Below are 56,925 nucleotides of genomic sequence, written 5' to 3'. Positions count from 1 at the left end.
GTGTACGCAGTCACAGACCCACACGTCCGCCGCCTCGTGCTCGAAGCCCTGCGGACGGCCGAACACCGGGTCACCGACCGCCCCGCCCACCACGCTCCCGCCCCGCGTCCCGCGCCCGCCCCGTCTCCCGGACCCCCCTCTACCCCCGCTCCCGCCCCCACTCCCACTTCCAACCGCACGCCCACCTAGACGTCCGCTCCGCCCCGCCGTCGCTCCTTCCCCCTCCCGCGCGCCCGCCCCATTCCCGCGTCTGCGCGAGCCCCCCAACCCCACACCGCACCGCACCGCACCGCACCGCACCGCACCGCACCGCACCGCACCGAGACTGGTCGCCGCCGCTTCGACTTGCATCCGGTACCCAGGTACGGGTTTACCGTCGGACCATGACCGCAGAACAGCAGGTGTGGGTGCCCGAGGCGTGCACCCTGCCCACCGTCGACCAGCCGCTGCGGCTGGCCGAGTTCGACGAGCTCTTCGCCACCGCGCTGCGTGATCAGCGGCGGCTGTCGCCCACCGTGCTGCGGTGGCGGCTCGACCCGGCCGCCGAGCCGGTTGCCCGCGACCTCACCGCCCGGGAGAGCTCGTGCTGCGCGTTCTTCACGTTCACCTTCACCACATCAGGTGAAGGTGAGCAGGAAGCCGTGAACCTCGACATCCAGGTGCCGCCCGCTCAGGTCGCCGTACTGGATGCGCTGGCCGGCCGGGCAGTCGCCGGGATGGCAACGTGAGCGCCCTGCGCAGCAGCGAGGTCGCCGCTGCGGCTGGGGTGAACCTGCAGACGCTGCGCTACTACGAACGCCGAGGTCTGCTCGCCGAGCCGGACCGTAGCCTCGGCGGGCACCGGATGTACCCGCCCGAGGCCGTCACCGTGCTGCGGGTGATCAAGGCGGCGCAACGACTCGGCTTCACCCTCGAGGAGATCACCGACCTGCTGGAGAGCGGCCGGCACCGGCACGGACGGGCCGCTGACGCCGGGTTGCAGGCCCGGGCGCAGGCCAAGCTCGCCGAGGTGGAGGCGAAGATCAGCGACCTGCGGATCATCGCCGACACCCTGCGCGCCGCGGTCGACGCCGGCTGCGACGACCTGGTGACCTGCGCGGCCCAGCCCTGCTGCCCGATCCCGTTCGCCACCATCGCGACCGCAGGCCCTGACGCCGACCCACGCTGAACGGTGCCGACCCGCCACCACCGATCCGGGCAGTGGCCTCAATCCCGATCCGCGCCGTTGGTGCCCGCCGGCTTCCTCCCCCACCGCGACAGGAACCCCGAATGCCGATCCACGCTGACCGCACCCACCGGCTTCCCCCACCACCGCGACAGGAGCCTCCAATGCCGATCATCAACGCCGGCGCCCGCCAATATTCGCCACCATCGCGACAGAACCGCCGGATGCCGACCCTTGTCAACCGCGCCCGCCGGCTGCTGCCCTCCGGCCTGACCAGCCTCGCCGGCCTTGCGTGCGCGGCCTGCTGCGCCATCCCGCTCCTGCTGACCGCCGGGCTGATCTCCGGCGCGACCTGGGCCGTAGCCGCGGCCTGGATGCCGGGCATCGCCGTCACCCTCGCGGCCCTCGCGGGCGCCGCCTGGTGGTGGACCGCCCGCGGGCGCCACCGCGCCGGTTGTACCGGCGACAGCTGCTCCTGCGCGACCACGTGACGGCCACCCCGGGGTACGGATAACGTGCCGAAGGTGATCATTATCCGCTCGTTGCTGCTCTTCGTCCTGGCGGCGCTCGCCGAGATCGGCGGTGCCTGGCTCATCTGGCAGGGCTGGCGCGAGCACCGCGGCCTGTGGTGGATAGCGGCCGGCGTCATCGCTCTCGGGGCGTACGGTTTCGTCGCCTGCCTCCAGCCGGACGCCAACTTCGGGCGGATCCTGGCCGCCTACGGCGGCGTCTTCGTCGCCGGCTCGCTCGCCTGGGGCATGGTGGTGGACGGCTTCCGCCCGGACCGCTGGGACCTCATCGGCGCCGGCATCTGCCTGCTCGGCGTCGCCGTGATCATGTACGCCCCGCGCAGCGCCGCCGGCTGAGCGCCCGCCCGGCCCCTCAGAAAGCAGATCCGGCCGCTAAATGGGTCCACGGCCGCGGGACAACCCTCCTATAGTTGCCCGATGTCATCGAAAAGACCGACTTTGGCCGATGTCGCCGCCGAGGCCGGCGTGTCCAAAGCAGCGGTCTCCCGGGTCATCAACGACGCCCCCGGTGTGTCGCCGCAGACCCGTGAGCACGTCCGGCAGGTGATCGCCCGGCTCGGCTACCGGCCCGATCCGGTGGCCCGGGCGCTGGCCTCCGGCCACGGTGACGTGGTCGAGCTGATCGTCGTCGACGACGCCGCGGTCTTCGGCAACAGCCCGTACTACGGCCGGGTGACCGCCGGGATCCTGCAGGAGCTGGCCGGCACCAACGCCCAGCTGCGCGTCCACGTGGTCGAGAAGCCCGACACAGCCGCGCTGCTGGACCGGATCGCCGCCACGGTGAGCCTGGGGGTCATCCTCATCAACGTGACGCCGGCGCTCGCCGCGGAGTTCTATGCGCGCTGCGACCGGGTGGTGTCGATGGGCCCGTCCGCCCCGGGCATCCCGTTCGTCGATGTGGAGAACGCCGACGGGGCGTACGCGGCGATCCGGCATCTGCACGAGAGCGGCCGCCGGCGGATCGCCGCCCTGCACGGGCAGGCGGGTAATCCCTGCGCCGACGGCCGGCGTGAGGGGCACCGGCGGGCCGTCCGCGATCTCGGGCTGCCCGACATCTCGGTGATCGGCAAGTTCCGCCGCGAGGCCGGCTACGACATGACCCGGCGCCTGCTGGGCGAGGAACCGGAGCTGGATGCGATCTTCGCCGGTTGCGACCTGATGGCCACCGGCGCGATGCAGGCATTGGCCGATGCCGGCCGGCGGGTGCCGCAGGACGTCGCCGTGGTGGGCTTCGACGACAGCGTCATCGCCGCGTGCAGCACGCCGCCGATGTCGTCGGTCCAGCAGCCGGTCGAGCTGATGGCGGCCGCGGCCACCCGCGCGCTGGTGGAACGCCGGCCCGATCCGTACTGGCGCTGTGTCTTCCCCGCGGCCCTGCAGGTGCGCGGGAGTTCCGCGCCGGTGGTCAGTCTCCGTTGAGGTCGCGGCGGATCGCGAAGGCGGCACCGATGATCGTCGCCAGCGTCCAGCCCAGCAGGATCAGCAGCTTCTGCCGGTCGCCGGACGCCGCGTCCAGATAGGCGGAGAACGGCAGCGGCTCCTGCAGTTTGCCGTACATGGCCTCGACGAAGACGATCCACGCCACGAAGCCGATGAACAGCATGGTGGCGCTGCGCGCGATGGCCGCCGCGGCGGCGCCCAGCACCGCCATGATCGGCGCGACCAGCAGGGTGATCAGGTAGCGCTCGCGGTTGCCCTGGATGAGCACGATGAGGCCGCTGACGGCGGTGAAGCCGGAACCGACGATCACGGTGGTGACCAGCTGCGCGAGCAGGACCCGGACCCGTCGGGGCCGGGCCAGATAGAGGAGTACGGCGGTACGGTGCTGAAAGTGCTGGGAGACGCCGATGACCCCGAAGCCGAACGCGCCCACGCCCGCGAGCAGCGCCCAGAAGTCGCTGCCGATCATGCCGAGCACCGTGCCCAGGCAGGTGAAGATCGCCAGCGACAGCGCGCTGGACCGGATCGTCGCCAGGCGGTACAGCTCGCTGCGCACCACCGCGGTCATCGGACGGGCTCCTCGGTGACGGCGGGTGCCGGGGCGCTGACCAGGCCGAGGAAGATCTGTTCGAGGTTGGGGGCGTCGGTGGCCAGCTCGTAGATCGGTACCTGGGCGTCGAAGGCGATGTCCCCCGCGTCCTCCGCCGTCAGCCCGGTCACCTCGAGGGCGTGCCCGTCGGTGTCGACCTGCGCCCCGGCCTCCTCGAACACGCGCCACAGCAGTTGCGGGTCGCGGCCGCGGATCCGGAGCCGCGACGACGCCGAGCCGTACAGCTCCTCCAGCGGCGCCGCGTAGCGCACGGTGCCGTCCGCGATGATGACGACGTCGTCGATGAGCTGGGCCAGCTCGGCCAGCAGGTGGCTGGAGATCAGCACCGTGCCGCCGTTGCGGGCGTGCTCGCGCAGCAGCTCACGCAGCCAGGCGATGCCCTCGGGGTCGAGCCCGTTGGCCGGCTCGTCCAGGATCAGCACCGACGGGTCCCCGAGCAGGGCGGTCGCCACCGCGAGCCGCTGGCGCATGCCGAGCGAGTAGTCCCCGCAGCGCTGTTCGGCGGCGTCGTCGAGGCCCACCTGCGCCAGCAGCGGGTCGATCCGGGCCCGGTCGGCTCCGGTGAGCAACGCCTGCGTCGTCAGGTGGGTCCGGCCGCTCTGCCCGGGATGGCTGATGCCCTGCTCCAGCACGGCACCGACCTGCCGGGCCGGGTGGCGCAGCTCCCGGTACGGCGCCTTGTTGATCAGCGCGACGCCGGACGTCGGCCGGGTCAGGCCCAGCAGCATCCGCAGCGTCGTGGTCTTGCCGGAGCCGTTGAGCCCGAGGAAGCCGGTCACCCGCCCGGGCACGGCGGAGAACGTCACGTCGTCGACGGCACGGACCCGCCCGTAGGACTTGGTCAACCCGATCACTTCGATCATCGCGCGCCATCATGGCAGGCGCTGTCATCGACAGGTAGAGATCGGCCACCGGACACGCGGACCCCAGCTGGGCCGGGCGGCAACGTCCGGCGGGCCCGCCGGAGGGGATCTACGCTGGTGCGCATGGGTGAGCCGGAACAACTGCGGTGGTTCACGGCGCTGCGGACGATTCTGGACCGTTCGCATCTGTGGACACCCGAGGACGTACCCCTGTCGCTCAATGCCGCGGTCGCTCCGCTCGGCCTGCGGGTCCGGGTCTGGCTGGTCGACTACGAGCAGGTCGCGCTGCGGGCCCTGGTCGAGCCCGGCGGGGAGAGCCCGGATCCGGTGCCGGTCGACGGCTCGCTGCCGGGCCGCGCCTTCGCCCGGATCGAGTCGATGGCGGGCCTCGGCCGCGACGGCGTACGCCGGTGGTGGGTGCCGATGCTGGACGGCACCGACCGGCTCGGCATGATCGAGTTCCTGGTGTCCGGGAAGACGGACGCCGATCAGCAGGAGTTCGTCCGGCACTGCGAAATGCTCGCCGGCCTCGTCGGGCATCTCGTCGCCACCATCTCCCGGCGCGGCGACCACATCGACCGCACCCGGCGGACGCAGCCCATGTCGACGGCGTCGGAGCTGCTGGGGCGCATCCTTCCGCCGCTGACCTCCAGCACCGACCGCGTGGCCCTGAGCGCCATCCTGCAGCCGTGCTACGAGGTCGGTGGCGACGGTTTCGACTATGCCCTCGACGACACCACGGCGAAGCTGGTGATCCTGGACGCGGTCGGCCGTGGCCTGCGGGCCGGTCTGGCCTGCGCGGTCGCCCTCGCCGCGATCCGGACCACCCGCAACGCCGGCGGTGACCTGGCCGAGCAGGCGAGTGCAGCGGACGCCGCCCTGACCGGGCAGTTCCCGGACACCCGCTTCGCCACCGCGGTCCTCGCCGAGCTGGACCTGGACTCCGGGCGGCTGCGCTTCGTCAATGCCGGGCATCCCCCGCCCCTGTTGTTGCGCGGCGGCAAGCTCGTGCGGGAGCTCAAAGCGACGGGTCGCATGCCGCTGGGCATCACGGACCCCTCCGGTGAGGTGGCCGAGCACATCCTCGAGCCGGAGGACCGGCTGCTGCTCTACACCGACGGTGTCACCGAGGCCCGGACCGCGGACGGCGACCGGTTCGGGCTCGGCCGCCTCGTCGACCTGGCCGAGCAGCACGAACGCGCCGGCCTGCCGGCCCCGGAGACCCTGCGCCGGCTCGCGCACGCCGTCGTCGACCACCAGTCCGGCCCGCCCGCCGACGACGCCACCCTGATGCTGGTGCAATGGTCCACGCCGGCGGCCCTGAACACGGTGGCGCGAGCCGGACAGGCGACGCGAGAGGACGATACCCGGTCATGACGGAGCAGATTCTGACGGTCAGCGCGACCACCGAGGGCCCGGTCACGGTGTTGTCCGCCGCCGGGGAGATCGACCATGACAGCCGGCAGTCCCTCGAGGACGCCGCCGAAGCGGCCCTCCAGGACGGGTCCCGGTCGCTCGTGCTCGACCTGGGCGCGGTGGCCTTCTGCGACTCCGGTGGCCTGAGCCTCTTCGTCGACCTGCACAAGAGGACGACCACGCGCGGCGGGCGGCTGCATCTGGCGAGCGTGCAGCCCGCGGTGACCGCGGTGCTGCTGGCCACCAACCTGGACCGTCTCCTGCCGGTGCACGCCACGGTCGGCGAAGCGGTGGCGGCTGCCCGGCCCACCGGCTGACCGCCGGCTCTCAGCCGGACAGCTGGGCGGCGGCGGCGTGGGCCTGCGCGAGGTGGCGGGTCACCTCGCGCAGCGCTTCGTGGGCGGACCCTAGATGCCCCGCTGCCCGGCGGGCCTCCTCGCTGTCGTGCCCGGTGGCGGCGATGCGGTCACCGGTCTGCTCCAGCGTCAGGTGCAGGTGGTGGGTGATCTCGTGCAGGGCGCCGATCAGGCGGGCAGTGTCGGCGGTCGCGGGCAGCGCGGCCGGGGCCGACCACGGCTGCGTCGCGTGGTTGAGATAGCGGATCAGCGCGCTCACCCCGTCGGCGACGGTCCGGAGGGCCTCCGCGCTGATCTCCTGACCGCGCAGAGCGGCGACAGCGGCGGACACCGGGCTATCGATAGTCATCGGCGCTCCTCGACATCGCGGATCCCGGCTGCCGCGCCCGCTGCCGCTCGGGATCGGGGCCTGCGCATACCCCGGTCCCGGACCTTCAAACGGCGCCTGCACATCACCGGGCGCCCGGCGTTCGAGCTGACCGTGCGGCGCTGGACCAGTGCGGACCTGGCCGCGGCGAGGCACCCGTACGAGCTGCGGCCGTCCAGCCTGGTCCACATCAACGTGGACCTGGGGCAGAACGGGCCCGGCTCCGCGTCCTGCGGTCCGGGCGTGCTCCCGCAGTACCGTCTGGCCGCCGACCGGGGATACACCTTCGGGATGGAGTTCCGCAGCCTCGGCGCGGCCCGTCCGGTCACCCGGTGATCCGGCGCCGGCCGCCTTACTTCGGCTCGTCGGCACCGCCACCCGATCCGTCAGGTACGCGACGTTGCCGTGGGAAGCCTGCCCTTTCCCGGCCGCCGCCGTGATCAGCGCCAGTGCACGTGCCTGGAACTCGGGGTCGTCGTCGGAGTGCTGGGCGGGTTCATCATCCGGCGTCGCTGCGCGGGAGTCGACCCGCTCGGGCCGAGCTCCATTCGGGCCATACCGCTGCCAAGGTGCACCAGTCGCCACCAACCGGCATCATGGATGGGAGCGCTCCCACATTGATTTCAGATACCGGAAGTTATTGGCGGATATTTCGGCCTTGTTACGGAACTTGCCTTGCGGGCTGGTCGGCCGCGCTTTACATTGATGACGGTCAATGTCCAATTTGGGAGGCTTGATGTTCACAACCCGTTCACGGCGTTCGTGGGTGCTCCGCGCTCTGGCTGTCGGCGCGACTGCCGCCGCGCTGGTGTCCACGGCGCTCGCCGCTCCGGCTTCGGCGCACGGTTCCGTGGTCGACCCGCCGTCGCGCAACTACGGGTGTCTCGAGCGCTGGGGCAGCAAGCACCTGGCGCCGGAGATGGAGACGCAGGATCCGATGTGTTACCAGGCGTGGCGGGCCGACCCCAACGCCATGTGGAACTGGAACGGTCTGTACCGGGAGAACGTCGGCGGCAACCACCAGGCCGTGGTCCCGGACGGTCAGCTCTGCAGCGGCGGGCGTACCCAGAGCGGGCGCTACGCGGCGATGGACGCGGTCGGCAACTGGACCGCGGCCGAGAAGAGCAACCAGTTCACGCTGAATCTGAAGGACGAGGCCCGGCACGGCGCCGACTACCTGCGGATCTACATCACCCGGCAGGGCTTCAACCCGCTCACGCAGCCGCTGACCTGGAGCAGCCTGGAACTGGTGACGCAGACCGGCCGGATCGCCCCGGCCGGTAACTACACGGCACAGGTCAACGCCGGCTCCCGCACCGGGCGCCACGTGGTCTACACCATCTGGCAGGCCAGCCACCTCGACCAGCCGTACTACATCTGCAGCGACGTGAACTTCAGCGGTCGCTGACAATCCGGCCGGGCCGGCCCCGCGGTGCGGTGGGGCCGGCCCGGTGCGGTTCGTTCCGCGTACCGCTCAGAGTCCGGCGTCTCCCGCGGCTACCGCCTCCTGGACCGCCGACGACCTGCGCACCTCGGCGCGTTGTTCGCCCTTCGCCTCGCGCTCCTGGACGCTGCGCTTGGCCGAGACCCGCGCCGTCGCCGCTGCCTGGTCCCCCGCGACGCCGCCGCGGATCCGGTTGTTCGCCGCCACCTTGGCCGCCGGCGTGTTGGACGTGGTGGTCAGCTGCCCGTCAATGATGTTGTCGTCGACGTTCACTCCGCCCGTGGTGTTGGTGACGCTGACGTCGCGGCCGAAGTAGCCGCCCGAGGCACACCCGTCGAGCGTGCCGTTCGGGCCCAGCTGCACCCCACCGAGGTTGCCCGCGAACGTGGTCCGGCCCCGGACCGCGCTGCCGCACACCACACTTCCGGTCGCGCTGTTCAGCACCGACAGCGTGCCGTCGACGAAGGTGTCGTGCACGTCGGTGTAGTAGCTGCCGGTCGTGCTGACGTTGCCGGTCACGTCCGTGTTCCGGTCGAGCCGGATCTCGCCCGCGCTCGCGGTCACCGTGCCGTCGATGGCCGCGTTCTCCGCGAACAGGAAGCTGTCGTTGGTCGCGGATCCCTTGGGCCGTACCGTGACCGAGCCGGTTCCGGTGTCCTTGAGGAACACGCCGTAACCGCCGGAGGCCAGGTCGATCCCGCCGCCGACGGTGGTGGTGCCGGCATCCAGGTAACCGTCCGCGGCGATGAGGATCTCGCCGCTGATCCGGCCGCCGGTCACGACGAGGTTCGCGCCCGCGGCCACGCTGACGTTGCCGGTGATGGTCGTGCCGGTCAACGCGCACGACTGACCGGCCGGCACCAGCAGGTCGTTCGGCACGGTGACCGCGCCGCCGGTGCCGACGCAGTGGGTGACCAGATCGGCGCTGGCGCTGGTGGGGGCGATCGTCAGCGCCGCGGCGGTGACGACGGCAGTGACGGTGGCCAGCTTCGCGGCGGTACGTCTCATCGCTGTACTCCCTTGACGACGTCGGAGCGGGCCGCGGCCCGCACGATGGTTCCCTGCTGGCGGGCGGTGAGCTTGCCCGCGGCGACCAGCGGCGCCGTGACCGTCTCGACGTGCCGGACGAACGCGGCGTGGGTCGGATAGCTCGCGTGCTCGGCGATCAGGTCGTTGATCGTGCAGCCGTTGCCGGTGTCGGCGTTGGCGATCCCGGTGTCCTGGTCGCCGATGATCACCGTGGCGCGGGTGTCCGGGACCGGGCAGTCGCCGGTGGTGGGCGGCACGACCGTGAAGGTCACTGACTTCTCCGCCGCGGCGTTCCCGGCCACGTCGGTGGCGCGGTAGCGCAGGGTGTGCGCGCCCGGTGCCCGGACGGCGACCGCTGACGTGTACGCCGTCCAGGCGCCCGAGTCGAGTGCGTACTCGATCGAGGCGACCCCCGATCCGGCATCCGTGGCCGTGACCGTCACGACCGCGCTGCCGTCCGCCTCGGTACGCACCGCGGCCGAGGTGACCGGCGGCGTGGTGTCCGGAACCGGCGCCGCGACCACGGTGAAGCTCACCATCTGCTCGGCCGAGGTGTTGCCGGCGACGTCGGTGGCCCGGAAGTGCACCATGTGCGACCCGGCCGTGCCGACCACAACCGGCGCCGTGTACGCCGCGAAGGCACCACCGTCCACGTTGTACTCGATGGTCTTCACCCCCGACTCCGCGTCGGTCGCGGTGAGGGTGACCGTGGCCTTGCCGACGTACTGGCCGGCGGTGTTCCGGTCACCGGTGACCTGGGACGTGACCACCGGTGGGGTCGTGTCCTCCCCCGGCCCCGGCTCGACCACGGTGAAGGCGACCGAGCCGACCGCCGAGACGTTGCCCGCCTTGTCGGTGGCCCGGAACTGCACCGAGTGGTCACCGATCGCGGTCACCCGCACCGGAGCCGTGTACGGCGTCCAGCTCGTGTCGTCGACCTGGTACTCGACCGTGTCCACACCCGACCCCGCATCGGAGGCGGAGACCGTCACCGTCGCGCTGCCCAGGTAGTCACCGGCGGCGTCCCGCTCCCCCGAGACCTGCGCCGAGACCGTGGGGGCGGTGGTGTCCCCGCCTCCGCCGCCGTCGGTGACGACGAGTTCGCCGGCCATCGCGGTGTGCCCGGGGATCGAGCAGAAGTAGCGGTACTTGCCCGGGGTCAGGGTGACGGTCGCCTGGTGCCGGCCGTTGTTCGTGTCGAAGGGGCTGGCCAGGATGTTCAGGTTCACATCATGGTTGTAACCCTCGGTGGTGGTGTCGAAGGTGAGCGTGTGCGGCATGCCGGTGGTGTTGCCGGTGGCCGCGCTGTTCTCGAAGACGATCGTCGTCGGCCCGGGCGTCGCCGAGGCGGGCGCCGACTTGTAGCGGGTGATGTCGTCGTCGGCCGTCCAGGTCAGCGTCCCCGCGGCGGCGGCCGGAGAGACCGCCACCGGGGACACCACGAGCAGGAGGCCGAGCAGCGCCACCTTGAAGAAGCGGATCATAGGGGCCTCACCCGGATGTTCTGGAAGTCCATCAGGTCGGTGTCGCTGTGGTTCTGCAGCCCGATGAAGCCGCTGGTGAACTGCCGCAGATCGGTCGGCGGGTCACCGGCGCGGGAGGACTGCTTGCCGGGCGTGTTGTCGAACTCGTTGATGACCACGCCGTTGCGCAGGATCGTGTAGTGCTGGCCCACGACGCGGACCTCGTAGGTGTTCCAGACGTTCTTCGCGGTGACCCGGGCGTCGGCGAGCGTCACCGGGTCGAAGTTGTAGATCGAGCCGGTCTTCTGCGGTTCGCCGGTGTCGCCGTCGTAGAGCTGGATCTCGTGCCCGCAGTAGATGGCCACCCAGGCCTGCGAGGTCCGGGCCGAGCCCGTGGTGCCGCAACTGCCCGGCGGGCGCTCGTCGAGCGGGATGCGCGGATCCGGGAACCGGGTGAAGACGCCGCTGTTGGCGCGGGCCGTACCCGGTGCCACGTCACGGAACTGCAGCTTCAGGGAGAAGTCGCCGAACGGTTTGGTGTACCAGAGCATGCCCAGCCCGCCGCTGGCCCGCAGGGACCCGTCCGGCTGGATGGTGAACTGACCGCTGGGCGCCTGCTCCCAGCCGAGCAGCGACTGGGCGGTGCCGTCGTACAGCGGCTCGTAGCCCTTGTGCCCGGGCCGGCCGACGGCCGATCCGGCCGCCGCGCGGGTCAGGGCGCCCGCTTCGCGGCCGGTGAGCCCGAGCGTACGGGTGACCGCGGTGACGTGCCGCACGAAGCTGTCGTGGTCCGCCCAGCTGCTCTCGTCGTCGATCAGGTCGTTGATGGTGCAGCCCTCACCGACCGTCCGGTTCGGGACCCCGGTGTCGGTCTGATCCACCCACACCGTGGTGCGGGTGTCCGGCGTCGCGCAGCCGACCGTCACAGCGGTCTGCGTCGTCACGGTCTCACCGCCGGCGTACGTGACCGTGAGCTTGGCGGTGTACTTGCCGACCTTGGCGTAGGTGTGGCGCGGGTCGGCCTCGGTCGAGGTGCCGCCGTCACCGAACTCCCAGCGGTACGACAGTCCGCCGGACCGGGAGCCGGTGAACGCGATGGTCAGCGGCTTGTTCTGCACGGCGACCGAGGAAGCGGTGGGTGCCGGGGTCGGCGCGCCGCCCTGGTAGGTGATCCTGATCAGCTTCTGGTTGGCATGCAGGCTGAAGAAGCCGCCGCCGTAGTCCAGCAGGTACAGCGCACCGTCCGGGCCGAACTTGGCGTCCATCCAGCTCTGCAGCCGGGTGTCGCCGTTGCCGCCCGGGATGATGGACCGCAGCGACTCACCGAAGACCGGCGGCGCCTGCCGCGGGACCCCGGCCGGGTCCACGGTGACCGCGACGCGGTTCGCCGCGTTGGACTGGTCCCCGATGAACCACTTGTCGTCCCAGTACTGCGGCCAGGCCACGCCGCTGGCGGTGTCCACCAGGTCGCGGTGGTACGTCGGACCGGACATGATCGCCTGCCCGCCGCCGCGCAGGTACGGCTGGGTGTAGGTGGCGTCGGCCTTGACGTAGGTGGGGATGCCGCTGCCGTCGGCGCGGGCCGGGAAGACCGGTCCGCCGCCGTCGGGCGCGTACCAGATCATGTTGTCGCGGGCCGGCGGGATGTCGGTCAGCCCGGTGTTGCGCGGCGACTCGTTCTTGAGGTTGTCGCAGTCGTACCAGCCGGTCAGGACGGTGGCGTCGGTGCTGCTGCGGTCCCGGTACGGCTGCTTGTCGCCCATGCAGTACGGCCAGCCCTGGTTGCCCGCCGAGGTGATGATCGTGGCGGTCTCGTACTTGGCCGGGCCCAGCGTGGGGCTGGGCGCCGCGGCGTCGGGGCCGACCCAGCCGGCGGTCAGCCACTGCCGTTCCGGGTCGATCGCGAGCCGGGCGATGTTGCGCACGCCCATCACGTAGATCTCCGGGCGGGTCTTGGCCGTGCCGGGCGGGAACAGGTTCCCGGCCGGGATCGTGTACGTACCGTCGGCCTCCGGGTGGATCCGGATGATCTTGCCGGCGAGGTCGTTGGTGTTACCGGACGTCCGGCGGGCGTCCTGGAACGAGACGCCCTGGTACTCGGCGGTCCAGTTGTTGCCGGAGTAGCCGCTCGAGCCCTCCGACGAGTTGTTGTCGCCCGAACCGACGTACAGGTTGCCCTGCTTGTCGAAAGCCATGCCGCCGCCGGCGTGGCAGCAGCTGTGGATCTGCACCGGGAACTGCAGCAGGTCCTTGCGGCTCGCCTGGTCGATGGTCTGGGTCGCCTTGTCGTAGGTCAGCCGCGAGATGGTCCGCTGACCGATCCGCTTCTCCCGGTCGATGGAGTCGTGCGGCATCCAGTAGACGTAGAGCCAGCCGTTGGTCGCGAAGGCGGGGTCGGGCACGATGCCGAGCAGACCCTCCTCGTTCTTGACCAGCTCGGAGCCGCTGCCCCGGTTGCCCATCACCGGCAGTGTGGTGAGCAGCTTGACCTGCTTGCTCTTCGGGTCGTACGAGTGGATGGTGCCGCAGCCCAGGCCGACCTTGGGGTCGGCCCAGTCGACCACCGGCCCGGTCGGGCAGGCGGCCTTGCCGACGTAGAAGACGGTGCCGTCGTCGGCGATGGTCAGCCCGTGCGGCTCGCCGATCTGGTCGAGCTCGCCGGTCTTGTTGGCCGCGGTGAGCCGTTCGACCTTGTAGTTGGCGGCGATGGTGGCCTGGCAGTCACCGCGTTCGACGCCGGTGGTCCAGCGCAGGGCGCCGGCCAGGTGGGTGCGGAACGCGGACTCGCCGTAGCTGCCCTCGGTGTGGCCCATGCCGGTGTAGAAGGAACGGCCGCCGTCGTAGTCGCGGCACCACGAGACCGGGTGGAACGGGCCGTTCGCGCTCGGACCGGGGTCGTAGAAGCGTTCCTCGACCTGCGCCACCGTGTGCACGGTGCCGACCGGGTTGGGATCCCAGTTGTACCAGCGGTCGGCGCGCTTGACGGTCGTCGGCAGACTCTTCGTCGCCGGGTGGTGCCTGTCCAGGATGTCCACGACCGCCTCGTTGACGCCCGGCGGCTGAGGTGCCGTCGTCGCGCCGGTGAACAGCCGCAGCTCGGCCAGCTGGATCAGCGGTTCGCCGCCGTTGGCGGTGATGTTCAGGCGGTAGTGCTTGTACTCGGCCGCGCCGGTGACCTCGAACCTGCGCATCACGAAACGGTCCGGGAACGTCTGCCCGGCCCGTTTGTCCACATCGGACCAGGTCGTGCCGTCGGTGGAGCCCTGCAGGGTCCAGTCCTTCGGGTCCCGTCCGACGAAGTCGTTGGCGGAGGTGAGCGAGTATCCGGTGACGGCGGTGGGCTTGTTCAGCTCGTAGGCGACCCAGGCGGTCGGGGTCCGCACCAGCCACTTCGTGTTGGCGTCACCGTCGTTCAGCTTCTCCTTGGATTCGTTGGGCGCGTTCTCCCCGCTCGCGGTCACCTTGGCGACCGGCTCGGCGACCGGGACGCTGCCCGCGGGCCGGGTGCCGATCAGTCCGGTGAACCAGGCCGAGTCCAGCTGCGCGCTCGCGGCGTCGCCGATGCCGACGAAACCGTTGCCCGCCTTCACGTAGCTCTGCAGGGCTGCTTCCTGGGGCCGGCTCAGCGTGGCCCCCGCGGCGGACAGGAACACCACCGCGCGGTAGCGGGCCAGCGTGGCGGGTGTGAACGTCGCCGGGTCGGTGGTCGCGGTGACGGTGATGCCGTCCGCCTGCCCGAGCTCCTTGATCGCCTGGGCCGCGCGGGCCACCGGGTCCTGCTGTTCGGCGACCGGCCCGTGGAAGACCAGCACCTCCACCGCCGCGGCCGCGGCCTTCGCCGGTGCGGCGGAAGCCACGGTCGCGGTCGCGGGCACCAGGCCCACCATGAGCACGGCCACAGCCAGTGCCCGTCGCAGGAGTAGTCCTCGTCTCATCCCAAGCCCCCTTGCTCGTCAGCCGTGCTGCGCTGTGTGGACGTGACCCTGAAAGCGATGGATGGCCTCCTCGGCACCGGGTGGCATGCTCCCGTCGGCGTTGCGGACCAGGAAGATCCCGGCCATCCCGCCGTCGGAGTGGAACTGCACGTGGCAGTGGTACATCCAGGCGCCGGGCCCGACCCCCTCGCCCGCCAGCACCTGGAAACCGAAGGAGCTGCCCGGGTTGAGGTCCTTGTTGTCGATGACCTGGCTCGGATCCGCGGGGCCCTCGAGCATGCCGGTGCGGTTGTCGGCCCACCGGTGCGCGTGCAGATGGAACGTGTGGAAGGTGCCGCCGTGCCCGATGGCCAGCCACTCGACGCGCTGGCCGAGATTCGCCTCGAACATCGGCGTGTTCGGCGCCATCCGGTTGTTGATCATCATGTCGTTGAAGACCACGGTGAACTGCTTCTCGGGCAGGATGTCGCCCCGGCGCCGGACGACCAGGGCGCCGTACAGTCCCTTGGCGACCCCGCCGGTGCCGTGCTCGGTGCCCATCGCATGGTCGTGGTAGTGCCAGTAGCCGGCGCTGCCGGGCATGAACCGGCGGCCCTCGGCGGCGAACATCTCCCGCGACCGCCACACGTAGGTGCGCGTCTCCCCCGGCTTGTTGAAGGACGCGTTGAACGGGCTGCCGTCGGAATCGGTGCTGTAGTCGACGCCGTGCGGGTGGATGGACAGCCGCTGGTCAGTGGTGTTGACCAGGGTGATCTCGAGGGTGTCGCCCTCCCACATCTCCAGCACCGGACCCGGCACGGTGGCCTTGCCGGGGGCGAGCCCGTAGCCGAAGAGCCCGCCCGGCAGCGCCTCCGCATAGATGGTGACCTTGCGGGTGGCACCGGCCGCGGCCCGGGCCGGCTCGGGGCGCAGCGCAGCCGTGACCCCGGCCGCGGAGGTCAGGCCCAGGGCACCCCCGACGACCAGCGAACGCCGGGAGAAGTTCTGCCGAGGCCAGCTGACAACGTTGTCTTCCATGCGTCTCGTCCACCTGTTCACGACCGGTCGATGGGTGCAGAAGATCGAGAAATGTCTACCGTGGAGCCACCGCTTTCCGCGGCAACCGGGATGACTTTCGTCAGATGACAGCAATCTATGTATGCCATCGACGAAAGTAAAGGTTACAAACTAGAAAGTCCGGATCCGGCGGGGCGGTTGATCACCGCACGGAAACACGCCGGAAATCTTCCCGGGCCCTCATCCACGCAGGTGGGAACGGCCGATCGGGAAGGCGTTGAAGACTGTCACGAGCACGTCGGGGACAGCCGGAGAGGCGCGGACCGCAGGTCTTCCTCCGTGGATCGACCGGGCCCGCGCCGGTTCAGAAGCCGGGCGGTCTCAGGTGTTGCGGACCCGGTTGTCCAGCGGCGCCGGCTGACTGGTCCACCACTCCTCCGGGACCTCCGCGTACAGCTCAGCGGCGATCGCCCGCAGGTGCGCCTCGATCGGCTGTCCCTTGTGCGCGTCGGCGAGCCCGCTCAGGCGTACCTGCCACTGCGCGATCTTCTCCACGTTGACACTGACCTGGTAGTCCATGCGTCCACCCTAGAACTGGGCCGGCGCTGCCACGCCGGTTCCGACCCCCGGGCACCCGGACGGGTGCCCCTCGCGGCGGCATCCGGGCTGATAGCGTCGCCGGGCATGAACCGGCGTGGATTCCTGACCGTCGCGGCCGGAGTGCCGCTCGCCGCCGCGGGCCTCACCACCTCGCCAGCGTTCGCTGCTGCCGTGCCGCCGCGGGGACGCGTCACCGGTCTGCTGGTCCGCGATCCGCTGCTGGTCCGCGACGTGAGTGCGGGCCGGCTGCGCGGGTTCGTCCAGCCGCTCACCTGGGCCGAGGCCCAGCCCGAGCCGGGCGGCGACCTGAGCGGCGCGGCGCTGCTCAAGCTGCGGGCGGCGACCGATCTCGCCCGCGAGCGCGGGTATCAGCGGCTCAAGCTGCGCCTGCTGGCCGGCTGGCAGTCCCCCGGCTGGGCGCTCGCGCTCGGCGGCGGGCCGATGCGCGACTGGGAGGACCCGGGCGCGGTCGAGCCCGACCGGTACGACGTGCCGGTGTGGTGGGCGGAGGAGTTCCTGGCCGCGTACAACGCTTTCCTGCCCGAGCTGGCCGCCGCACTGGGGGACGAGCCGCTCTGGGGAGAGGTGACCGTGTCCGGCACCTGCACGGTCTTCGCCGAGCCGTGCATCAAGCAGCTCGGCGTGGCGGCCAACCGGGACCAGGCGCTCGCCAACGGGTACACCGCCGCGGCTGACCGGGCGGCGCTGGAGACAGTGATCGCCGCGCACCACGACGCGTTCTCGCCCATGGGCATCACCTCCTCGGTGGCGTACAACCCGTGGCAGTTCATCGACCCCGCCACCGGCCGGATGGCGACCGACGCGGCGGTCACCGTGGAGCTCATGGATCACCAGCGGGCCACCATGGGAACGTCCGGCGTCTGGGAGAACAACTCGCTGATCGCCCGCCGGACCGACGGCGGGCTGGAGCAGGCCCGCCCCGACTACCAGGGCATGTACGACCACATGATCGCCGGCGCCGCCGCGGGACACCCGATCCAGTTCCAGACCGCCACCCTCGCCAAGATCCAGGCCGCCGGCGGCACCGCCGAGGCCACCGCCTCCTGGGTCGCCGAGCACGGCGGCATCTCGGTCGAGCTGCCACGCGGCTGGGAGCAGGACACCGCCGCGATCGGGGTGGCCCGCGCCTGCGAGCTCAACCAGCAGATGGCGGTGAACGCCGCCGCCACGCTCGGCTGACCGCCAAACTTGAACTATTCCAGAAAAGGACCTATGTTGATCGCGTGACGCCCGACTTCGAGACCCAGCTGCGTGCGGTCTCGTTGCGCGTGACCCGGCCCCGGCTGGCTGTGCTCGCCGCGTTGCGCGACCATCCGCACGTCGACACCGACACGGTGATCGCCCTGGTCCGGGCCGAGCACCCCGCGATCTCCCACCAGACGGTCTACGACGTGCTGCGCGCGTTCACCGGGACCGGCCTGATCCGGCGCATCCAGCCGGCCGGCGCGACGGCCCGCTACGAGGCCCGGGTGGGAGACAACCACCACCATGTCGTGTGCCGCTCCTGCGGAGCGATCGCCGACGTCGAGTGCGCTGTCGGCCACGCCCCCTGCCTCACCGCCTCGGACGACCACGGTTTCACGGTCGACGAGGCGGAGGTCGTCTACTGGGGCACCTGCCCCGACTGCGCGACCGCACGCCTTGCCCAAGGATCCGCCAGTTCGGAAGGAAACAAATGAGCGACACCCAGGACAACGCCCCGGCCAGCGCGCAGGGCGTGGACAAGATGGCGGCGGAAGGCTGCCCGGTCGCGCACGACTCCGTGACCGCGACCGGCAGTGAGAGCGAGAACCCGGCGATCGACTCGCCGACGCCGAAGACCGGCGGCCGGCCGCACACGATCCGGGACTGGTGGCCCAACCAGATCGACCTCTCGGTGCTGCACGCCCACTCGTCCAAGGGCAACCCGCTCGGGGAGAACTTCAGCTACGCCCGGGAGTTCGCCAAGCTCGACGTCGAGGCGCTCAAGCGTGACATCACCGAGGTGCTCACCACCTCGCAGGACTGGTGGCCGGCCGACTTCGGTCACTACGGCGGCCTGATGATCCGGATGAGCTGGCACGCCGCGGGCACGTACCGCATCCACGACGGCCGCGGCGGCGCCGGCGACGGCGGCCAGCGGTTCGCCCCGCTCAACAGCTGGCCCGACAACGCCAACCTCGACAAGGCCCGCCGCCTGCTCTGGCCGGTCAAGGCCAAGTACGGCCAGCAGATCTCGTGGGCCGACCTGCTCGTGCTGGCCGGCAACGTGGCCCTGGAGTCGATGGGCTTCAAGACCTTCGGCTTCGGCTTCGGCCGCCAGGACGTCTGGGAGCCCGAGGAGATCTTCTGGGGCCCGGAGGACACCTGGCTCGGCGACGAGCGTTACGTCTCCGACAACGAGATGGCCGAGAACGTCGGCGCGACCGAGATGGGCCTCATCTACGTCAACCCCGAGGGCCCCCGCGGCAGCGCGGACTTCCGGGCGGCGGCCCACTTCATCCGGGAGACCTTCGGCCGGATGGCGATGAACGACGAGGAGACCGTGGCGCTGATCGCCGGCGGTCACACCTTCGGCAAGACCCACGGTGCCGGCCCGGCCGACAACCACGTGGGCCCGGAGCCCGAGGGCGCCGACCTGGAGACGCAGGGCCTGGGCTGGCTGAGCACGTACGGCAGCGGCAAGGGCGCCGACACGATCACCAGCGGCCTCGAGGTGACCTGGACCGACCGGCCCACGCAGTGGAGCAACCGCTTCTTCGAGATCCTCTTCGGCTACGAGTGGGAGCTCACCACCAGCCCCGGCGGGGCCAAGCAGTGGGTGGCCAAGGACGCCGAGGAGATCATCCCGGACGCGTACGACCCGGCCCGCAAGCACAAGCCGACGATGCTCACCACGGACCTGTCGCTGCGCTTCGACCCGGCGTACGAGAAGATCTCCCGCCGTTTCCTGGAGAACCCCGACGAGTTCGCGCTGGCCTTCGCCAAGGCCTGGTACAAGCTGCTGCACCGCGACATGGGTCCGGTCAGCCGCTTCCTGGGCCCGTGGGTCGCCGAGCCGCAGCTGTGGCAGGACCCGGTGCCGGCCGTCGACCACAAGCTCGTGGGTGACGCCGACGTCGCCGCCCTCAAGGCCAAGGTGCTGGAGTCCGGCCTGACGACCGCGCAGCTGGTCTCCACCGCCTGGGCGTCGGCCGCGACCTTCCGCTCCACGGACAAGCGCGGTGGCGCCAACGGTGCCCGGATCCGGCTCGAGCCCCAGCGCAACTGGGAGGTCAACCAGCCGGAGCAGCTCGCGACGGTGCTGAGCACCCTCGAGGGCATCCAGCAGGAGTTCAACAACGCGGGCGGCGCGAAGATCTCGCTCGCCGACCTGATCGTGCTGGCCGGCTCGGCCGCGGTCGAGAAGGCGGCGCGCGAGGCCGGCGTCGAGATCACCGTGCCGTTCCACCCGGGCCGCACCGACGCGAGCCAGGACCAGACGGACGTCGAGTCCTTCCGGGTCCTCGAGCCCCGCGCCGACGGCTTCCGCAACTACCTGCGTCCCGGCGAGAAGACCCAGCCCGAGGTCCTGCTCATCGACCGCGCCTACATGCTCGACCTGACGGCGCCCCAGATGACGGTGCTGATCGGCGGCCTGCGCTCGCTGGGCGCGAACGTCGGCGGGTCGCAGCACGGCGTGCTCACCGACCGGCCCGGCGTGCTGACCAACGACTTCTTCGCCAACCTGCTCTCCCCGGGCACCCGGTGGAAGACGTCGCAGTCCGACGAGAACGTGTACGAGATCCGCGACGTGAGCACCGACGAGGTCAAGTGGACCGCGACCGCGGTCGACCTGATCTTCGGCTCGAACTCGCAGCTGCGCGCCCTCGCGGAGGTCTACGCCAGCCAGGACGCCCGGGAGAAGTTCGTGACGGACTTCGTCGCGGCCTGGACGAAGGTCATGGAGCTGGACCGCTTCGACCTCGCCTGATCCTCCTACGACCCGGAAAAGCCCGGCCGATCCGCTGCGATCGGCCGGGCTTCGCCCATGTCACCTGTCAGTCGACGAGGGTGCCGTCGCGCAGGCTGAGGACCCGGTCCGCCCGGTCCATCAGGCTCGCGTCGTGGGTGGCCACCAGCACGGTCATCCCGTGCGCGTCGACCACCGCCCGCAGCAGGTCCATGATGGACCGCCCGGTGTCCGAGTCGAGCTGGCCCGTGGGTTCGTCCGCGACCAGCAACAGCGGCTCGTTGGCGAGCGCCCGCGCCACGGCCACCCGCTGCTGCTGGCCGCCGGACAGCTCGTACGGCCGTTGCTCCGCGTGCGCGCCCAGGCCGACCAGCTCCAGCAGCACGGCCACCCGCTGGTCCCGTTCGGCGGCCGGGCGCCGGGCCAGGCGCAGCGGCACCCCGACGTTCTCGGCCGCGGACAGGATCGGGATGAGCCCGAACGACTGGAAGATGAAGCCGATCGTGGTCCGGCGCAACTCCAGCAGCTCCCGCTCGGAGGCCCCGCCGACGTCCCGCCCGGCCACCTCGATCCGGCCGGTGGTGGGCCGGTCCAGCCCGCCGATCAGGTTGAGCAAGGTCGACTTGCCCGCGCCGGACCGGCCTCGGACGGCGACCAGCTCCCCGCGCGCCACCGTGAACGACACCCCGCGTACGGCGTGCACCACGCCGTCGCCGGCCGGGAAGTCGCGTCCCAGGTCGCTCACCCGGACCACCGTGTCGGACATCAGTGCTCCTCCCCGGGCCGCACGGCCACGTGATCGGGTTCCAGGGTCAGCCGCACCCGGTCGCGCAGGGTCAGCGCCTCGACGAACGCGGCCGGCAACTGCAGGCGGCCGTTGCGGTCGAGCACCGCGTACTCCTCGCTGACCATCTCCTCCACCCCGTCGGTGCCGCGGCGCGCCGAGCGGCGTACCTCCGCGGCCGTCCGGCCGTCGCGGATCGCGACCGCCCGGCGCACCTCACCGGCGACGTTGCGGTCGTGGGTCACCACCACCACGGTGACGCCCAGCTCGGCGTTCACGGTGCGCAGCGCGCCGAAGACCTCCACCGCGGTGGCCTCGTCCAGCTCGCCGGTCGGCTCGTCGGCGAACAGCACCTCCGGGTCGTTGGCCAGCGCCACGGCGACGGCGCAGCGCTGCTGCTCGCCGCCGCTGAGGCGGGCCGGGCGCCGGTCCGCCTGGTCGGCCAGGCCGACCAGCTCCAGCAGTTCGTCGGCGCGGGCCCGGGCGGCCCGGCGGCTGCCGCGGGCCAGCCGCACCGGCAGCTCGACGTTCTCCCGCGCGTTCAGGTACGGCAGCAGATTGCGCGCGGTCTGCTGCCACACGAAGCCGACCGTCCGCCGCCGGTACGCGAGCCGGCTCTTGGCCGACATGCTCAGCAGGTCGTAGCCGGCGACCCGGGCCACGCCCGCGGTAGGCACGTCCAGCCCGGACAGGATGTTGAGCACGGTGGACTTGCCGGAGCCGGACGCGCCGACGATGGCCACCAGCTCCCCGCGGTCGACGACGAGGTCCAGGCCCTGCAGGGCGACGACCTCGACACCGTCGGTCTTGTAGATCCGCACCAGGCCGTCGCACACGATGTGCCCGGCCAGCCGGTCGGTGCCACCGGCCCGGGCCGCCGCCCGCTGCTCGGCCCGGCGTTCCAGAGCGGCGAGATCCTCGGTCATCCGTACTCCCCTCCGAGCCGCAGCGCCTCGCCCAGGCGCATCCGGCGGTTCGCGGCACTCTCCACCAGCAGCGCCGCGGCGACGGCGAGGATCACCGCGGCGAGCACGGCGGCGACCAGCGCCGGGTCGATGTGATCACGGGCCGGCACTCCCGCGGTGAACCCCGACAGCCCGAGGGCGGGACCGAGCAGCCGCGGGAGCGCGACGCCGACCAGGCCGCCGGCGAGCAGGGCGACGATCAGCAGCGGTACGAGCTCGTACAGCAGCAGCCTGCGCCCCTGGCCGGCGGACAGTCCGAGGGTCCGCAGCCGCGACAGCGTGGCGCCGCGTCCCGGCGCCCCGGCGAGCACGGCGAAGGCGACGGCCAGCAGCGCCAGCAGGACCGCGCTCGTGGCCCCCGCGGCGAAGGAGAAGCTGAGCACCCGGTTGACGCCGCTTTCCTCCAGAGAGGCACGCTGGGCGCGCCACGTCGTGACGGTCGTCGGCGGCAGCGCCCAGTCGGCCGGCGCGCGGCCGAGCCCGCTGGTCAGATACGCGAGCTGCCCGGCGTCCCCGGCGCGGCGCAGCGCATCGGGATCCGCGCCGGTGCCCGCGACGACGAAACGGTTGAACCGCAAGGGCTGCTGCGCGGCGACGGGCAACGCCTGGGCCGGCAACACGACGAACCGCTGGGCCCCCACGCCCAGCCCCGGCGCCTCGGCGGCGATCGCGGCGACCCGGAACCGGTAGGGCGTGCCCTGCACGTCCACCGCGCCCTCGGTGCCGACCGGCGCGGCCAGGTCGGGTGACACGAGGGCGGGCACGGCGTCACCGCCGCGGCCGGCCCGGATCAGGGCCGGCGGCAGGCGCAGGCTGCTGCCGCTGTCGCGCAGCACCCGTTCGGCGGCCGGGCCGTCGACGACGAGCACGCGCACCTGACCCTGCGTCTGGCCGCCGCCGGCGCGCAGCGGCGCGCCACCGGCGACCCACAGCGGCGCCACCGCCGTCACCCCGGGAACAGCGGACAGAGTCCGCGCGGTGTCCGCCCCGAACCCGGCCCCGGTGATCAGGGCGTCCCCGGCGACCTCCTGGTCCGTCGCGCGGTCGCGGGCGTCGGCGATCGAGCCGGTCACCGTGCCGGTGAAGACGCCGGTGGCGACGGCCACGACGAGCACCGCCAGCGGCGCGGTGTGCACCGGGGAGCCGCGGCCGGCCCCGGCCAGGCCGAGGAACGGCACAGCGCCCCGGGCCCGCGCGGTCAGGCGCCCGGCCAGCCGCAGCGGCCACGGCAACAGCCGCAGGACGATCAACGCCACCGCCACCGCGAGCAGGACCGGCACCACCACCAGGTACGGGTCCACGCCGTCGGTCGCGGCCAGTCCGCGCCGGCGGACCAGCAGCACACCGAGCACGGCGAGGAGCACGACGAAGGCCTCGGCGACGAACCGCCGGGCCGACGGACGCGAGCGCGTGAGGTCCCGGCGGCGCCCGGCGAAGGTGGGATGCCGCTGCGTCGCCGTGGCCAGCACCGGCGCGGTCAAGGTGGCCACGGCGGCCACCGCGAGCAACGGCAGCCAGCCGTACGCGGGCGCCCGCCCGGGCAGCAGGGCCCCGGCGAGCGCGCCCGCGAGCACGGCGGCGGGCACGACCAGCACCGTCTCGGCCAGCAGCCGGCCGCCGATGGTCGCGGCGGCACCACCACGGGCCCGGATCAGGGCGAACTCGGCGCGGCGCCGCTCCACGACCAGCCCGGCCGCGAGCGCGATCAGCCCGAGCAGGGTGGCCAGGACGCCCGCCTGCACGACGGCCAGCAGCGCGGCGACGGCGGTCTGCTCGCCGGTGAAGCGGCTCAGAGAGGCCTCGAGGCCGCTGACCAGCGCCGTCCGCGGCGGTGGGCTGCGCCGGGCGGCTGCCACGGCCGCGGCCAGCGCCGGCACGTCCGGGGCCGTCAGACGTTCCTCGGCGATCCGGAAGCGCCACTCGTGCACCACGTCGCCGGTGCGCTCGGCGGCGAACCGCAGGCCGGCGTCGTCGGTGAGCAGGCCGGCCCGCACGGTGACGCCGTCGTCCGGGTTCGGGCAGGCCGTCTGGGTGAGCGGCATGTCGGCCCAGATCGCCGCCCCCGGGTCGTTCTGCTCGAAGATGCCGACCACCTGCACCGGCACCCGGCCGTACGAGCCGGTCAGGGTGAAGGTCGAACCGACCCGCACCTTCATGGCCGTGGCGGCCGGGCGGGCCAGCGTCGCCTCGACGGTGCCGCCCGAGGCCGGCGGGCGGCCCTCGACCATCCGGATCGCCTGGTCGGCGCCGGTCAGCGTGCGCACCGACAGGCTCGGCGTGCAGTTGCCCAGGAACGGTGCGACGTCGCCGCTGGTACGCACACCGTTGGGGCCGACCCGCGCGGTGTACCACTGGTCGCTGATCAGATCGGGCAGCGGCGCGCCGAGCTGCCGCCGGTAGGTGTCGAGCCGGGCCGGGCCGTCGCGGACGACATCGGCGGAGGGGTCCAGCGGGAAGCGGGCGCGCACGCTGCCGAACGTCACGTCGCGGGCGGTGTGCGGCAACCGCACGATGTCCGCGCGCAGGCCCGCGTCGGTGTAACCGTTGGCCAGCTTCGGCACGCCGCTCACCAGCAGGGACGCCACCAGGGCGAGGACGGCGAGCAAGGCCAGTCCACCGGCGAAGGCGCGGGCGCGGTGCAGCAGAGCGGTCACTGGTCCTGCCCCCAGGTGGGCGGGGCCGCCACGAGGCGGCGGTGCATGCGGACCGCGGCCAGCGCGGTCAGGGCAAGGGCGAGGGCGACGAGCACGACGCCCGTACCGGCGGCGCGAAGCCACTCGATGGCCGGCAGCGCCACCGGCACCGGCCGCGCGGCGGCGGGCGTCAGCACCAGCAGCGGGGCCACCGCGATCGCGACGAGCACGCCGGTGAGCAGCCCGGTGAGCGCGCCCAGCCCGGTCAGGAACGCCTGCTCCACGAGCAGCGAGCGGGTGAGCAGCCGCCGGCCCGCGCCGAGGGCGTGCAGCACCGCCAGCTCACCCGCGCGCCGCCGGGTGGTGGCCTGCACGTCCACCGCGACGCCGACGGCGGCCAGCAGGAGCGCGGCCAGGGCCGCTCCGAAGAGCGCCGCGCGGGCCCCGGCGCCGAACGGGTCGCTGCTGGCGGCGGCCAGCGCCCGCCGGTCGACGACCTGGATGCCGTCCAGCCGGGCCGCGGCGCTCGCCGCGGCGGCGTGCGCGTCCTCGCCGGTGGCGAGCCACCATTCCTGGATCGCCGGGACGACGCCGCGCCGGCCGAGCAGCTGGGCGTTGAGCGACGGGAGGTCGGCCAGCAGCGCGGGGCCGCCGTCCGTGCCGGGCACCGCCGCGATCGTGTCGGCGATCTTGACGTCCACCTGGACGCCCTCGACGTTGAGCGTGGTGGTCTGCCCGGTCCGCAGGCGCAGCTCGGCGAGCGCGGCGGGGGTGACCGCCACCGGCACCGGCGTGGCGGCCACGGCGGGCACGACCGCGAAGTCCACCCGGCCCGATTCGGGCACCCGGTAGGCCGCGGTCAGGACATCCGGCCGGGGGTGCGCGACCGGCTCGGTGAACTCCCGGTCCGCCAGCTGCCATTGCGGCGCGGACAGCGGCACGTCCAGGCCGTCGAGCCGCCAGTCCACCGTGGACCCGGACGCCGCGGCGGACGCCTGGACGAGGAACCCGGCCAGCCGCCACGAGCCGCCGGCCGGGGGCGCCAGGGTGAACCGGCCGGTGGCGTCCGGCTCGATCGGCGTGCGCACCTGCCGGCCGGTCGGATCGGCGAACAGGGCGGTCGTCCGTACCCCCGGACCCGTCGTGACGGTGCCGCGGCCGGGCACCTCGGCCTCGCCCCCGGCGGGCCGGGCGGCGGCCAGCGTGCGCCACAGGCCGTCGGGGTCGCCACCGGCGATGTCGTCACGGATGCGCACCACGCGCGGCCCGGCCGACGCGTCCAGGGCGACAAGGCCACCCGTGCCGCCGCCGCTGCCGAGGGAGACGCTGGTGCGCACGCCGGGCAGCGCGGTCGCCACTCCCGGCAGCGCGGCGAGGGCGGCGGACCGGTCCGCCAGCGGGACCCCGGCGTTCTCGACCAGCCGCAGGTCGGCGCCGGCGCGCAGGTCGGCCTGGTCGGCCGCGGAGCGCTCGGACGTGCCGGCCAGGCACCACGACACCGTGCCCGCGGCGACCGCCAGCGCCACCAGGACCATCGGGCCCGCGTGCGACCGGCGACCGGCCTGCCAGGCCCCGAACACCGCCGCACTGTCGGCCGACCGTTCCGCGAGCCGGGCCCCGAGGCGCGCCGCCGGGGGCAGCACCCGCAGCGTGAGCACGGCACCGGCGATCACTCCGAGCGTCGGCGCCGCGGCGAGCAGCGGGTCGATGCCCAGCGCGCCGCCCGAGCCCGCGCCCGACAGCGGGGACGCGTACTGACGCAACTGCAGCCAGCTCAGCACGGCCAGGGCCAGCAGCACCACGTCCAGGCCGGCGCGCAGCACCGCCGACCGGGTGCGCGGCCGGGAGCGGGCGGCCAGCTCGGCGGCGTACGCGCGCCCACGGCGCGCCGCCGGACCCGCGACGGCCAGCGCGCACCCGGCCGCGGCCACCGCCGCCACCAGCCACGTGAAGGCGGTGAGGCGGGGACGCAGATCGAGCACGGCGGCCAGGGCCGGAATCCGGCTCGCCAGCTCGACCAGGCCGAACGCCAGCACCGGCCCGAACGCCGCCGCGGGCAGCACCACCAGCAGCGCCTCCCGCACGGCGAGCCCGGCCAGCCAGCCGCGCGACGCACCGCGTGCCCGCAGCAGGGCCGTCTCGCCGCGCCGGTCCTCGGCGAGCACCACGGCCATGAGCAGCAGCCCGTACCCGGCCAGCACGATGATCAACAGCGCCGGGGTGACCAGCGTGGACCGGCCGACCAGGTCGGCGCGGGGCAGCCGGGCGGCGAGCGCGGGCAGGCCGGTCTCGGCCGACGCCGACTCGTCCAGCCCGCGCGGCGGCGGCAGTCCCGTCCCGGCCGCGGCCGCCGCGGCGGCGACCCGGCTCACCTCGTCCAGCGTGGTCGCGTCCAGCTGCGGGGTCACCAGCCAGGCGGCGGACGCGGAGGGGGCGAAGCCGGCCGCGAAGTCGGCCCGGTCGACCACCAGCGGCCCGTAGGTCGCGGACTGCGGCCGCACGCCGGTCGCGGCCTCCGGCATCAGCCGCCAGTACGGGTCGCCGGCATCCACCGGCCGCCACACTCCGGCCACCACCACCTCGGTCACCCGCCCGGTGCGGCGGTCGGTGAGCGGGATCCGGTCCCCCACCGTGCGCCCGAGCAGCCGGGCGGCCGGCTCGGCCAGCGTGGCCTGGGCCGGTGACGACCCCGGGGCGGCCCACCGGCCGGCGGTCAGCCGCGCATGGTCGGCAAGGTCGTCGACGTGCAGGACCGACGCGTACGCGACCCCGGTCGAGTCGGGCCGGACCGCACCGGTCGGCTCGGCGAGCCCCCAGCCGACGCCGTACGCGGCACCGACGACCGTGACGGGCACACCACCCAGCCCGGAGCCGAACGACCGGCGCAGCGCGGCGTCCCGCTGTTGTTGCACAGCCGGGTCGTCGCCGGCCGTGCCGCGCACCAGAATGGAGCGCTCGGCCGGATCGGCGGCGGCCACGGCGGTCCGCACGCTGGCCTCGGTCACCGCCGCGCTGTACACGGTGAGCGCGGCCAGCAGCGTCGCCGCGGTCAGCGCCACCCCGGCCACGGCCAGCAGCAGAGCCGCCGCCCCCCGGGCGCGCCGCAGCATCATGCGCGCGATCCTGCCAGATCAACTCGCCGCTCAGGGGGCGGGTGGCCGCGTGGCGGGTCAGCGTTCGATCAGCCGCATCTGGTCGTCGGTGTGGTGACCGCCCTCGGCCGGCGGCAGCGCGGTGAGCGACGCGATCTGCTCCGCGCTGAGCTGCACCGCGTCCGCAGCCGTGTTCTCCTCCACCCGGCTCACCCGCTTGGTCCCGGGAATGGGGACGACGTCCTCCCCCTGAGCGAGCAGCCAGGCCAGCGCCACCTGGGCCGGCGTACAGCCCGCCTGTCCGGCGACCGCCTGCACCCGGTCCGCGATGCGCAGATTGCGCGCGAAGTTCTCCCCGGTGAATCGCGGGTGGTTCTTGCGGAAGTCGCTGTCGTCGAGTTGCTCCAGATCCGCCGGTGACCGCAGGGAGCCGGTGAGGAAACCACGACCGAGCGGCGAGTACGCCACCAGCCCGATCCCCAGCTCACGCAGCACCGGCAGCAGCAGCTCCTGGTCACGCGTCCACAGCGAGTACTCCGACTGCACGGCGGTGACCGGGTGGACGGCGTGCGCCCGGCGGATGGTGCCGGTCCACGCCTCGGACAGCCCGACGAAGCGGATCTTGCCCTGCTGGACCAGTTCCGCGAGGGCGCCCATGGTGTCCTCGATCGGGGTGTCCGGGTCGACGCGGTGCTGGTAGTACAGGTCGATGTGGTCGGTGCCGAGGCGCTGCAGGGAGCCGTCGACCGCGGCGCGGATGCTGTCCGGGCTGCTGTCGGGCCGGCCCGCGGCGCGGCCGGTGTGCGAGATCAGGCCGAACTTGGTGGCCAGCACCACCCGGTCGCGGCGTCCCCGCAGGGCCCGGCCGACCAGTTCCTCGTTGACGTAGGGGCCGTAGACCTCGGCGGTGTCGATCAGGGTGACGCCCAGGTCGACGGCCCGGTGGATGGTGCGGATCGACTCGGCGTCGTCGCTGCCGGCGCCGGTGTAGCCGTGCGACATCCCCATCGCGCCGAGGCCGATCCGGGCGACCTCCAGGTCGCCGAGCTTCGCGGTACGCATGATCGTCCTCCGTGTGGTTGGCGGGTCGGGTGGTTCAGGACTCGGGGATCTCGCGGCCGAAGCGCTCGAGGGTGACCTCGGCGGGCTCGGGGCCGCCGCGCCTGCCCGTGTCCAGGGCGTCGATCGCGGCGAGCTGCTCGCCGGTGAGCTCGAAGCCGAACACGTCGACGTTCTCCGCGATCCGCTGCGGCCTGGTCGACTTCGGGATCACCTGGCGGCCCTGCTGCAGGTGCCAGCGCAGCATGACCTGCGCGGGTGTCCGGCCGTGGGCCTTCGCGATCTCGCCGATCACCGGGTCCTGCAGCGTGCTGGTGTGCCCGCTGTCGCGGTAGAACGTGATGCCGCCGATCGGTGCCCACGCCTGGGTGAGGATGCCGTGCTGCGCCCCGAAATCCTGCACGTCGCGCTGCTGGAAGTAGGGGTGGACCTCGATCTGGTTGACCGCGGGCACCACCGTGGCCCGGTCCAGCAGGGTCTGCAGGTGTTCGACCATGAAGTTGCTGACACCGATGGCGCGCACCTTGCCGTCGCCCAGCAGCTTCTCCAGCGCGCGGTACGCCCCGAGGGTCCGGCCGAACTCCGAGGGCAGCGCCTGGTGCAGGATCAGCAGGTCGATCCGGTCGACGCCGAGCTTGCCGGCACTCTTGTCGAAGGCGTGCAGCGTCTCTTCGTACCCGTAGTCGCTGATCCAGATCTTGGTCTCCAGGAAGACCGCGGCGCCGGATCCGGCGACGGCCTCGCCCACCTGCCGCTCGTTGCCGTAGGCGGCGGCGGTGTCGATGTGCCGGTAGCCGGTCGCCAGCGCGGCCGCGACGGCGGCCCGGGTCTCCTCCGGCGGGGTCTGGAAGACGCCGAGTCCGATGGCGGGCATCCCGACACCGTTGTTCAGCGTCAGGCTGGGGACGGTGGTCATGAAATGTTCCTCTCGGTGGCCGGACAGCAAGTGACGTATCCCGAGAGCCTGCGCCGAAACGGATCCTGCCGGGAGACCCTGCGCAAAGGGGTAACGCCAGGGACCCCCTCGCGCCGGACGGCGTGCCTAGCCTGGGTGCATGGACAACCGCAGCGAGGTCCGCGCGTTCCTCAGCTCCCGCCGGGCGAAGGTGAGCCCGGAGCAGGTGGGCATCCCCGCGTACGGCAGCCGCCGGGTCGCCGGGCTCCGCCGCGGTGAGGTGGCCGCTCTCGCGGGGGTCAGCGTCGAGTACTACACCCGGCTGGAACGCGGCAACCTCGCCGGCGCCTCCGACGGCGTCCTGGATGCCATCGCCCGCGCGCTGCGGCTGGACGACACCGAGACCGCGCACCTCCACCATCTGGCTCGCGCCGCGGGCCGGCCGGCCGCCCGCCCCCGGCGCGAGAAGGCACCCGAGATCCGCCCGGCGATCCGGCGGATGCTGGACTCGATGACGGGCGTACCGGCGTTCCTGCGCAACCACCGCTTCGACATCCTGGCCGGGAACGCGCTCGGGCTGGCCCTCTACGCGCCCATGGTCACCGCGAGCCCGGCCCGGCCGGTGAACTCTATGCGGTTCATGTTCCTGGACCCGCACGCGCAGGCGTTCTACGCGCAGTGGCCGCAGGTGGCCCGTTCCGCCGTCGCGGCCCTGCGCACCGCGGCCGCCCGGCACCCGGACGACCGGCAGCTGATGAACCTGATCGGCGAGCTGTCGATGCGCAGCGAGCCCTTCCGCGGCTGGTGGGCCGCCCAGGACGTCTACGTGCACCGCCACGGCACGAAGCGGTACAGCCATCCGGCCATCGGCGAGCTGGAGTTGGCGTTCGAGGTGCTCGAGCTGGCCGGCGACGACAACCTGACGGTCGTGACCTACTCCGCCGAGCCCGGCACACCCTCCGGCGACGGCCTGGAACTGCTCGCCACGTGGGCCGCGACGTCCCGCGATCACAGCGGTCAAGGAGCCCTTGCGGGAAGGGGTGATGGCGGGGTCCCCGACGTCAGGCTCACCTGAGCCTGATCACGTTCACCGCACGTTCCGCTCGAGATTCATCGGCGGCAGGGGCTGGTCGGTCCGGGCGACGTGACCGATCCGGGACGTCAGCTTGCGGAGCACGCCCAGGCTGCCGATGCGGGCCGCCAGCCGTACGGCCCGCACACCGGACCGGGACCTCGGGTACAAGAGCCCCGGCGTGCCCGGCGGCAGCTTCTGCGCGTCCGCGATCAGGGCCGCATCCATCCCTCGTAACGGGTGAGCGCGGCGCCGAGGCCGGTCGGCTCGGCCCGGCTGAGGCAGGCGGCCAGGACGTATCCGCCGGCCATGACCCGCTCGGCCTGCCAGCCCGCGTCCTGGAAGGTGCTGCGCAGCGCCGCGCGCGCCTGGTCCAGCGGCAGGTCGGCGAGATTCTGCCCGCGGGCGGTGAAGGCCAGGGTGGCCCGGGTGGTGCCCCCGTTCGCCGCGGATGACCCGGGCCAGGTCGCCGCGGAGGATCTCCAGCTCGGCGGTGGGGCCGTCCGGGTCCTCGACCGGGAACCTCGCTATGACGCGGCCCTTGCCGTCGAGGACGCTCGTGCCCTGCTCGGTGGTGCTCCGGCGGCGTACCGCCTCCTCGAGCCCCATCCGGTCGAGGACGTCGCGGGCGGCGCCCCGCACGTCGACGTTCTGCCCGCCGTCCCGGAAAGAGACCGTCTGCTCGGCGGGCTGCGCGATCACGGGGTGGCCTTCGCCGAGCTCGGCCGGCATTTCGGTACGCGGATGGGCCTGCACACCACCGACGCCAACGCCGTGGTGGAGATCCTGTCGGCGGAGGAACGCGGCACGCCGCTGACCCAGGCCGCTCTGAGCCGACGCATCGACTGACGCCGGGCGCGACCTCGTCGCTGCTCAACCGGCTGGAGAGGGCCGGGCACGTGACGCGCGTCCGGGACAGCGTGGACCGGCGCCTCGTGACCCTGCGGGCGACGGCGGGTGTCGAGGGGATGCTGGGGCACATCGCGGAGCTGGACCGGCGGGACGACTCCTAGCAGCGGACCGGCGGCATCGCCGTGGCTCACGGCGATACCGTCCGGTCCTGGACGCGCTTGCCGCCGAGCTTGATCTCAGGATGGTCGGCGCGCTCGTCATTGACGAGGACCGTGTGGGAGAACGTAACCATCGCGCGCGCCTTTCGTCGGACTGTCCGGTCGTGGTGGCCGGCGAGAACCATCTCGTGCCGGGCTCGGACCGGTCATCCCGCCTTCCCGGGATATCTCCTCGCGCGCCGCCGTACCCGGCGGCCGGTGAAATCACGACAACGCGTGATGAAAGGCGGCCGGACCGCCCGAAGGATGAGCAGCGGTGGTCCTGTCTCATTCAGTTCGGAACAGGAAGCGGGTTCTCCGATGAGTCCTGCAAGTGTCGGCGCGAAGGCGCAGGCGCCCCCGGCCGTCCGGCGCGGCCCCTGGGCCGTCTTCTGGGTCCTGGCGCTCATCGAGTTCATGTCCGTCATGGACGCCTCGGCGGTCAACATCGCGCTGCCGCACATCAGCGACTCGCTCGGCTTCACCCCCACGACGATCGCCTGGGTGGTGGACGCGTACCTGGTCGGCTTCGCGGGCTTCATGCTGCTGGCCGGGCGGGCCACCGACATCGTCGGCCGGCGCCGGCTGTTCATCGCCGGCGTCGTGGTCTTCACGCTCTTCTCGCTCGCCTGCGCGGCCTCCACGGAGCCGTGGCAGCTGGTGGTGAGCCGGCTCTTCCAGGGCCTGGGCGCCGCCCTCGTCACTCCCGCCGCGCTGGCGCTGATCACCGACATCTTCCCGGAGGGCCCGAACCGCAACAAGGCGATCGGCATCTTCAGCGGCATGGCCGGCGTCGCCGCGCCGGTCGGCCTGGTGCTCGGCGGCCTGCTCACCACGGCCGCCTGGCAGTGGATCTTCCTGATCAACCTGCCGATCGGGCTGTTCGTGCTGGCCGCCAGCCTGCGGCTGCTGCCGGCCACGCCCGGGGGCGCGCGGGAACGCCTCGACATCTTCGGCGCCGTCGCCGCCACCGGCGGGCTGATCCTGCTGATCCTCGCCACGGTCCGGGGCAGCGCCCAGGGCTGGACCTCGGCGCTCACCATCGCCGAGTACGCGGCGGCCGCGGTGCTCATCGTGGCGTTCGTCGTACGGCAGCGCCGGGCCGCCGCCCCGCTGCTGCCGACCGCACTGTTCGACCGGCGCAACGTCGTGGTCGGCAACGTGATCTTCACGCTGGTCGGGACCGTGCTGATCTCGACCTTCTTCGTCATCACGCTCTTCCTGCAGCAGGTGCGCAACTTCGACTCGCTCTCCGCGGCGCTGATCTACCTGCCGGTGCCCCTGGCGATGCTGATCGGCACCCAGGTGGCCCCCCGGGTGCTGCGGTTCGGCCCGCACAACGCGCTCGCCGCCGGGCTGCTGATCCAGGCAGCCGCCCTCGCCGCCTGGGCCACCCTGCTCAGCGACGAACGGTCGATCGTGGTGGCCTTCGTGGTGCCCGCGTCGGTGTGGGCGTTCGGGCTCGGCATGTCGATCGTCTCGTCGTTCGTCGTGTGCACCATGGGCATCGACGACCCGATCGCCGGGGCGGCGGCCGGGCTGGCCACCACCACCTACCAGGCCGGTGGCGCGCTGGGACTGGCAGTGCTCGCGGCGGTGGCCGACAGCCGGACGCGAGCGGTGGCCGGCGACCTGAGCCCCGCCGACGCCCTCGTCTCGGGCTACTCGGCGGCGCTGTGGTGCGCCCTCGGCGCCACGCTGCTGGGTGCGGTGCTGACCCGCTTCATCGTGTCGCGGCCGGCCTGAGGCCGTCGGAGGACGACGCGGTCCCGCGGTCGTTCTCCAGCGCCAGCCGGGTCAGCTCGACCCGGCTGGACACCCGCAGCTTGGCGAACGCGTGGCGGATGTGGCTGTCCACGGTGTGCCGGGACAGGAAGAGCTCGGCCGCCACCTCCCGGTTGGTCCGGCCCTGAGCCACCAGGCGCACGACCCGCAGCTCCGACTCCGTGAGGCTGCCCCATCCGCTCTTCGGCCGGCGGGCCGTCCCCCGTCCCGTCGGCCGGCCCGACCGGGCCCGCCGCAGGCGTCCCTGGAGACGCTGGACGTCGCGGTGCGCGCCCGCGTCGGCGTACAACGACAGGGCCTGCTCGAACAAGGCGGGCGCGGCCGCGTCGTCGCCCCGCGACCGCTCGGCGACCGCCTGATCCTCCAGCGCCGAGGCCCGGCACAGCGGACGCGGGCTCGTCCGGTACGCCGTGACGGCCGCGCGCAGGGCGTCGAGGTCGTCGTGCAGCAGGCCCTCGGCGTGCAGCGCGGCACCGTTGAGCGACACCACTCCCTGATTGCGGTCGGCGACCCGGCGGGCGGCGGCCACGACGCTCGCCGCCTCGTGCCGCGCGCCGACGGCGAGGGCGAACCGGGTCAGCGACGCGGCGGCGAGCGGTTCGTGCACGAGCAGGTAGGGACGGTCCCCCAGGATCGGGTAGAGGCTGCTGAGAGCCTCGAACGCGGCTTCCGGCCGGCCGTCGGCGTCGTGGTACAGCGCGGTCTCCCACTGCACTTCCTCGTCCGTGGCGCACACCCCCGTGTCGAGGTAGTGCCGGGCACGGTCGAGATGACGCCGGGCCGCCGTCTGGTCCTTGCGGCGTACGGCCAGGTGGGCGAGCGTGGCGAGCAGCGCCGGGGCACACGCGGTGGCGCCCAGCTGCTCGGCGGCGAGCAGGCCCGCCTCGGCCGCCGCCTCCGCGTCGCCCAGTTGACCGGTGGAGAGCAGCAGATCGGCCTGGAACAGCTGGGACAGCGGACGCGACCACACCGTGCCGAGCTGGTCGGCGATCCGGCGGTCGGCCTCGTAGACGTAGCCGGCGCGGTCCGTACGGTCCAGGGCCACCAGGGCCCGGCCCAGCCAGAGCCGCGGATGGCGGTGCGGTGCCTCGCCGCGGACCCGGTCGGCCAGGGTCACGGCGTCGTCGGCGTGGCGCAGGGCGAGGTCGAGCTCACCCCGGGCGTACGCGACGGCACTCTGCGCGGCACCGCCCAGCACCACGGCTGAGTGCGTACCACTGAGCCCGCCCTGCTCGACCGCCCCGGCCGCGGCCCGCTGGGCCGCGTCGAGCTCGCCGACCTGCAGCAGGCCGTGGGCCTGAACGCCGAGCAGGCGGGCCTGATCCGGGGTCGGCACGCCCTCGCGGCACAGCGCCCGCTCGATGTACGCGACCGCCTCGCGGTCCTGACCCGCGTGCTTGAGCGCCTCGGCCAGGCCGAGCAGGATCGCGGCCTCGTCGGGCGCGGACAGTCCGCAGCTGAGGTAGATGTCGCCGAGCTTCTGCGCCTCGGCCAGCCGCCCGGCCGAGGCGAGCAGCCGGATAGCGTCCGCGATCAGCTGCAGCCGGCCCGGGTCGTCGCCGCGCAGCAGATCGAGAGTCTGCATGATCAGGTCGGCGGCGGCGCCGGGCGCGGAGTGGGCGACCTCGTCGATGGCGTCCCGCAGCAGCTCCATCGACTGGGGGTCGACCTGTTGCGCCCCGTGCACGAAGTGCTCGGCGATCTCCGCCGCCGGGCGCCCCTCGTTGCGCAGGACCGTGACCGCCTCCCGGTGCAGGGCCTGCCGGGCGGATCCGGGAAGACCGTCGTAGACGGCCTCGCGGATGAGGTTGTGCCGGAACCACAGCGAGCTGCCGCTGTCGATCAGCGTGCCGGCGTCCACCGCGTCGCGGGTGGCTCCGAGCAGCTCGGCGGTGGGCTGGGCGAGCAGGCCGGCCACCTCGTGCAGGGTGAACGGGCGGCCCAGCACGGCACCGACCTCCAGCAGCCGGCGGACGTGGGCGGGCAGCTCGCTGAGCCGGCGGTCCACAGTGGTCACGAAGCTGGCCGGCAGCGGACCCTCGGAGACCTCGGCGAGGCCGCCGGACCGGTGGATCCGGCCGGTCGCCTGCAAGGTGGTCAGCAGCTCCTCGAGCAGGAAGGGGTTGCCGTCGGCGCCGTCGGCCAGGGCCAGCACGCCGGGCCCGGGCCGGGCGCCGAGCACGTTGACGCAGAACCGGGCCGCGGCCGGCGGGTCCAGCGGCTCCAGCGGGAGCGACCGGGCGCCCTCGTCGATCAACCAGTCCACCATCGCGGCGGCCGGGGTGCGGGAGATGTGCGAGCGCCGGGCGAGCAGCCAGAGCACCGAGGACGACTGCAACGCCGGCACCATCACCCGCAGCGCGAGCGAGGTGAGCTCGTCCACCCACTGGATGTCGTCGATCGCGATCACCAGCGGCCGGTCCCGGCAGAACTGCTCGACCCGCTCGCTGAGCTGGTCCACCAGCCAGAACTTGGCGTCCGGGTGCCGGGTGATGTCGGCCATCCGGGTCTCGTCGAGCACCGGCGGCACCGAGGTGCGCAGCGCCGCCAGGAAGGTGGTCAACGGCGCCACCCGGTCCAGCTCGGTGGTGCGGCCCGCCGCGACGGTGATCCCCCGCTCGCCGGCCGCGCCGACCGCGGCGGTCAGAACGCGGGTCTTGCCGATCCCCGCCGGGCCCTCGATGACCAGGCACCCTCCCGTGCCGCCGGCCAGCGCCTCCAGTGCGCCGTCGAGCGCGGCCTGGGTGTCGTCGCGGCCCACCAGCGGGAAGGGACTTGGCATGATCGAGCGCCTCTCGTCGTGCCGGCACCGGGCCCGGAAGCTCAGCGCGGCGGTGAGCCGGGTCCTACAGCATTCCTCCGTCGGCGTGCAGGGTCTGCCCGGTCACCCAGGCGGAGTCCTGTCCGGCGAGGAACGAGACCACGGCGGCGACGTCCGCCGGCTGGCCCAGGCGCCGCAGCGGCGTGGCACCGATGATCATGTCGAGGTTCTGCCGGGCGTCGGGCGAGAGCATGTCGGTGTCGGTGGGGCCGGGCGCCACCGCGTTCACCGTGATGCCCTGCGGGCCGAACTGGTGCGCCAGCGAACGGGTCAGCACCTCGACCGCCACCTTGGTGGCGCCGTAGACGCCGAGCATCGGCACCGCCCCGGACGGGAGCCCGGCAGCGATGTTGATGATCCGCCCGCCCTCGGGCAGGACCTTGACGGCCTCCTGGGCCGAGAGGAACACGCTCTTGAAGTTCACCGCGACCGCGCGGTCGAAGTCCTCCTCCGAGGTGTACTGCACGGGCCCGCCGACCAGTACCCCGGCGTTGTTGACGACGACGTCGACACCGGCGCCCCGGGCGCCGGCGAACTCGAAGAGCGCCCGGACGTCGGCGGCCACGGAGACGTCACCGCCGATCGCGGCGGCCTCACCGCCACTCTCGACGATGCCGCGGACGACCGCCTCGGCCGCCTCCTTGTTGTGCTGGTAGTGGGCGACCACCCGGAAACCGTCCCGGGCCAGCCGTTCGGCGATGGCCCGTCCGATTCCGCGTGAGGCTCCGGTGACGATCGCCGTCCTGCCGTTCAAAGCCATTCGATCTCCTAGCGTGGTTAAACGATGGACTGTCCCGGCCCGGCCGATGCGCGGCCGGGCGACAGCACCACCCGGGCGCGGGTCCGCAACGATCGTCGTGCGCCACGGCGTCGCCGGCATCACGCGCCTTCGTGATATCCGGGTGCCGGGCATCCGAAGGTGCCGACGGAGATGATCAGCGGAAATCGCCGGCGTGGTCGTGGGCCCACGCGGCGAAGGTCAGCGCGGGCCGGCCCAGGAGCTCGGGCACGGCATCGACGGCCACCTCGGCGGGCAGCGTCGGCACGCTCCCCCGGGCCTGAAGCACCATGTCGACCAGCGGCCGGGGCAGGTGCATCAACAGCTCGGCGCGGTACGTGTCGACGTCCACCTCCTGCAGCCGTACAGGCTCGCCGATCGCCTCGGCGATCACGGCGACCTGGTCACGAATGGTCACCGGACCCGCGCCCAGAACGGGATAGGCGGCGCCCGGGGTGTCGTCCAGCAGAGCCCGGGCTGCCACCGCGGCGATGTCACGCTCGTGGACCGGCGCGGTCGTCGCGTCCGGGAAGGCGGTACGCAACACCCGCTCGGTCCGGATCGACTGCCAGCGCAGGGAGTTGGTGGCGAAGTAACCGGGCCGCACGAACGTCCGGCCGAACCCGGCGTCCTCCAGCGCCCGCTCCGCCGCGAGGTGCCGCAGCCCGATCGGATTGGCGGCGGCGTCCGGCGCCAGCACCGAGTAGGAGGACAGCAGGACCACATGCTCGACGCCGGCCCGGCGCGCCGCTGCCGCGAACTCGCCGCCCGTCTCCGGATGGGCGTACAGGAAGACCTTGCGTACTCCGGCCAGCGCCTCCGGCAGGGTCGCCGGGTCGGCGAGATCGGCCCGCACCACGTCAACGCCGTGCGGGAAGTCGCCCGGCCGCGGAGTGCGGCTGGACGCGCGGACCTGCGCCCCGGCGTCCAGCAATTCCTTCAGTACCGCAGCGCCGACCTGTCCCCGGGCACCGGTCACCAGAATGGTCACGTTTGCTCGCCTCCGTCTCGACGGGTTACAGAATACACATTCTGAAACCTGCAACTCAGCCTGGGCGGGATCAGGGCCGCGACGGTGATGACCGGTACGCTCGGACGATGCGCGCCTCGCCGAACCACCACGCCTGATGCGGACGAGCGGGCCGCTGGACGCGGAGACGATCCTGTCCGCCACCGAGGACGTGCTGCGTCGCCACGGACCGGCCAAGGCGACGGTGGTCGACGTGGGCAAGGCGCTCGGTGTCAGCCATGCCGCCGTCTACAAGCACTTCCCGTCCAAGACGGCGCTGCGCGAAGCGGTCTCCCGGCGCTGGCTGAACCGTGACCGCGATGGCCTGGCCGCCATCGTGGGCGACACCGGGATCCCAGCGCCCCAGCGGCTACGCTCCTGGCTCGCCGCCCTGCTGACCTCGAAGCGGGCCAAGGCCCACGACGATCCGGAGCTGTTCGCCGCGTACAAGATCCTGGTCACCGAGGACAGCAGCGCGGCGCGCGACCACGTGGCGGACCTGCTGGGCCAGCTGGCAGCCATCCTCGCCGACGGCATGGCCGACGGCTCGTTCCGCAGCGCCGATCCGGCCGAGTCCGCCCGTGCTGTTTTCACCGCCACCACCCGCTTCCACCATCCCGGCCTCGCGGGTGGCTGGAAGGACCCGGGCATCGAGCAGGAACTCGACGTCATCTGCACCCTGCTGCTCGACGGCCTGCGAGCGGCCCCTCCCCGGCCGGCGAGCACCGGCCGGGGAGGGTCACACGGTCATCCCTGACTGTCGGGAGCCGACACCATCAGCTCGACACTCGGGGTTCGGCCCCGGCGCGGACGCCTGCAGGCCCCGGTGCTCGACCGAGCCGTCGATGAGACCGACGAGCAGCGAAACCATGCCGCCCTCCCGGTGACGAACTGGCTCTCCTTGCCCGGTTCGGGCATATGAACGGCCGGATACGTCAGCATGCTGTGGTTCTCACCCGCTTGTTCGCACTGCGAGCGACCCCTTCCCGGCCGGTGAGCACCGGCCGGGAAGGGGTCGCACGGTCATCCCTGGCTGTCGGAAGCCGGCACCATCAGATCGACTGTCGGGTTCGGTCCCGGCTCGGGCGGCAGGCCCAGATGCTCGACCGAGCCGTCGATGAGGCCCACCATCAGCGACACCAGGCCACCCTCGTGTTCCCACCAGTCGCCGTTCGACGTGTGGACGACGACCGGCCATCGGTCGGGGTCCGGGCCGTTCTTGCGCCAGAAGAAGAGGTCGCCCTCGTTGGATTCGCCCCAGGGAAAGAGCCCACCCTCGTGGGGATGGAACGTGTAGTCCTCCGTCATGTTGCGCTCGGCCAGGCGGGTCATGATCTCGAGTGTCCCGAACGCTCCCCGGGCGTAACCACTCTCGTTACCCGGTTCGGGCACCACGATCATCATGAAGTCGTCGTACGACAGGGCCGGATAATGATCCACGTACTCGCGGTAGTCCGACGGGAACGTGATCCCCAGGTCGGTCCGCAGCAATTCCCAGTCGACGGGCCGCGCGGTCGCCGAACGATGAGCCAGCAGCGCCGGCGCGACACGCTCCAGGTCACCCAGCGTCAGCATCCGGTGCCCAACTGAGGCGTGTTCGGAATGAGAAGGCTGAACAAGACCCTGCCGCTCTTCTTCAGGTAGGCGGTCATGTGGATTCCAGAGGGCCTCTGCGCTGTTGCCGGGGAGTACTGCAATTGTCCGCTGTAGATGATGATCTCCCCTTTGCCGAGGTGCGTGGCCATGATGTTCTCACACGTCTTCATCCCGCCCATGTTCATCTTCCGATATCCCGTGAACAGGTTGTCGGTAGCCGGTTTCCCGCGGAACCGGTCGGCGAGAATGTGCGTTCGATTGTAGGTGTACTTGCCTTCGGCATCCAACGGGATCGGGCTCGGGAAGTCGACGACGAACACGTTCTTGATGGAGTCCCGGGAGTTCGGCTTCTTGAGATCCACCGGGCAGAGGGTGGCCCTCACCCCGTTCGGCCGGCCGAAGGTCAGGGGGAGGTAGTGGTGCCTCTGCTCGCGCGGCTTCTCGCACACGCAAGGGTTGTCGGCAGCGTTGCGCCGGCCCACCGCGGGGCCCGCCTTGCCGGCGAAGTCGTCGTCACAGGCGTCGGGGAAGTCGACCTTGCACTTCTTCTTCGGACCCGCGGCGGCCGCCGCCCGAGCCTTCGCAGCGGCCCCGGCAGCCCCGATGGCCTCGCCGACCAGATCGCCCGTGATGTCCTTGATCAGGCCCTGCTGGCAGGCGTCGAGCTTCTTGGTGACATTGCGGATGACCTTGCGGGCCTTCTTGACCGCGTCCCAGAAGGACTTCACCGCCTTGGTCGCCTTGTACAGCAGCTTCAGTGCCTTGAACGCCCGGACCGGCCCGAGCTGCTCGGCTACCAGGATCAGACAGGACAGGATCTTGCCGCTGAAACAGGCCTTGATGTCGTCGACGTTGAAGAACTCGCCGATGAGCTGCGGCCCGTACTGCGTCAGGAACTGCGACACGTCACCGCGGGAGGCGGCGATGAACGGCTCGATCGAGGCGAACTGCTCGGTGGTCAGGTAGTCCCTGGCGTCGGCCAGCATCGCCGGGGTGAGTTCGAACGCCGCGTCGAGGTCGGCGTTCTCCGACGCCCGGATCTCCGCCGCGAGCCGCGCCGTCTCCGCTTGCGCCTCGTCGGCGTACTGGTTGGCCTTCTCCGCGTGCTCGGCCGTCTCCTCGGCATACTTCTCGGCGTCTGTGGCCGACTCGGCCGCGGCGTCGGCGTGCTCCTGGGCCTTGCGGGCGGAGTCCTGGGCGGCGTCGGCGTCGCGCTGCGCCTGGTCGGCCAGCCCGCGCGCCTTCGTGCTGAGCCGTTCGGCCTCGTCGGCGCTCATCCCGGCGATCCGGGCGTCCTCGGTGGCCCGGTTGGCCGCCGACCGCGCGTCCCGGGCGTCCCGTCTGGCCTGGGCGTCCGCGTCCCGCGCACTCGCCGCCGAGGCCCGGGCCAGCCGTCCCTGTTCCTTGGCCCGCAGCATGGCCCGCTTCGCGCGGGCGTTGTCCCGCGCCGCCGCGGCGGCGTGTTCGGCCGCCCGCGCAGCCGCCTGATAGGCCTCCTTGGCGTCCTGGTGCGCGGCCTCCGCGGCCTGCCCGGCCCGCACGGCCGCGTTCTGGGCCTCGACGGCCCGCGCTTCGGCGGCCAGGGCCTGCTCCTCGCTGATCTGTACGGCGAGATCGGCCACCTGACGCGCGAAGTCGGCGTTCACATCGGTCTGGGCGAACGGAGCGAGCAGCTCCACGGCCTCCGACGCCGGGATCAGCGCCGCGGTGGCCGACGAACGCGCGGCCGCCGCGGACCGGTAGGCGTTCTCCGACTGCACAGTGGCCGACGCGGCCTCATTGGCTGCCGCGGTCGCCTCGGTGAAGGACCGGTCGGCCGCCCACAGACTCTTGACCGCCGCGGTCGCCGCACCCCGTGCCGCTCGCTCGGCGGCTTCCGACGCCCTGGCCGCCTTGACTTCCTCGGCAGTCGCCGCAGCGGCCAGCCGCTGGGCCGCCTGAGCCGCCTGGTGCGTCCTGGCCGCCTCTGCCTCGGCGGCACTGGCCGCCCGGCGCGACGCCGCCGCGGCGGCGTCCGCCTTGTCCGCGGCGGCCCGGGCACGCGCCGAGGCACGCTCGGCCTCGGTTGCTGCCGCGTCTGCCCGCGACGCCGCAGCCGTGGCGTCATCGGCGTTGCGCTTCGCGCTGTCGGCGTCCTGCTGTGCCTTGTTGGCCGCGGCCCGCGCTTCCCGCGCGGCGGCCTCGGCCTCCACCTTGTCCTGCCCGGCCGGCAGCGCCGCCGCGGCGGCCTCGGCCGATCGCGCCTGCATGGCCAGCAGATCGCGCTCCTCCGCCGCATCGAACGCCGCGTCCCGCAGTGACCGGGCCCGCTCGGCCCGGTCACGAGAGTTGTCCCGAGCCGTCTCGGCCCGGCCCTCGGCCGCATCGGCGCGGGCCCGCTCAGCCGCGGCGTTGTCCTCGTCCACCTTGGCCAGCCCCCGCTTGCGACCGGCCTCGGCCGCCTGGGCCTGCGTGGTGGCGAGGTGCGCCGCGGCGTTCTGCCGCTCGGCCTCGGCGATCTCCCGCTGATCCGCCGCGATGTCCGCCTGCCGCTGCGCCTCCGCCTTGTGCTCGGCGGTCTTGCGGGCGTGTTCCCACGCCTCGGCGGTCTTCGCCTCGGTCGCCCGGCGGTGCGCCTCCGCGCGCGCCGCGGCCTTCTCGGCGGCGTCCGCCTCCTTCTTCGCGACGGCGGCGAGCTTCTCGGCGGTGTCGCGCTGCTTGATGGCCTGCTGCTTCCACTTCGCCGCCTGCTCGGCGCGCTTCGCGGCCTCGTCGGCGTGCCCGATGGCCTTGTGCGTGGCGATGGTCGCGTCGATCGCGTGTACGGCGGTCTGCGTCGCCTGGTGCGCGGCCTCGGCCGACAGCGCCAGCCCCTGGGCCAGCTCGGCCCACTCCTTGCCGTAGTCCAGCTTCGCCTCGTTGACCAGCACGTCGGCGGCGGTCGTGGCCCGGGCCGCCGCGGTCGTCGCCTCCGTGGCGAAGTCACGGGCGTCGGTCAGGTTGATCGCGGCCGCCTCCTTGACGGCTTCCAGGTCGCGCAGCGGACCCCGGGCCTCCAGGATCCGCGCGGCCCGCCGGGCGTTGATCGCCCCGCTGGTCAACGCGTTCGCCGACTGCTTCAACGCCCTCAGCCCGGCACCGTGCGCCTGGATCAGGGCGGCCCGCGCGTCGTTGGCCTTGCGCGAACGCACGGCGAGGTCGGCGGCATCCTCGATCGCCTTGAGCTCGGCCTCCTGCGCGGCGATCAGCTCTTCCCGCGCCTCCGCGTCGAGCTCACCGGCGATGACGAGGCCGCTCTCCAGGAAAGCCGCGATCGCCGCATCGTTGCCGGCCAGCGCCTCGACCGCGTCCGCGTGCACATTCGGGTGCTCGGCGTCGTTGGTCGAATCGACGATCAGCTGCACCCGGGCCCGCAACTCGGCCGCCCGGTCCTTCTGCCGCTGGGTGAGCTCCGCGTCGCGTTCCCGGGAGATCTTCGCCCCGTACGCCTTGAACGCCTCCCGGTCCCGCGGCTTGGCCGTCGGAGCGAGGACGCGTTCCACCTCGGCGTTGAACACCGGCCCGCCGGTGTCCCGCAGCAACTTGATCTCGGCGACCAGGGCCTGGTCCGCCTTGACCCGGCGCTGCTCGGCCTTCTTGACCGCCTGGCTGTAACCGCCGTTCGGCGCGATGAACGCGGCGATCGCCGCATCTCCGGCGATGATCGCCGCCGCGGCGGCCTCCCGCACCTCCGGATCGGCATGCGCCTCGGCATACCAGGTCATCAACTGGTACGTGACGTCGTCCGTGCTACCCGCCCGGGCCGTCTTCGGCGCGAACGACGGATACTTGAAAAGGTCCTTGAGTGACTGCCCGGGCACCTTGGCGGCCGGCGCCGGAGCAGGAGGCGGCGGCGGAGCCGGCGCGGCGATCGCCCCGTCCGGCGTCAGGCCCGCGAGCAGGGCCGCCGCAGCCGCCGTAGCGACAAAACGGCGCAAATGTCTGATGAACAAAGCGACTCCAGTCCAATGTGTGTGGACCCCCGTCTGGTCCGCAAGCCACCCGAACATAAGCCATGGTCAATGTTTTGTCCGCCCTTGGCCGCGGTCCACCGGTCCGGCCGACCTTCCGCCCCCGACACGGTCCACTGTGTGTCATTCCGCGAACGAGGCGTCGAGGTCGCGGCCAGATGAACCGCAGGGGACGCAGCTGCCGGTCGGCTTGGGCCGGCCCGCACTCCGCCCACGCCGGCAGCGGCCCGGTTTCCGACGATTCGATCCGGCGGCCGGCCGGAGAAGAACGCAACGCATGAGACCACCGGCATTGTTCGCCAGCACGTCGATGCGCGGGTAGGCGTCGAGCAGCGCGGCGGCCAGCTGCCGGACCTGCCGGAGGTCGGCGAAGTCGGCCACGTGGTATGCCACGCCCAGCCGGCGGGCCAGGGTGCTGGTCTTCTCGGCGGATCTGCCGATCAGGACGACGTTGTCGCATTGGGCGGCGAGTTGTCCGGCGGCGGCCGCACCGATGCCGTCGCTGGCTCCGGTGATGATCACAGTGCGCTCGTCCATGACGCCTCCCGTCACCGCCCCCTCGTACGCCTCGAAGCGCCCTACGAGCGGCTGGGCCACGCGTTCGACGACCTGTGATGCCGGGGCTTTCCGTGGCCCTGGACACCGGCGAGGACTGGCGATCCTGGGGGCGACCGCCGGCCGGGAACGGCTCGACGTGGTCATCGAGCTCGCCGACGCGGACACCGGCACCGTATGCCGCAGCGGACGGGTGGACCGGGCCGACTTCCGGCTCCCGCTGAAGCGGCTGTTGCGCCGCTCGCCGGGCGTGACGATCCTCAAGCTGGTCGGCGAGAGACTGGCGCCGGCCGTACCACCCGCCGGTCCGTCCTGCTGGTGACGGTGACGGCCGGTCGTGACCGTCGCGGTGGCCGGTACCGGTCAGCCGCGCAGCCCGGCCAACGTCGCCGTCAGCCCAGCTCAATGGGCGTCCTGCCCGCCTCGGCCGCGGTTCCGGCACCTTGACACCCCCGGCCGCCGGCTGGCGTCATGACCTCATGGCGAAGTGGGACATCGATCCGCCCGGCGTGTCCGGTGTGGTCAGTCGGACCGGTCAGCGGGCCGCGGGCTTCGACGAGGCGGCCGGCCGGACCGGCAGCGCGCTCAGCGGAGCCGCCGGTTCCTGTGGCAGCGAGATCGTCGCGGCGGCGCTGGCCGGCTTCGCCGCGAACAAGGCCGCCCCCATCGACGCGGTCGGCCAGCAGACCGCGCGGATCCTGACCGGGGCGGTCGAGGCGAGCACCGCGTACGTCGAGGGCGACCTCAAGATGGCCGCGACGGCCCAGGCCAACGCCACCGCCGTGGGCGGTTGACGTGCCCATCAACCCGGCCGGGATCCCTCAGTTCACCGGCAACCTGGAGACGACGCAGCGGCACGCGGACGAGCTGACCGCCGCCGGCAGCGACTTCCGCCTCACCGGGCAGGACGTGCACGCCACCTGGCAGGGGCTGGCCGCGTTCTACGACGCCCCCGAGGCGGCCGACCTGTTCGGAGCGACGCTGCGGGTGCGCAACGACGCCGATGCGGTCGCCGACGACATCCAGGAGGTCGGCGCGGCGCTGACCCAGTACGTCCAGGTGATGCGCCCGATCGTCGCCGACCTGGAGCGGCTGCGTGCGGAGGCCCTGGCGTTCACCGCCGGGATCGCCGGCGACGACGACTGGCGCGGCGACGAGGCCAAGGTGAATCAGAACAACGACCTGCTCCGGCAGGTGGACAACCGGCTGGCGGCGATGGCGGCCGCGGAACGGCAGGCGGCCAACCGGATCAACGCCCTCTTCGGCGGCACGCGGTGGGTCGCCGACGACGGCAGCGGCAACCCGGACGCGTACGGCTTCGACGCCGCCGCTCTGCCCGCCGACGCGGCCCGGCCGTGGGGCACCGCCGAGACGCCCGACTACCCCTGGTACACCGACGTGTGGGACTTCGTGGTGTCGGACAACGTCGGGTTCTGGGTGGACGGCGCCGCGGGCGCGGTCACCGGCACGTTCGACATGGTCAACATCTTCGACTGGGAGACGTTCACGGCCTCCTGGGGCGGGCTGTGGACGGTGACCGGAGGCGCCATCACCGACCCGGGCACGGCCGCGGAGGGCTGGCTCGCCGCCGGCGCTGACTTCGTCGCCGCGGACAAGTGGGCCGAGGATCCCGGCCGCGCGATCGGACAGGTCACGTTCAACTTCGTCACGGCGTTCCTGGTGCCCGCCAAGCTGGCCGCGGCCGGGCGGGCCGGCACGGCGGCGGCCGGGGCGGGCCGCACCGCGCAGGCGGCCGGGGTCGCCGGGCGGGTCGCGGACGTGGGCCGGGTCGTCGCCAGCCTGACCGCCACGGTGGGCAGGCTGGACCGGCTGCCCACCGTCGCCGATCTGGCCCGGCAGGTGGACCTGCACTTCCAGGACGTGCTGCGGGGCAGTCCGGAGCTGCGGCAGGCGTTGGCGGACGCGGACGCGCTCGCCCGGACCCCGGCGCCCCCGGCGCCGGCCCGGGTGGAGCAGCCGGCGTTGGTCGGCGCGGGGGCGCCGGCGGAGGCCCCGGTCCGGCCCGGAGGGGTGGACGCGCCGGAGCTGCCCGGCCGGGTCGAACAGCCGGTCACCGTGGGCGGCGGTGGCGACCTCCCGCGCGGTGGTGGCGGCGCCGACCTGCCGCGCGGCGGCGGTGGGGCGCAGCTGCCCACCCGGCCGGGCGGGCCCGGCGACGTGCCCGACCCCGGGCTGCCCGACCCGGAGGCACCAGACCCGGAGGCACCAGACCCGGACGCGCCCGACCCGGATGGGGACGGGGACGATGTCGGCAACCCGGTCTTCCCCGGCGTGCGGCCCGACGCCCCGGTCGTCCCCGGCGTGCGGCCCGACGGCCCGGCCGTGCCCGGTGTGCGACCCGACGCCCCGGTCACCCCCGGCGTGCGACCCGACAGCCCGGTCACCCCTGGCGTGCGACCCGACAGCCCGGTCACCCCTGGCGCGCGGCCCGACAGCCCGGTCACCCGGCCGGTGGAGCCCACGCCACCCGCACCGCGGCCCGGCGGCCTCCCGGACGGCCCTCTCGAGCCCCGGCGCACCGCTGATGACCCGGCCGCGGACCCCGGCCGCACGCCGCAGGACACGCCCGCGCCCGACCGCCCCCGGGACCGGCGCCGGCCGCTCGGCGACCCGGCGCTCGACCCGATCCGATCGGACCTCGACGACACCACGCGCACGGCGGACGCGCAAGACGGCGCCGAGCCGGCCACGGATCCGGCCACGAAGCCGGTCAGGTACGGCGCGGAGGACTTCCCCGACGGCCCGGTGGGCAAGGACGCCAGCGGCCGGGACCTCTACCGCACGCCGGACGGCAAGGACCACCTGCTCCACGATCCAGTTGACACCTGGCGCCACGCCGACGGCAGCCTCCGGCGCGGCGGCCGGTACGCGTCCCTTGGCGATTCCAAGATCGAGAGGTTCCCGGTACCGGAGAGCAAGGCGAGCCTGCTCCGGGTGCGGCCGGGCGAATCGCCCGTCGACGACGCGCTCCTCGAGGCCGTGGCAGACCGGCGACAGCAGGTCGCCGACATCCGGGCAGCCTGGAGCGCCGAGCTGAAAGACATCGCCGCCAAGCTGGAGCAGGCGGATATCAAGATCAAGGAGGGACAGTTCAGCGACACGGACTTCGTGCGGTTCCTGGAGAAGGCCAGCCCGTACCTGGACGACGCGGAATTCGAACTGCTCGCCGAGCAGGGGCCGGAGTGGGCCGTCGAGCTGCGCCGCCTGCGCGAGACCAGCGAGCTGCTCGGCGTCTCCGGCACCGACCTGCTGGTGCACCGGCTCTTCCCGGACGCCGTGCCGATCAGCGGCGGGGAGAAGGTCCGGGGCGCGCCCAACCTCCTCGACCGGACGCTGTACGACCCCGCCTCGCGAACCACGGTGATCACTGAGGACAAGGGTGTCGGCGGGAAGCTGACCGACCGCATGGTGCCGGACCCGGCAAATCCGAACGGCAAGCAGGTCCGGGCTCAGCAGATGAGTCCCGAGTACCTGCGGGATCTGCTGCAGACCGACAAGAAGCTCGGCGAGGCGCTCTCCGGCGAGCAGAATGCCGAGCTGCGGGCCGCCGTCGAGGACTCCATCCGCAACGGCCGGGTCCGCTACATCCTGGTCCGCACCGACGCGAACGGCAAGGTCACGCACGAGGAGTACCAGCTCGACCCGAAGCGATGGGATCCGGGCTCCATCCAGCTGCCCGAGTGACCCGCTCAGTACCCCAGGTCGATGTGGGCCCGGCGGAGATCGCCCCGCCGCCGAGGGCCCGGCCTGTTTGCTGGTCTCACAATGCTCAGGTGCGAGGAGCAAGATCGTCTGCCGGATCTCTCCCATGATCGAGACATGGTGGTGGAGTTGGTGGCACCCCGTCGCGCAGACACCGTTCGTTCAGGCTGCGGCCGGCTGGTCCAGGTGGAGCGCTCCACTGGACGAACGACCCGGACCAGCCGGCCGCGGTCTGGCTACCTCCGGCGTGCGGCGAGAAGCCGCCGGACTTGGGCATCCCGGAGACGCCGGGTGCACGTACTACCCTGCCGATCATGGTGGAGCGGCCGACGGCATGGTGGCGGGAGAACGTGGCGGCAGAGGTGGCCGAACTGGCGGCGGGAACCCTCGACCCCAACGAAGCCTTCGCAGCGAAGTTGTTCCCAACGGAGATGCTCACTGACACTGAAGAGGTGTTCGACAGGTTCGAGGCCGATGTCGTCGGCCTGGTCGACCATCGATGGGAACCGGCGACCGACGAAGAAATCTTCGACGTCATCGAGCGCACCGTAAAGTCGCTGAACGTTGTCAACGCCCGGTACGACGGAGCGGCGTACAAGACCGGCGAGCGGGAACAACTGTGCGCGTACATCGAGCGCGTGTTGGACAGTGCAGCGATCGACGTAGACGCGTTCGCCGGCCGCCATGGAATGACTCGTCACGAGATTACAGACGAGTGGCGAGAATGGTGATCTTCGACTGACGCGCATGGCACGTGAGCCCAGCGCCTCCTCAGTACAGGAGCTGCTGGGCTTCGCCGTGTCTGCGTCAGCTGCGCGCACCGTCGGGCCGCCGCGCCGGAAGCGAAGCGGCAATGCGCGGCGTGTCCCGAGCGGTGCCTTGAAGATGAGGTGTCGACGGGCACTTTGTCCAATGTGCTCAGTCGCCCGCAGTCGGTGGCGGCGGCAATGCGCGAGACGGTGCTGGAGGCGAGCGAACGGCTCGGCTACACCCAGGGCGCGCCCACCGCGACGGCGGCGGCGCACTACCGGCGTAACGGCTTCGCGACGTGGCTGCTCCAGCCGGCGCCACCGGCCGGTACCCGGCGAAGGCGCCCAAGGTGCCCGGCCGGTTCCGATGTTCATAGCGAGAACTCTCGTCCGAGTCACGACTACGACCGAACAGGCGCTCACACTGGGCGTTGACCAACTCGATGGAACCCGCGGCGTCGACGCCCAGAATGGCGTCCGGGGCAACCTCGATCATCCAGCGGAACTTCGCCTCGGCATCCTTGCGGACGCTGACGTCATGGACGGCCGCCGCGACGACTGGGCCGTCCTGGGTATCGACGACGGACAGCCAGATTTCGGCGGGGAACTCGCGGCCGTCTTTCCGCTGTCCGACCAGCGTCACCGCGGCGTCGGCGCGGCGTGGGTGATCTGCGTTGTCAAGGTGGTTCGTACGGCGCGCGGGGTATACCCCTCTGCTGGCCGCCTCCTGGAGGATGATCTCTATGGGCTGGTTGCTCAGCTTGTCGCAGTCGTAATCGAACAGACGCTCGGCCTAGGGGTTCACGAGCAGGATCAGACCGCTTGATCGATACCCACAATAGCGTCCGGCACGGCTTGGAACACCGCTTCGGCTCGTGAGGCGTACTCAGGTAACGCCGTCGTCGTGAAGCCGTCGGCCTTCACACCGCTGGCGGAGCCGGTGCATCGCTGACCCGCGTCACGCTCGAGCTCGGCCCCGCACCGTCATCGTCGGCAACGTCGGCCGGCTGCAGGGCGGCATGCGGCAGCTCAACGACGCCCAACCCGACGACGGACTGCTGGACGTCGCCATCCTCAGCCCTCGGACCCTGCGCCACTGGGCCGCTCTCGGCTGGGGCGTGCTGCGCCGCAAGCAGACGGTGCCCGGCATGGAGACCTACACCGCCACCCGCGTACAGATTCGCAGCAAGCGCGCCCAGCCCCGCCAGCTCGACGGCGACCTCATCGACCCCGGCAGAAACCTGACGGTCAGCGTACGGCCCGAGGTCCTGCTGTTCTGCGTGCCGCAACCCGCGACCGATCCCGACCTCGCCCACGATGCCGGCGCCGTGGGCGGTCAAGCTGGCCGGGTGCGCGAAACGGCGGGATTCTGACGAGAGCGAAGGCCGACGACCGAGATCCCGTCCACTCCGAGCGATCTCGCGATCGATCTCATCCTGAACGCGGTCGGCGCGCCGCTCGGCAGCGCCCAACGCGGCGATCCAGGGCGGGGACTTGGACCGCTCAACGCTCCCGCCCGTCTGCCCGACCGGTCGGGGATGACCGCACTGGCTCGGTCATGCACCCCCGGTACGGTCGCCCTGCCCGACGGCACCTCGAGCCTGCACCAAGCGCCAAGGAGGCCGGGACGCGAGCGTCAACCCGTCCGCCTTCTCCGTACCGGACGTATCGGCGGGCTGGTGGCGGGCCTGGCAGCGTTACACCGGCGGCTGCATGAGCTGTTGCGGGAAGTGCAGCCGAACCGTCGTACGGCCGGGTTCCGAGACGACGGTGACCATGTCGGCGAGTTGGCGTGCCAGCCACAGCCCGCGGCCACCGGCGGCTGCGGTCAGCGGGTGAGGGCGGTAGTAGCCGGCGGTAGCCGGGATCGGCTGGTTCCCGGCGTCGTCGCATTGGACGAGCAGGGTGTCCTGGTGGTGCCAGGCACGGACCCGGACCGGAGCTCCGCCGTGGCGCAGTCCGTTGGTGGCCACCTCGATCACCGACACGACGAGGTCTTCTGTCGCTTCCTCGGCGAAGCCGCGCCCGACGGCCCAAGTGTTCATCGCCGAACGCAGGCCGCTGAGTTCGGTGACCTCGTGCAGCGTCACGTCGCGGTCGACCTGCGGGGGCACCGGCCGCAGGCCCGGATCGCGCCGTTCGGCCAGGTACCGCTCGGGCGGCAGGTAGTGCGGCGACGGGGCCGATCCGGCCGGGGTCAGTTCGTACGCGTGTGTGGCCCGGACCGCGTCGATGACGGTGTCGCCGTGGTCACGGCGGTCCCAGATGCAGGTCACTGCCGACCCGCCGAGGGCGTACGTGTCGTTGCAGACCGCTTCGTACGCCAGGTAGGCCGCGACCCGATCCGCGCGGGATCCGGAGTCCACGGCGCTGATCACGTCCGGTTCGGCGATCACGTGCACGCGGCGGCCGGCCTGGTGCTGTGCGGCGAGATAGCGGCGGAACCTCTCGTACGCAGAACCGAGCCGCTGGTAGAACGCGGCGGGGTCACCCCAGCTCAGCACCTTACTGGGCACCTCCGCGGCAGACCCGGCCAGCGCGGCGCGGGTATTCGCGCCGACGACCAGCAACACCTCGTCGTAGATTGCCGCCGCACGGTGCAGCTCCGGTCCCAGCACGGTCGGCAGGTCGAGGTCCGCACTGATGATCAGCGCGTTGTGGACGAAATTCGGCATGTGCTGACTGGCCGCTTGATCCACGGTCATGGCACGACCATCGCAACCGCTATGGTCCGTACGCAAAGCGTCATGATTGTGATCTTCTCAAATCCTCCCATAGCGGGTACGCGGGTCGCGCCCTCGCCAGCGGTGCAGGCCGAACGGCACTGCGTCGGCGGACTCGGTCCAGCGGTACCCGCGCCGGGTACACCCCAATCCCTCTACCACCGAACTGCTCACCATCGTCCCGCGGGCCCGCGAATCGCTCGTCGCCGACATCACCATGGCCCGTCGGTATGCGGTGATCGCCACGTCGCTGGGTCAGAAAGGTCAAACCCGGGAGGTGCGGAATAGGAACGAGCCCCAGCCCTTGTCACACCTCGGTGTGCCAAGCCCGCGGTGGATCGCGGCCGTGGCAGGTGCAGTGCCGCGCGGGAGCGCTCCCGCCGAGCCGCGGCGACCCGGTGGGTGAATACTTGACGCCGAGCAACCATGTGGGCATGACGGTACCGGGAGGTGTGACGTGGCGAAGATGGAGCTTGGCGCCGTAATCGCCGCCGCGCAGCGGGTAGCGGACAGCACCGTCGCAGCCGAGGCCCGCGTGGTGGACCGCGAGGGCCGCTGGCCCGAGGCGAGTTTGAAGGAACTGCAACGCGAGCTGGGCGGTCTGGTCGTCGACGAACGCCTCGGCGGTCTCGGGCACGGCTTGTCGGCCGTCGCGCGGGTCGGGGAGATCATCGGCCGCCAGTGCGCCTCGACTTCGATCTGTTTCGGCATGCATCTGGTCGCGTCGGCTGTGATGGGAGCCAAAGCGACCGTCCGGCAGGAGCAGGAGTTCCTGCGCCCGATCGCTGCTGGTGAGCATCTGAGTACGCTGGCGTTGTCCGAGCCTGGCACGGGAAGTGAGTTCTGGCTGCCGCAATGCCGCATGCAGTCCGACGGTGACACTCTTCGGGTCACCGGTACCAAGAGTTTTGTCACCAACGCCACGCACGCCGACTCGTACGTCATCAATCTGGTCCGGGCGGCGACCCCGGCCGCCGCGGGCAGCTTCTCCGTCGCGGTCCTCGACGCTGCGACCCCGGGCCTGCAGTGGGGCCCGGCCTGGCACGGGTTCGGGATGCGCGGCAACGACTCCCGCGCGCTGCAGATGCACGACGTGCCGCTGGACGCCTCTCGGCTGCTGGGCGAGGAGGGCGACGAAATCTGGTACGTCTTCAACGTCGTCGCACCGTTCTTCCTGATGGCCATGGCCGGCACCTATCTCGGCGTGGCGACGGCGGCCCTGGAGACCGGCCGGGAGCATTTGAAGCGCCGGCGTCACACCCACAGCGGGCGGCAGCTGTCGACCCACCCGGTCCTGCAGCACCGGCTCGGGACCCTGTGGGCCACCGTCGAGCGGACCCGGCGGCTGTTGTACTTCGCCGCCGAGGAGGCGGAGTCGGCCGGCCCGGCGGCGTTGCTGGCCTTGTGCTCGGCGAAGGCCGAGGTGGCGCAGACCGTCGACACGGTCACCAACGAGGTGATGACCCTCGCCGGCGGAATCGGATACGGAACCGACAGCGACCTGCACCGTTATCTGCGCGACGGTCGCGCGGCGCACGTCATGTCACCGACCACGGACATCCTGCGGACCTGGGTGGGGCGCGCACTGCTCGACGAGCCCCTGCTGGAGGACTGACCGGCGTGTCACGCCGTATCGTCCTGGCGGGCCTGCCGACCGTCGTCGTCGACGCCGCTGTGCACGGCGACACCCAGGTGTTGCAGATCCCGCTGAGCGGTCTCACCGTCGAAACCGTCACCCAACCGGTCGACGGTCACCACCCTGACTGCGCCGTCGTGGTCGTCGGCCCCGACGCCGCCGATGCCTTCGCGGTCGTGCATGCGCTGCAGCCGGCCCGCAGCCGCATCAGCGTCATCGTCGTCGGCGGCACGCCGACGGCCGGCATCGACCCCCTCGGGCTGATGGCCGGGCGGCACGTCGTCCGCATTGCCCGCGACCGGCTCGACGAGCTCAACGGCCTGATCGCCGAGCGGTTCGCCGCCGTCGAAAACGAACGCCGCCACCGAGACCTCCGTGCCACCGCACAGGCTCAGCTGATGGCGAGTCGTGCGAACGTACAGCGCCGAGTCGGTGAACGACTGTTCGGTGAGATGCTCGCCCGAGCGCCCATCAGCGTTGTTCTGGCGGACCTGGCCGGCAGGATCGTGGCCTGGAACGACCGCGCCAGTCGATTACTCGGCCTCACCGAGCCCGCCGGCCTGAGCAGCGACGTGACCCAGTTGTTCGACGACCCCGCGGCGGTGGCATCACATCTGGGCCTGAGCGCACCAGGCCGGCCAGACGACGAGATGACCGGCCCGCTTGCCGGCGATCACGCAGCCACGTTCAGCCTCACCAAGGCCGACACCAGTAGGTGGCAGCTACGCCTCACCGGACAGCGGATCACCGACGACGCCGGGATCGCGCGCATACTCGTCATCGCCGAGGACGTGACGGAGACCGTCGAGAACCAGCGGCAGATCCTGCGACACAGTCGGCAGAGCCTGACCGCCGCGGAGGTAGCCGCGGCCATGACCGCGACCGGGCCCTTGGACCAGGCGCTGCGCCGGTGCAGCAACGTCATCACCGCCCAGCTCGGATTCGCCGCCACGGCGATCTGGATCTACCACCGCGACAGCGACGCGTTCTCTCTGCAGGCCAGCTCCGGGCCCGCAGACGACATCCTGCGGGCACACTCGGACGTCGCCATGGGCGAAGGCCTGATCGGCAATGTCGGGACCGACCGGAAACCGACCATAATCAGCGAGCCAGCCCTTGTGGGGGCCCACACTCCGGAGCGGTACTCCTTCGCCGGCTACCCACTGATCAGCGGCGATGAACTGGTCGGGATCCTCGGACTGCTCCACGGCGGATCTCCCGGTCCCGACACCCTGGCCCCATTACCCGCCATGGCCCGTCAAATCGCCGTGGGCATCCGTCAGTCCATGCTCTACCAGCAGAGCGTCACCATCGCCGAAGCGCTGCAGAAGCCGCTTCTGCCACCCACGCTGCCGCACATCACCGGCCTGGACCTGGCTGCGCGCTATCAGGCCCACGGCGACAGCACCCGCATCGGTGGTGACTTCTACGACGTGTTCGAGCTGCCCGACGGCCGGTACGCCATCGTGCTGGGCGACGTGTGCGGCAAGGGACCGGAAGCCGCCGCCGTCACCGGACTCGTGCGACACACCATTTGGACCGCCGCCCAGCACCGAGCGGAAGCGGACTACGTCCTCCCCCTGGTGAACCGTGCCCTGCTACGAATCGGCGACGCCCGGTTCTGCACCCTGACCTACGGCGTCCTCGAGCGCGCCGCGCACGGCGGCGCCACTGTTCATCTGACCTGCGCCGGGCACCCTCCGCCGGTCATCCACCAGGCAGGCCGCACTCGCCTGAGCATCGCCCGAGGCACCCTGCTGGGCGTCACTCGACGCCTCAACCTACGCGCCGAGACCGTGGTGCTGTCCCCCGGAGACGCGCTCGTCTGCTACACCGACGGGTTCACCGAAGGCGCAGGCTCGCACGACGAACGTCAGCCCGCCGACATCGCCGACGACATCGCCGCCATCATCTCCACACCCCAGGTCAGCGCGTCCGGCGTCGCCGACGCCCTGCTCTCACGCACCCGGACCCATCTCGGCACAAACCTGCGTGACGACCTCGCCGCGCTCGTCATTGCGGTACCCGCCGGCGATGCCATCGGCGGGCTGGATCAGTAACCCTGGCGACAGGTGGGACCCGGGCGGAGCAGCGCCCGGGTGCCGCTATGGATCGCGCGCCCCCGACGACCGCGCAAGCTGTCCTCCCGGGCCGGCGTCGGCTGATCACCAGGCTTGGCGGTACCACGGTGATCAAGGTGACGATCGCCAGCGTCATGGCTTGCACAAGCAGCGGCCTCAGCGCGCCCCGTGACCGCAGCAGAGAAGGACTCCTGGCAGACGAGGCCCCGCCCGGCGGTGCAACTGCGTCGTCTCTACCGTCGTCGTGACTCGGCGGCCGCCAGAGCCTCAGTCGTGACAGCCGGCCGACGACTGTGAACTCGGCCCACCTTCGCGCGGCGTTGGTTGCCCTCGTTGGTCCGAGATCGTAGACGCGTGTCAGCATAGGGCCGCGAACCGCGACCGAGGTTTGTCTGCAAGCCTCGGCCGCCTGGCCGAAAGGCAAGGGCATGGACTCCTACGACACGGCAGGTCCAGTGCCACCGGAAGTTCCCGAAACCTTTCCCACCGGGCAACGGCTGCACAAGGCCACCGACTGGTTCACCACCGCGGACGTGCTCGGTGACGAACTCGTCCCCGTGCTGGCGGACTGGTGTGCCGTACACGTGCGGGCCTCCGTCGTTGAGACCCTGCGCGCCGGCACGGCCGTTCCGCTGGCCGAGCTCGGCCTGGCCCAGCCGATCGACGGCGAGCTGTTGGAAATGGTCACGCTGCGGCACCGCGACGCCGAGCGTGAACCGATCATCAGACAATGGGCCGCCGAGAGACCGGTCCGCACCGGCGACGTCTACGGCGCGGGACGTGTCACCGCCACCGGCAAAACCCGCTACATGCCTCACGTCGCACCGACGATGGTGCATGCCGCGATCACCGACCCGCAACAGGTGGCTCAGTTTCAACGGCTGGGAATCACCAGTTCCATCGTCGTGCCCCTGTACACCTCGACCGGCGCACTGCTGGGCGCCATGACCCTGCTGCGTGAGCTCGACACCCGCGAGCCGTTCACCCCGCAGGAGGTGCTGGCCGCCGAACAGTTCGCCCGGTCAGCCGCCGAGGCACTCGACGCTTCCCGCATCGCGACGGTCACCGCCGAACCTCCAGCGCCGGGAACCGGCGATCAGCGCAGCGCCGCCTGGCGACCGCCGCACCCGCGTGCCGCCACCATCAGCACCGACGGCCGCAACTGGGCTCGGCGCACACTGCCGGAGATCCTGACGCATCAACCCCGGCGAGACCTGTACGACGACATGGACCTGATCTTCACCGAACTGCTCAGCAACGCCGTCCGGCACGGCGGAGGGCTGTGCGAGGCGCAATTGTCCAACACCGGTGACCATCTACGCCTGGTCGCCGCCGACAACGATCCGCGCGGCCCCGCGATCCGAGCACCTCGCATCGACCGGCCCAACGGACGCGGTATGCATCTCATCGCCGCGATAGCCGACAGATGGGGCGTCCACCGGCTGCACTCCGAGATCGGAAAACGCGTCTGGGCCGATCTGCGCATCACCGCGTAGGCATCTCGCAGTATCCATCTCCGGGACTATGCGGCGGTCCGCGGCCGGGCCTGCCCGATCGCGGCAGGCTTCGGGACCCGCCCTACGGGCAGGATTGTCTCCACCCACGGCACCAGGACGGAAGGCCGGTATGAGCAGTCTGGAGTCGTTGCGGCAGCTGCTGCGACAGTCGCACCACGCCAGGCCGGAGGATCTGCCGGAGATGGCCATGCGGGCCGCGCCGATGGTGGAGGCGACCGCCATGGTCATCTACCTCGTGGACCATCAGC

At 72.2% G+C, this 56,925-nt stretch carries 46 protein-coding genes and 2 pseudogenes (1 of these 48 only partly in view); 25 read left to right on the top strand and 23 right to left on the bottom strand.

Going from position 1 to position 56,925, the window contains the following annotated elements; translation table 11 throughout:
• From Aau02nite_RS42695 to Aau02nite_RS42670, 6 genes are all read left to right on the top strand, one after another.
• Positions 1-189: the 3' portion of an ArsR/SmtB family transcription factor gene (locus tag Aau02nite_RS42695; protein WP_246595863.1), read on the top strand. It extends 213 nt beyond the left edge of the window; only the last 189 of its 402 coding nucleotides appear in the window; its start codon lies beyond the left edge, outside the window; its stop codon occupies positions 187-189.
• A gap of 194 nt (positions 190-383) precedes the next feature.
• Entirely contained in the window at positions 384-728 is a 345-nt protein-coding gene (locus tag Aau02nite_RS42690) for a hypothetical protein (RefSeq protein WP_212994396.1), read from the top strand.
• Positions 725-1,168 carry a MerR family transcriptional regulator gene (locus Aau02nite_RS42685; protein ID WP_212994395.1) on the top strand — a complete coding sequence of 148 codons (444 nt, stop codon included), beginning with the start codon at positions 725-727 and terminating at the stop codon, positions 1,166-1,168. The genes Aau02nite_RS42690 and Aau02nite_RS42685 overlap by 4 nt, the downstream gene beginning before the upstream one ends.
• A gap of 221 nt (positions 1,169-1,389) precedes the next feature.
• Positions 1,390-1,656 (top strand): hypothetical protein, encoded by a 267-nt coding sequence (locus Aau02nite_RS42680; protein ID WP_212994394.1) that lies wholly within the window; start codon positions 1,390-1,392, stop codon positions 1,654-1,656.
• A gap of 33 nt (positions 1,657-1,689) precedes the next feature.
• Positions 1,690-2,031, top strand: a complete 342-nt coding sequence (locus tag Aau02nite_RS42675) for a YnfA family protein (RefSeq protein ID WP_212994393.1) — start codon at positions 1,690-1,692, stop codon at positions 2,029-2,031.
• Between the two features lie 81 nt (positions 2,032-2,112).
• A complete protein-coding gene (locus Aau02nite_RS42670) occupies positions 2,113-3,114 on the top strand; it encodes a LacI family DNA-binding transcriptional regulator (RefSeq protein WP_212994392.1) in 1,002 nt (333 codons plus the stop codon).
• Here the strand turns inward: Aau02nite_RS42670 and Aau02nite_RS42665 are convergent.
• Both Aau02nite_RS42665 and Aau02nite_RS42660 read right to left on the bottom strand, forming a co-directional pair.
• Positions 3,101-3,703, bottom strand: a complete 603-nt coding sequence (locus Aau02nite_RS42665) for a hypothetical protein (protein WP_212994391.1) — start codon at positions 3,701-3,703, stop codon at positions 3,101-3,103. The genes Aau02nite_RS42670 and Aau02nite_RS42665 overlap by 14 nt on opposite strands.
• Positions 3,700-4,608: an ABC transporter ATP-binding protein gene (locus Aau02nite_RS42660; RefSeq protein ID WP_212994390.1), complete on the bottom strand. Its 909-nt coding sequence runs from the start codon at positions 4,606-4,608 to the stop codon at positions 3,700-3,702. Before Aau02nite_RS42660 ends, Aau02nite_RS42665 begins: the two co-directional genes overlap by 4 nt.
• A 123-nt stretch (positions 4,609-4,731) precedes the next feature.
• On the opposite strand from Aau02nite_RS42660, the gene Aau02nite_RS42655 reads away from it, so the two are divergent.
• Positions 4,732-5,985 (top strand): PP2C family protein-serine/threonine phosphatase, encoded by a 1,254-nt coding sequence (locus Aau02nite_RS42655; protein WP_212994389.1) that lies wholly within the window; start codon positions 4,732-4,734, stop codon positions 5,983-5,985.
• Positions 5,982-6,341 (top strand): STAS domain-containing protein, encoded by a 360-nt coding sequence (locus Aau02nite_RS42650; RefSeq protein WP_212994388.1) that lies wholly within the window; start codon positions 5,982-5,984, stop codon positions 6,339-6,341. Before Aau02nite_RS42655 ends, Aau02nite_RS42650 begins: the two co-directional genes overlap by 4 nt.
• Before the next feature lie 10 nt (positions 6,342-6,351).
• Here Aau02nite_RS42650 and Aau02nite_RS42645 read toward each other — a convergent pair whose 3' ends face one another.
• Positions 6,352-6,729: a hypothetical protein gene (locus tag Aau02nite_RS42645; RefSeq protein WP_212994431.1), complete on the bottom strand. Its 378-nt coding sequence runs from the start codon at positions 6,727-6,729 to the stop codon at positions 6,352-6,354.
• Here Aau02nite_RS42645 and Aau02nite_RS47605 point away from each other — a divergent pair.
• Together Aau02nite_RS47605 and Aau02nite_RS42635 are read left to right on the top strand one after the other, a co-directional pair.
• Positions 6,610-7,083: a beta-galactosidase small subunit-related protein gene (locus Aau02nite_RS47605; RefSeq protein WP_212994387.1), complete on the top strand. Its 474-nt coding sequence runs from the start codon at positions 6,610-6,612 to the stop codon at positions 7,081-7,083. The genes Aau02nite_RS42645 and Aau02nite_RS47605 overlap by 120 nt on opposite strands.
• A 400-nt stretch (positions 7,084-7,483) precedes the next feature.
• A complete protein-coding gene (locus Aau02nite_RS42635; protein WP_212994386.1) occupies positions 7,484-8,155 on the top strand; it encodes a lytic polysaccharide monooxygenase auxiliary activity family 9 protein in 672 nt (223 codons plus the stop codon).
• Positions 8,156-8,221: 66 nt separating this feature from the next.
• On the opposite strand, the gene Aau02nite_RS42630 is transcribed toward Aau02nite_RS42635, so the two are convergent.
• From Aau02nite_RS42630 to Aau02nite_RS42610, 5 genes and pseudogenes are all read right to left on the bottom strand, one after another.
• Positions 8,222-9,199 carry a hypothetical protein gene (locus tag Aau02nite_RS42630; RefSeq protein ID WP_212994385.1) on the bottom strand — a complete coding sequence of 326 codons (978 nt, stop codon included), beginning with the start codon at positions 9,197-9,199 and terminating at the stop codon, positions 8,222-8,224.
• Between the two features lie 290 nt (positions 9,200-9,489).
• Positions 9,490-10,539: pseudogene (locus Aau02nite_RS42625) on the bottom strand (OmpL47-type beta-barrel domain-containing protein); the annotation flags it as partial.
• A 161-nt stretch (positions 10,540-10,700) separates the two neighbouring features.
• Entirely contained in the window at positions 10,701-14,618 is a 3,918-nt protein-coding gene (locus tag Aau02nite_RS42620) for a ThuA domain-containing protein (protein ID WP_212994383.1), read from the bottom strand.
• Positions 14,619-14,636: 18 nt separating this feature from the next.
• Positions 14,637-15,635 carry a multicopper oxidase domain-containing protein gene (locus tag Aau02nite_RS42615; RefSeq protein ID WP_212994382.1) on the bottom strand — a complete coding sequence of 333 codons (999 nt, stop codon included), beginning with the start codon at positions 15,633-15,635 and terminating at the stop codon, positions 14,637-14,639.
• 360 nt (positions 15,636-15,995) lie between these two features.
• Positions 15,996-16,193: a hypothetical protein gene (locus tag Aau02nite_RS42610; protein WP_212994381.1), complete on the bottom strand. Its 198-nt coding sequence runs from the start codon at positions 16,191-16,193 to the stop codon at positions 15,996-15,998.
• Positions 16,194-16,298: 105 nt separating this feature from the next.
• Between Aau02nite_RS42610 and Aau02nite_RS42605 the strand changes: the two genes are divergently transcribed.
• From Aau02nite_RS42605 to katG, 3 genes are read left to right on the top strand one after another with little or no spacing between them, the layout of a single operon-like run.
• Positions 16,299-17,414, top strand: coding sequence for a hypothetical protein (locus Aau02nite_RS42605; protein WP_212994380.1), 1,116 nt, complete (start codon positions 16,299-16,301; stop codon positions 17,412-17,414).
• A gap of 44 nt (positions 17,415-17,458) precedes the next feature.
• The gene (locus Aau02nite_RS42600) at positions 17,459-17,914 is read left to right on the top strand and encodes a Fur family transcriptional regulator (RefSeq protein ID WP_212994379.1); all 456 of its coding nucleotides are present in this window, start codon (positions 17,459-17,461) and stop codon (positions 17,912-17,914) included.
• Positions 17,911-20,187: a catalase/peroxidase HPI gene (gene katG / locus Aau02nite_RS42595; protein WP_212994378.1), complete on the top strand. Its 2,277-nt coding sequence runs from the start codon at positions 17,911-17,913 to the stop codon at positions 20,185-20,187. Before Aau02nite_RS42600 ends, katG begins: the two co-directional genes overlap by 4 nt.
• A 67-nt stretch (positions 20,188-20,254) precedes the next feature.
• On the opposite strand, the gene Aau02nite_RS42590 is transcribed toward katG, so the two are convergent.
• From Aau02nite_RS42590 to Aau02nite_RS42565, 6 genes are read right to left on the bottom strand one after another with little or no spacing between them, the layout of a single operon-like run.
• Positions 20,255-20,932, bottom strand: coding sequence for an ABC transporter ATP-binding protein (locus tag Aau02nite_RS42590; RefSeq protein ID WP_212994377.1), 678 nt, complete (start codon positions 20,930-20,932; stop codon positions 20,255-20,257).
• The gene (locus tag Aau02nite_RS42585) at positions 20,932-21,876 is read right to left on the bottom strand and encodes an ABC transporter ATP-binding protein (RefSeq protein WP_212994376.1); all 945 of its coding nucleotides are present in this window, start codon (positions 21,874-21,876) and stop codon (positions 20,932-20,934) included. Before Aau02nite_RS42585 ends, Aau02nite_RS42590 begins: the two co-directional genes overlap by 1 nt.
• Entirely contained in the window at positions 21,873-24,569 is a 2,697-nt protein-coding gene (locus tag Aau02nite_RS42580; protein ID WP_212994375.1) for an ABC transporter permease, read from the bottom strand. Before Aau02nite_RS42580 ends, Aau02nite_RS42585 begins: the two co-directional genes overlap by 4 nt.
• Positions 24,566-27,661 carry an FtsX-like permease family protein gene (locus Aau02nite_RS42575; protein WP_212994374.1) on the bottom strand — a complete coding sequence of 1,032 codons (3,096 nt, stop codon included), beginning with the start codon at positions 27,659-27,661 and terminating at the stop codon, positions 24,566-24,568. Before Aau02nite_RS42575 ends, Aau02nite_RS42580 begins: the two co-directional genes overlap by 4 nt.
• Before the next feature lie 57 nt (positions 27,662-27,718).
• Entirely contained in the window at positions 27,719-28,702 is a 984-nt protein-coding gene (locus Aau02nite_RS42570; RefSeq protein ID WP_212994373.1) for an aldo/keto reductase, read from the bottom strand.
• 34 nt (positions 28,703-28,736) lie between these two features.
• Positions 28,737-29,615, bottom strand: a complete 879-nt coding sequence (locus Aau02nite_RS42565) for an aldo/keto reductase (protein ID WP_212994372.1) — start codon at positions 29,613-29,615, stop codon at positions 28,737-28,739.
• A 139-nt stretch (positions 29,616-29,754) separates the two neighbouring features.
• Between Aau02nite_RS42565 and Aau02nite_RS42560 the strand changes: the two genes are divergently transcribed.
• Positions 29,755-30,669, top strand: a complete 915-nt coding sequence (locus Aau02nite_RS42560; RefSeq protein WP_212994371.1) for a helix-turn-helix transcriptional regulator — start codon at positions 29,755-29,757, stop codon at positions 30,667-30,669.
• Between the two features lie 12 nt (positions 30,670-30,681).
• On the opposite strand, the gene Aau02nite_RS42555 is transcribed toward Aau02nite_RS42560, so the two are convergent.
• Positions 30,682-30,894, bottom strand: coding sequence for a hypothetical protein (locus Aau02nite_RS42555; RefSeq protein ID WP_212994370.1), 213 nt, complete (start codon positions 30,892-30,894; stop codon positions 30,682-30,684).
• A gap of 81 nt (positions 30,895-30,975) precedes the next feature.
• Between Aau02nite_RS42555 and Aau02nite_RS42550 the strand changes: the two genes are divergently transcribed.
• Together Aau02nite_RS42550 and Aau02nite_RS42545 are read left to right on the top strand one after the other, a co-directional pair.
• Positions 30,976-31,515, top strand: coding sequence for a hypothetical protein (locus Aau02nite_RS42550; RefSeq protein WP_212994369.1), 540 nt, complete (start codon positions 30,976-30,978; stop codon positions 31,513-31,515).
• Between the two features lie 521 nt (positions 31,516-32,036).
• On the top strand, positions 32,037-33,461 hold the full coding sequence (locus Aau02nite_RS42545; RefSeq protein ID WP_212994368.1) for an MFS transporter: 1,425 nt from the start codon (positions 32,037-32,039) through the stop codon (positions 33,459-33,461).
• Here Aau02nite_RS42545 and Aau02nite_RS42540 read toward each other — a convergent pair.
• From Aau02nite_RS42540 to Aau02nite_RS42530, 3 genes are all read right to left on the bottom strand, one after another.
• On the bottom strand, positions 33,439-36,282 hold the full coding sequence (locus tag Aau02nite_RS42540) for a helix-turn-helix transcriptional regulator (RefSeq protein WP_212994367.1): 2,844 nt from the start codon (positions 36,280-36,282) through the stop codon (positions 33,439-33,441). The genes Aau02nite_RS42545 and Aau02nite_RS42540 overlap by 23 nt on opposite strands.
• 64 nt (positions 36,283-36,346) lie before the next feature.
• Complete coding sequence (locus Aau02nite_RS42535; RefSeq protein ID WP_212994366.1) at positions 36,347-37,081, bottom strand: SDR family oxidoreductase; 735 nt, start codon at positions 37,079-37,081, stop codon at positions 36,347-36,349.
• A gap of 175 nt (positions 37,082-37,256) precedes the next feature.
• Positions 37,257-38,090 carry an NAD(P)H-binding protein gene (locus Aau02nite_RS42530; RefSeq protein ID WP_212994365.1) on the bottom strand — a complete coding sequence of 278 codons (834 nt, stop codon included), beginning with the start codon at positions 38,088-38,090 and terminating at the stop codon, positions 37,257-37,259.
• A 136-nt stretch (positions 38,091-38,226) separates the two neighbouring features.
• Between Aau02nite_RS42530 and Aau02nite_RS42525 the strand changes: the two genes are divergently transcribed.
• A complete protein-coding gene (locus tag Aau02nite_RS42525) occupies positions 38,227-38,865 on the top strand; it encodes a TetR/AcrR family transcriptional regulator (RefSeq protein ID WP_212994364.1) in 639 nt (212 codons plus the stop codon).
• 266 nt (positions 38,866-39,131) lie between these two features.
• Here Aau02nite_RS42525 and Aau02nite_RS42520 read toward each other — a convergent pair whose 3' ends face one another.
• From Aau02nite_RS42520 to Aau02nite_RS48160, 3 genes and pseudogenes are all read right to left on the bottom strand, one after another.
• Positions 39,132-39,683, bottom strand: a complete 552-nt coding sequence (locus tag Aau02nite_RS42520; RefSeq protein WP_212994363.1) for an SMI1/KNR4 family protein — start codon at positions 39,681-39,683, stop codon at positions 39,132-39,134.
• Entirely contained in the window at positions 39,677-43,675 is a 3,999-nt protein-coding gene (locus Aau02nite_RS42515; protein WP_212994362.1) for a DNA/RNA non-specific endonuclease, read from the bottom strand. Before Aau02nite_RS42515 ends, Aau02nite_RS42520 begins: the two co-directional genes overlap by 7 nt.
• Positions 43,676-43,969: 294 nt before the next feature.
• Positions 43,970-44,230 (bottom strand): annotated as a pseudogene (locus Aau02nite_RS48160) (SDR family NAD(P)-dependent oxidoreductase); the annotation flags it as partial.
• Between Aau02nite_RS48160 and Aau02nite_RS42505 the strand changes: the two are divergent.
• From Aau02nite_RS42505 to Aau02nite_RS42490, 4 genes are all read left to right on the top strand, one after another.
• Entirely contained in the window at positions 44,229-44,570 is a 342-nt protein-coding gene (locus Aau02nite_RS42505; RefSeq protein ID WP_212994360.1) for a hypothetical protein, read from the top strand. The pseudogene Aau02nite_RS48160 and the gene Aau02nite_RS42505 overlap by 2 nt on opposite strands.
• Positions 44,571-44,727: 157 nt before the next feature.
• Positions 44,728-45,042 carry a DUF6507 family protein gene (locus tag Aau02nite_RS42500; protein WP_212994359.1) on the top strand — a complete coding sequence of 105 codons (315 nt, stop codon included), beginning with the start codon at positions 44,728-44,730 and terminating at the stop codon, positions 45,040-45,042.
• 1 nt (position 45,043) lies between these two features.
• Positions 45,044-47,953: a hypothetical protein gene (locus tag Aau02nite_RS42495; RefSeq protein ID WP_212994358.1), complete on the top strand. Its 2,910-nt coding sequence runs from the start codon at positions 45,044-45,046 to the stop codon at positions 47,951-47,953.
• Positions 47,954-48,285: 332 nt separating this feature from the next.
• Positions 48,286-48,702 (top strand): hypothetical protein, encoded by a 417-nt coding sequence (locus Aau02nite_RS42490; protein WP_212994357.1) that lies wholly within the window; start codon positions 48,286-48,288, stop codon positions 48,700-48,702.
• A gap of 187 nt (positions 48,703-48,889) precedes the next feature.
• Here Aau02nite_RS42490 and Aau02nite_RS47980 read toward each other — a convergent pair whose 3' ends face one another.
• Positions 48,890-49,456, bottom strand: coding sequence for a PAS domain S-box protein (locus Aau02nite_RS47980; RefSeq protein ID WP_369076763.1), 567 nt, complete (start codon positions 49,454-49,456; stop codon positions 48,890-48,892).
• A 208-nt stretch (positions 49,457-49,664) separates the two neighbouring features.
• Between Aau02nite_RS47980 and Aau02nite_RS42475 the strand changes: the two genes are divergently transcribed.
• A complete protein-coding gene (locus tag Aau02nite_RS42475) occupies positions 49,665-50,093 on the top strand; it encodes a diacylglycerol/lipid kinase family protein (RefSeq protein ID WP_281421182.1) in 429 nt (142 codons plus the stop codon).
• A 324-nt stretch (positions 50,094-50,417) separates the two neighbouring features.
• Here the strand turns inward: Aau02nite_RS42475 and Aau02nite_RS42470 are convergent, their stop codons facing one another.
• Positions 50,418-51,425, bottom strand: coding sequence for an ATP-binding protein (locus Aau02nite_RS42470; RefSeq protein ID WP_212994353.1), 1,008 nt, complete (start codon positions 51,423-51,425; stop codon positions 50,418-50,420).
• A gap of 484 nt (positions 51,426-51,909) precedes the next feature.
• Between Aau02nite_RS42470 and Aau02nite_RS42465 the strand changes: the two genes are divergently transcribed.
• From Aau02nite_RS42465 to Aau02nite_RS42455, 3 genes are all read left to right on the top strand, one after another.
• Positions 51,910-53,058 (top strand): acyl-CoA dehydrogenase family protein, encoded by a 1,149-nt coding sequence (locus tag Aau02nite_RS42465; RefSeq protein WP_246595867.1) that lies wholly within the window; start codon positions 51,910-51,912, stop codon positions 53,056-53,058.
• Positions 53,059-53,138: 80 nt separating this feature from the next.
• A complete protein-coding gene (locus tag Aau02nite_RS42460; protein ID WP_212994351.1) occupies positions 53,139-55,139 on the top strand; it encodes a SpoIIE family protein phosphatase in 2,001 nt (666 codons plus the stop codon).
• A gap of 449 nt (positions 55,140-55,588) precedes the next feature.
• Entirely contained in the window at positions 55,589-56,656 is a 1,068-nt protein-coding gene (locus Aau02nite_RS42455) for a GAF domain-containing protein (RefSeq protein WP_212994350.1), read from the top strand.
• Positions 56,657-56,925: the final 269 nt, after the last annotated feature.

Source organism: Actinoplanes auranticolor, assembly GCF_018332655.1.
In the GTDB taxonomy this organism is placed as follows: domain Bacteria; phylum Actinomycetota; class Actinomycetes; order Mycobacteriales; family Micromonosporaceae; genus Actinoplanes; species Actinoplanes auranticolor.
This window is presented reverse-complemented; position numbering and strand designations above follow the sequence as displayed.

Coding starts and splice junctions, on each gene's coding strand:
- Aau02nite_RS42690 (WP_212994396.1), top strand. CDS start 384: ATGACCGCAGAACAGCAGGTGTGGGTGCCCGAGGCGTGCACCCTGCCC.
- Aau02nite_RS42565 (WP_212994372.1), bottom strand. CDS start 29,615: ATGACCACCGTCCCCAGCCTGACGCTGAACAACGGTGTCGGGATGCCC.
- Aau02nite_RS42505 (WP_212994360.1), top strand. CDS start 44,229: ATGACGCCTCCCGTCACCGCCCCCTCGTACGCCTCGAAGCGCCCTACG.
- Aau02nite_RS42455 (WP_212994350.1), top strand. CDS start 55,589: ATGGACTCCTACGACACGGCAGGTCCAGTGCCACCGGAAGTTCCCGAA.
- Aau02nite_RS42470 (WP_212994353.1), bottom strand. CDS start 51,425: ATGACCGTGGATCAAGCGGCCAGTCAGCACATGCCGAATTTCGTCCAC.
- Aau02nite_RS42620 (WP_212994383.1), bottom strand. CDS start 14,618: ATGAGACGAGGACTACTCCTGCGACGGGCACTGGCTGTGGCCGTGCTC.
- Aau02nite_RS42570 (WP_212994373.1), bottom strand. CDS start 28,702: ATGCGTACCGCGAAGCTCGGCGACCTGGAGGTCGCCCGGATCGGCCTC.
- Aau02nite_RS42500 (WP_212994359.1), top strand. CDS start 44,728: ATGGCGAAGTGGGACATCGATCCGCCCGGCGTGTCCGGTGTGGTCAGT.
- Aau02nite_RS42535 (WP_212994366.1), bottom strand. CDS start 37,081: ATGGCTTTGAACGGCAGGACGGCGATCGTCACCGGAGCCTCACGCGGA.
- Aau02nite_RS42585 (WP_212994376.1), bottom strand. CDS start 21,876: ATGACCGAGGATCTCGCCGCTCTGGAACGCCGGGCCGAGCAGCGGGCG.
- Aau02nite_RS42655 (WP_212994389.1), top strand. CDS start 4,732: ATGGGTGAGCCGGAACAACTGCGGTGGTTCACGGCGCTGCGGACGATT.
- Aau02nite_RS42540 (WP_212994367.1), bottom strand. CDS start 36,282: ATGCCAAGTCCCTTCCCGCTGGTGGGCCGCGACGACACCCAGGCCGCG.
- Aau02nite_RS42525 (WP_212994364.1), top strand. CDS start 38,227: ATGCGGACGAGCGGGCCGCTGGACGCGGAGACGATCCTGTCCGCCACC.
- Aau02nite_RS42680 (WP_212994394.1), top strand. CDS start 1,390: ATGCCGACCCTTGTCAACCGCGCCCGCCGGCTGCTGCCCTCCGGCCTG.
- Aau02nite_RS42660 (WP_212994390.1), bottom strand. CDS start 4,608: ATGATCGAAGTGATCGGGTTGACCAAGTCCTACGGGCGGGTCCGTGCC.
- Aau02nite_RS42610 (WP_212994381.1), bottom strand. CDS start 16,193: ATGGACTACCAGGTCAGTGTCAACGTGGAGAAGATCGCGCAGTGGCAG.
- Aau02nite_RS42545 (WP_212994368.1), top strand. CDS start 32,037: ATGAGTCCTGCAAGTGTCGGCGCGAAGGCGCAGGCGCCCCCGGCCGTC.
- Aau02nite_RS42550 (WP_212994369.1), top strand. CDS start 30,976: ATGACCCGCTCGGCCTGCCAGCCCGCGTCCTGGAAGGTGCTGCGCAGC.
- Aau02nite_RS42465 (WP_246595867.1), top strand. CDS start 51,910: ATGGAGCTTGGCGCCGTAATCGCCGCCGCGCAGCGGGTAGCGGACAGC.
- Aau02nite_RS42605 (WP_212994380.1), top strand. CDS start 16,299: ATGAACCGGCGTGGATTCCTGACCGTCGCGGCCGGAGTGCCGCTCGCC.
- Aau02nite_RS42635 (WP_212994386.1), top strand. CDS start 7,484: ATGTTCACAACCCGTTCACGGCGTTCGTGGGTGCTCCGCGCTCTGGCT.
- Aau02nite_RS42645 (WP_212994431.1), bottom strand. CDS start 6,729: ATGACTATCGATAGCCCGGTGTCCGCCGCTGTCGCCGCTCTGCGCGGT.
- Aau02nite_RS42650 (WP_212994388.1), top strand. CDS start 5,982: ATGACGGAGCAGATTCTGACGGTCAGCGCGACCACCGAGGGCCCGGTC.
- Aau02nite_RS42490 (WP_212994357.1), top strand. CDS start 48,286: ATGGTGGAGCGGCCGACGGCATGGTGGCGGGAGAACGTGGCGGCAGAG.
- Aau02nite_RS42555 (WP_212994370.1), bottom strand. CDS start 30,894: ATGGATGCGGCCCTGATCGCGGACGCGCAGAAGCTGCCGCCGGGCACG.
- Aau02nite_RS42670 (WP_212994392.1), top strand. CDS start 2,113: ATGTCATCGAAAAGACCGACTTTGGCCGATGTCGCCGCCGAGGCCGGC.
- Aau02nite_RS42560 (WP_212994371.1), top strand. CDS start 29,755: ATGGACAACCGCAGCGAGGTCCGCGCGTTCCTCAGCTCCCGCCGGGCG.
- Aau02nite_RS42665 (WP_212994391.1), bottom strand. CDS start 3,703: ATGACCGCGGTGGTGCGCAGCGAGCTGTACCGCCTGGCGACGATCCGG.
- Aau02nite_RS42520 (WP_212994363.1), bottom strand. CDS start 39,683: ATGCTGACGCTGGGTGACCTGGAGCGTGTCGCGCCGGCGCTGCTGGCT.
- katG (WP_212994378.1), top strand. CDS start 17,911: ATGAGCGACACCCAGGACAACGCCCCGGCCAGCGCGCAGGGCGTGGAC.
- Aau02nite_RS42575 (WP_212994374.1), bottom strand. CDS start 27,661: ATGATGCTGCGGCGCGCCCGGGGGGCGGCGGCTCTGCTGCTGGCCGTG.
- Aau02nite_RS42615 (WP_212994382.1), bottom strand. CDS start 15,635: ATGGAAGACAACGTTGTCAGCTGGCCTCGGCAGAACTTCTCCCGGCGT.
- Aau02nite_RS42630 (WP_212994385.1), bottom strand. CDS start 9,199: ATGAGACGTACCGCCGCGAAGCTGGCCACCGTCACTGCCGTCGTCACC.
- Aau02nite_RS42590 (WP_212994377.1), bottom strand. CDS start 20,932: ATGTCCGACACGGTGGTCCGGGTGAGCGACCTGGGACGCGACTTCCCG.